General features: G+C 59.2%; 40 protein-coding genes and 3 tRNA genes. 17 read left to right on the top strand and 26 right to left on the bottom strand.

Annotated features, from left to right (window positions below):
- Positions 1-121 precede the first annotated feature (121 nt).
- A complete protein-coding gene (locus tag ACTHV6_RS02885; RefSeq protein ID WP_441385759.1) occupies positions 122-1,402 on the top strand; it encodes an AGE family epimerase/isomerase in 1,281 nt (426 codons plus the stop codon).
- A 46-nt stretch (positions 1,403-1,448) separates the two neighbouring features.
- On the opposite strand, the gene ACTHV6_RS02890 is transcribed toward ACTHV6_RS02885, so the two are convergent.
- Entirely contained in the window at positions 1,449-3,515 is a 2,067-nt protein-coding gene (locus ACTHV6_RS02890) for a prolyl oligopeptidase family serine peptidase (RefSeq protein WP_441385760.1), read from the bottom strand.
- A 100-nt stretch (positions 3,516-3,615) separates the two neighbouring features.
- On the opposite strand from ACTHV6_RS02890, the gene ACTHV6_RS02895 reads away from it, so the two are divergent.
- A complete protein-coding gene (locus ACTHV6_RS02895) occupies positions 3,616-5,433 on the top strand; it encodes an AMP-dependent synthetase/ligase (RefSeq protein ID WP_441385761.1) in 1,818 nt (605 codons plus the stop codon).
- Positions 5,434-5,470: 37 nt separating this feature from the next.
- On the opposite strand, the gene ACTHV6_RS02900 is transcribed toward ACTHV6_RS02895, so the two are convergent.
- The 3 genes from ACTHV6_RS02900 to ACTHV6_RS02910 are packed head-to-tail and all read right to left on the bottom strand — an operon-like array spanning position 5,471 to position 8,084.
- Positions 5,471-6,112 (bottom strand): ABC transporter ATP-binding protein, encoded by a 642-nt coding sequence (locus ACTHV6_RS02900; RefSeq protein WP_441385762.1) that lies wholly within the window; start codon positions 6,110-6,112, stop codon positions 5,471-5,473.
- Positions 6,113-6,117: 5 nt separating this feature from the next.
- Positions 6,118-7,815: a hypothetical protein gene (locus ACTHV6_RS02905; protein ID WP_441385763.1), complete on the bottom strand. Its 1,698-nt coding sequence runs from the start codon at positions 7,813-7,815 to the stop codon at positions 6,118-6,120.
- Positions 7,812-8,084, bottom strand: a complete 273-nt coding sequence (locus ACTHV6_RS02910; protein ID WP_441385764.1) for a hypothetical protein — start codon at positions 8,082-8,084, stop codon at positions 7,812-7,814. Before ACTHV6_RS02910 ends, ACTHV6_RS02905 begins: the two co-directional genes overlap by 4 nt.
- Before the next feature lie 222 nt (positions 8,085-8,306).
- On the opposite strand from ACTHV6_RS02910, the gene ACTHV6_RS02915 reads away from it, so the two are divergent.
- Positions 8,307-8,690 (top strand): SdpI family protein, encoded by a 384-nt coding sequence (locus tag ACTHV6_RS02915; protein ID WP_441385765.1) that lies wholly within the window; start codon positions 8,307-8,309, stop codon positions 8,688-8,690.
- Here ACTHV6_RS02915 and ACTHV6_RS02920 read toward each other — a convergent pair.
- The 6 genes from ACTHV6_RS02920 to tig all read right to left on the bottom strand — a co-directional run bounded on the left by ACTHV6_RS02920 (position 8,687) and on the right by tig (position 14,260).
- Positions 8,687-9,451: a hypothetical protein gene (locus tag ACTHV6_RS02920; RefSeq protein ID WP_441385766.1), complete on the bottom strand. Its 765-nt coding sequence runs from the start codon at positions 9,449-9,451 to the stop codon at positions 8,687-8,689. The genes ACTHV6_RS02915 and ACTHV6_RS02920 overlap by 4 nt on opposite strands.
- Before the next feature lie 9 nt (positions 9,452-9,460).
- Positions 9,461-9,787, bottom strand: a complete 327-nt coding sequence (locus ACTHV6_RS02925; protein WP_441385767.1) for a chorismate mutase — start codon at positions 9,785-9,787, stop codon at positions 9,461-9,463.
- Positions 9,788-9,801: 14 nt separating this feature from the next.
- Entirely contained in the window at positions 9,802-11,067 is a 1,266-nt protein-coding gene (gene clpX, locus ACTHV6_RS02930) for an ATP-dependent Clp protease ATP-binding subunit ClpX (RefSeq protein WP_441385768.1), read from the bottom strand.
- A 163-nt stretch (positions 11,068-11,230) separates the two neighbouring features.
- Positions 11,231-11,899 carry an ATP-dependent Clp protease proteolytic subunit gene (locus ACTHV6_RS02935; RefSeq protein WP_441385769.1) on the bottom strand — a complete coding sequence of 223 codons (669 nt, stop codon included), beginning with the start codon at positions 11,897-11,899 and terminating at the stop codon, positions 11,231-11,233.
- A gap of 6 nt (positions 11,900-11,905) precedes the next feature.
- The gene (locus ACTHV6_RS02940) at positions 11,906-12,523 is read right to left on the bottom strand and encodes an ATP-dependent Clp protease proteolytic subunit (protein ID WP_441385770.1); all 618 of its coding nucleotides are present in this window, start codon (positions 12,521-12,523) and stop codon (positions 11,906-11,908) included.
- Between the two features lie 216 nt (positions 12,524-12,739).
- Positions 12,740-14,260 (bottom strand): trigger factor, encoded by a 1,521-nt coding sequence (gene tig, locus ACTHV6_RS02945; RefSeq protein WP_441385771.1) that lies wholly within the window; start codon positions 14,258-14,260, stop codon positions 12,740-12,742.
- 322 nt (positions 14,261-14,582) lie between these two features.
- Here tig and ACTHV6_RS02950 point away from each other — a divergent pair, with 322 nt between their 5' ends.
- The gene (locus ACTHV6_RS02950; protein ID WP_441385772.1) at positions 14,583-16,313 is read left to right on the top strand and encodes an ABC transporter ATP-binding protein; all 1,731 of its coding nucleotides are present in this window, start codon (positions 14,583-14,585) and stop codon (positions 16,311-16,313) included.
- Entirely contained in the window at positions 16,310-18,310 is a 2,001-nt protein-coding gene (locus ACTHV6_RS02955; protein ID WP_441385773.1) for an ABC transporter ATP-binding protein, read from the top strand. Before ACTHV6_RS02950 ends, ACTHV6_RS02955 begins: the two co-directional genes overlap by 4 nt.
- A 78-nt stretch (positions 18,311-18,388) precedes the next feature.
- Here the strand turns inward: ACTHV6_RS02955 and ACTHV6_RS02960 are convergent, their stop codons facing one another.
- Together ACTHV6_RS02960 and ACTHV6_RS02965 are read right to left on the bottom strand one after the other, a co-directional pair.
- On the bottom strand, positions 18,389-19,249 hold the full coding sequence (locus ACTHV6_RS02960; protein ID WP_441385774.1) for a DMT family transporter: 861 nt from the start codon (positions 19,247-19,249) through the stop codon (positions 18,389-18,391).
- A 38-nt stretch (positions 19,250-19,287) separates the two neighbouring features.
- Positions 19,288-19,361, bottom strand: a tRNA-Gly gene (locus tag ACTHV6_RS02965).
- A gap of 138 nt (positions 19,362-19,499) precedes the next feature.
- On the opposite strand from ACTHV6_RS02965, the gene ACTHV6_RS02970 reads away from it, so the two are divergent.
- Positions 19,500-19,572, top strand: a tRNA-Pro gene (locus tag ACTHV6_RS02970).
- Between the two features lie 326 nt (positions 19,573-19,898).
- Positions 19,899-20,792 carry a restriction endonuclease gene (locus ACTHV6_RS02975; RefSeq protein ID WP_441385775.1) on the top strand — a complete coding sequence of 298 codons (894 nt, stop codon included), beginning with the start codon at positions 19,899-19,901 and terminating at the stop codon, positions 20,790-20,792.
- A gap of 72 nt (positions 20,793-20,864) precedes the next feature.
- On the opposite strand, the gene ACTHV6_RS02980 is transcribed toward ACTHV6_RS02975, so the two are convergent.
- The 3 genes from ACTHV6_RS02980 to rpmF all read right to left on the bottom strand — a co-directional run bounded on the left by ACTHV6_RS02980 (position 20,865) and on the right by rpmF (position 24,219).
- On the bottom strand, positions 20,865-23,219 hold the full coding sequence (locus ACTHV6_RS02980; protein WP_441385776.1) for a MaoC/PaaZ C-terminal domain-containing protein: 2,355 nt from the start codon (positions 23,217-23,219) through the stop codon (positions 20,865-20,867).
- A gap of 65 nt (positions 23,220-23,284) precedes the next feature.
- The gene (locus ACTHV6_RS02985; protein ID WP_441385777.1) at positions 23,285-23,887 is read right to left on the bottom strand and encodes an NYN domain-containing protein; all 603 of its coding nucleotides are present in this window, start codon (positions 23,885-23,887) and stop codon (positions 23,285-23,287) included.
- Positions 23,888-24,054: 167 nt separating this feature from the next.
- Complete coding sequence (rpmF, locus tag ACTHV6_RS02990) at positions 24,055-24,219, bottom strand: 50S ribosomal protein L32 (protein ID WP_441385778.1); 165 nt, start codon at positions 24,217-24,219, stop codon at positions 24,055-24,057.
- Positions 24,220-24,524: 305 nt separating this feature from the next.
- On the opposite strand from rpmF, the gene ACTHV6_RS02995 reads away from it, so the two are divergent.
- Both ACTHV6_RS02995 and cysK read left to right on the top strand, forming a co-directional pair.
- Positions 24,525-25,196, top strand: coding sequence for an IMPACT family protein (locus ACTHV6_RS02995; RefSeq protein ID WP_441385779.1), 672 nt, complete (start codon positions 24,525-24,527; stop codon positions 25,194-25,196).
- Between the two features lie 136 nt (positions 25,197-25,332).
- Positions 25,333-26,268 carry a cysteine synthase A gene (gene cysK / locus ACTHV6_RS03000; protein ID WP_441385780.1) on the top strand — a complete coding sequence of 312 codons (936 nt, stop codon included), beginning with the start codon at positions 25,333-25,335 and terminating at the stop codon, positions 26,266-26,268.
- Positions 26,269-26,396: 128 nt separating this feature from the next.
- Here cysK and ACTHV6_RS03005 read toward each other — a convergent pair whose 3' ends face one another.
- A complete protein-coding gene (locus ACTHV6_RS03005) occupies positions 26,397-26,864 on the bottom strand; it encodes a hypothetical protein (protein WP_441385781.1) in 468 nt (155 codons plus the stop codon).
- Positions 26,865-27,112: 248 nt separating this feature from the next.
- Between ACTHV6_RS03005 and epsC the strand changes: the two genes are divergently transcribed.
- Positions 27,113-27,691 carry a serine O-acetyltransferase EpsC gene (epsC, locus tag ACTHV6_RS03010; RefSeq protein ID WP_441385782.1) on the top strand — a complete coding sequence of 193 codons (579 nt, stop codon included), beginning with the start codon at positions 27,113-27,115 and terminating at the stop codon, positions 27,689-27,691.
- Positions 27,692-27,695: 4 nt separating this feature from the next.
- Here epsC and ACTHV6_RS03015 read toward each other — a convergent pair whose 3' ends face one another.
- On the bottom strand, positions 27,696-28,151 hold the full coding sequence (locus ACTHV6_RS03015; RefSeq protein ID WP_441385783.1) for a ribose-5-phosphate isomerase: 456 nt from the start codon (positions 28,149-28,151) through the stop codon (positions 27,696-27,698).
- A gap of 97 nt (positions 28,152-28,248) precedes the next feature.
- Here ACTHV6_RS03015 and ACTHV6_RS03020 point away from each other — a divergent pair, with 97 nt between their 5' ends.
- Positions 28,249-30,246 (top strand): M13 family metallopeptidase, encoded by a 1,998-nt coding sequence (locus ACTHV6_RS03020; protein ID WP_441385784.1) that lies wholly within the window; start codon positions 28,249-28,251, stop codon positions 30,244-30,246.
- Positions 30,247-30,622: 376 nt separating this feature from the next.
- On the opposite strand, the gene ACTHV6_RS03025 is transcribed toward ACTHV6_RS03020, so the two are convergent.
- Positions 30,623-31,219 (bottom strand): mycothiol-dependent nitroreductase Rv2466c family protein, encoded by a 597-nt coding sequence (locus tag ACTHV6_RS03025; protein WP_441385785.1) that lies wholly within the window; start codon positions 31,217-31,219, stop codon positions 30,623-30,625.
- A 66-nt stretch (positions 31,220-31,285) separates the two neighbouring features.
- Positions 31,286-32,803, bottom strand: coding sequence for an anion permease (locus ACTHV6_RS03030; protein ID WP_441385786.1), 1,518 nt, complete (start codon positions 32,801-32,803; stop codon positions 31,286-31,288).
- Positions 32,804-33,049: 246 nt separating this feature from the next.
- On the opposite strand from ACTHV6_RS03030, the gene pepN reads away from it, so the two are divergent.
- Positions 33,050-35,608 (top strand): aminopeptidase N, encoded by a 2,559-nt coding sequence (gene pepN / locus ACTHV6_RS03035; protein WP_441385787.1) that lies wholly within the window; start codon positions 33,050-33,052, stop codon positions 35,606-35,608.
- Positions 35,609-35,683: 75 nt separating this feature from the next.
- Here the strand turns inward: pepN and ACTHV6_RS03040 are convergent, their stop codons facing one another.
- From ACTHV6_RS03040 to malQ, 3 genes are all read right to left on the bottom strand, one after another.
- Positions 35,684-36,139 (bottom strand): PTS sugar transporter subunit IIA, encoded by a 456-nt coding sequence (locus tag ACTHV6_RS03040; protein WP_441385788.1) that lies wholly within the window; start codon positions 36,137-36,139, stop codon positions 35,684-35,686.
- Positions 36,140-36,158: 19 nt separating this feature from the next.
- Positions 36,159-36,395 carry a PTS transporter subunit EIIB gene (locus ACTHV6_RS03045; RefSeq protein WP_441385789.1) on the bottom strand — a complete coding sequence of 79 codons (237 nt, stop codon included), beginning with the start codon at positions 36,393-36,395 and terminating at the stop codon, positions 36,159-36,161.
- A 115-nt stretch (positions 36,396-36,510) separates the two neighbouring features.
- Entirely contained in the window at positions 36,511-38,658 is a 2,148-nt protein-coding gene (malQ, locus tag ACTHV6_RS03050; RefSeq protein ID WP_441385790.1) for a 4-alpha-glucanotransferase, read from the bottom strand.
- Between the two features lie 309 nt (positions 38,659-38,967).
- Here malQ and ACTHV6_RS03055 point away from each other — a divergent pair, with 309 nt between their 5' ends.
- Entirely contained in the window at positions 38,968-39,882 is a 915-nt protein-coding gene (locus tag ACTHV6_RS03055) for an acyl-CoA thioesterase (RefSeq protein ID WP_441385791.1), read from the top strand.
- A gap of 42 nt (positions 39,883-39,924) precedes the next feature.
- On the opposite strand, the gene ettA is transcribed toward ACTHV6_RS03055, so the two are convergent.
- From ettA to ACTHV6_RS03075, 4 genes are all read right to left on the bottom strand, one after another.
- Complete coding sequence (gene ettA, locus ACTHV6_RS03060; protein ID WP_441385792.1) at positions 39,925-41,607, bottom strand: energy-dependent translational throttle protein EttA; 1,683 nt, start codon at positions 41,605-41,607, stop codon at positions 39,925-39,927.
- A gap of 106 nt (positions 41,608-41,713) precedes the next feature.
- Positions 41,714-42,268: a single-stranded DNA-binding protein gene (locus ACTHV6_RS03065; RefSeq protein ID WP_441385793.1), complete on the bottom strand. Its 555-nt coding sequence runs from the start codon at positions 42,266-42,268 to the stop codon at positions 41,714-41,716.
- 142 nt (positions 42,269-42,410) lie between these two features.
- On the bottom strand, positions 42,411-43,928 hold the full coding sequence (locus ACTHV6_RS03070) for a GTPase (protein WP_441385794.1): 1,518 nt from the start codon (positions 43,926-43,928) through the stop codon (positions 42,411-42,413).
- Positions 43,929-44,049: 121 nt separating this feature from the next.
- Entirely contained in the window at positions 44,050-45,603 is a 1,554-nt protein-coding gene (locus ACTHV6_RS03075; RefSeq protein ID WP_441385795.1) for a GTPase, read from the bottom strand.
- A 209-nt stretch (positions 45,604-45,812) separates the two neighbouring features.
- Here ACTHV6_RS03075 and ACTHV6_RS03080 point away from each other — a divergent pair.
- The 4 genes from ACTHV6_RS03080 to ACTHV6_RS03095 all read left to right on the top strand — a co-directional run.
- Positions 45,813-45,885, top strand: a tRNA-Arg gene (locus ACTHV6_RS03080).
- A 282-nt stretch (positions 45,886-46,167) separates the two neighbouring features.
- Positions 46,168-46,668, top strand: coding sequence for a helix-turn-helix domain-containing protein (locus tag ACTHV6_RS03085; RefSeq protein WP_441385796.1), 501 nt, complete (start codon positions 46,168-46,170; stop codon positions 46,666-46,668).
- 2 nt (positions 46,669-46,670) lie between these two features.
- Positions 46,671-47,270, top strand: coding sequence for a PIN domain-containing protein (locus tag ACTHV6_RS03090; protein WP_441385797.1), 600 nt, complete (start codon positions 46,671-46,673; stop codon positions 47,268-47,270).
- A gap of 208 nt (positions 47,271-47,478) precedes the next feature.
- Positions 47,479-47,917, top strand: a 439-nt coding sequence (locus ACTHV6_RS03095; protein ID WP_441385798.1) for a hypothetical protein, incomplete at its 3' end; no start/stop codon positions are given.

Raw genomic sequence — 47,917 nt, forward strand, 5'->3', positions numbered from 1 at the left:
CTATCACTTCTTGTATAAAATTAACAACAAAATTTTATTGGGGGGGGGGGGGGGGCCCCCCCCCCCCCCCCCCGCTTCTCTCTCCCTTTTTACGCACAGCTCTACTCGCCGGAAGCAGAACATGTCTGAACACGTCATCCCTCTCTTCGAGGATTCCAGTCACCTCAGCTGGCTTGCCGATCACCGCCGCGGCCTCCTCGATTTTGCCAAAGCCCACGTGTGTTCACCCGAAGGCGGCTACGCATGGCTGGATGCACATGGTGATCCTATGCCGGCAGAGGGCCACCAACTGTGGATCGGCTCCCGGATGATCCACATTTTTTCGCTCGCCGCAATGGCCGGCCAGCCCGGAGCCCGCGACGTGGTGGAGCACGGGCTAGATTTTTATGTGGACGGCGCTGGCCGCGATCACGAACATGGCGGCTGGTTCGCGCAGGTCGGTGGAACCTCCCCATCGGATGCCAAGGAGCTCTATGGCACCGCCCAGCTTCTTCTGGCCGCTTCCTCGGCAACCCAAGCCGGGTTCAGCCGCGGCCGCGAGCTGCTGGACGCAACCCTCCACGTCATTGATACCTACTATTGGGACGAAGAAGCTGGACGAGCCAAGGAGAGCTACGACGCCACGTTCACCCAGTTGGATCCTTACCGCGGGCAGAACGCGAACATGCATCTGACCGAGGCGCTTCTGGCCGCCTACGAGGCCACGGGAGATCCCAAACTGTTGGCCAGAGCCACCTCGATCGCCACGTTCGTCGCGGGCCGCGCCGTCCTGCCAGCTACCTCCGAGCCTACTGACGAACTCGCCCGCATCGCGGCCACCGCCCCGTGGCGCCTACCCGAGCACTTTGACTCAGAATGGACGCCCATCTGGGACTACAACATCAATGAGAAGCGGCACGCCTTCCGCCCCTATGGCTCCACCGTGGGCCACTGGCTCGAATGGGCGAAGCTGTGCATGCAGATCCATGGCCTGGGAATCGATGAGCCATGGCTCGTTCCCACCGCCGAATCACTCTTCAAGCACGGCATCACGGAGGGATGGACCCCAACGGGCGGCTTTTACTACACGGTGGATTGGGATGGCAGCCCCGTGGTGTCGGACAAGTTCTTCTGGGCCCCACCCGAGGCCGTGAGCGCCGCCGTGCTCCTGTACCGCGAGACGAATGATGAGTTCTACGCCCAGTGGTACAACACCATCTGGGAGTACTGCCAGCAGTACTTCGTCCCCGAAACCCTCGGAGCTTGGCAGCACGAGCTTGACGGAGACAACCGTCCCACCTCACTGACGTGGGACGGCCGCCCGGACATCTACCATGTCTATCAAGCCACGCTGTACCCGCTGCTTCCTGAGGGCGAGGGCGTGGCAGCCTTCGCCGCAAAGAACGGCGCCGCAGCCCGTTGAGGTAGAGCCACTGAGGCCACGCCCGCCCTTACCCTGGCACCTCCGACTATCCCAGCAGCGCCGGGCGGGCGAACTCCTTGCCCAGCACATGCTCGTCGAGGAAGGCAAGGAACGTCTCGTACCACACCTGAGCGTTCGCGGGCTTCAAGATCCAGTGCCCCTCGTCTGGGAAGTACAGGAACTTGTTGCCGGCCTCCGGATGAAGGCGCTGTAGATCCTGCCATAGTTCGAGTGCCTGATTGAAGGGCACACGGTAGTCCTTGTCCCCGTGGATCACGAGCATGGGCACCTGAATCTGTTCGGCGCTCAGGTGAGGTGACCACAGCGTGGCCTGATTGCCGCCTCCGGGCAGCTCCCCCATCATCCACGTGTACCACGAACCGTTATCGGTGGCCTTGCTCATCGTTTCGATGTCCCATAGGCCTGCGTGGCTGACAATGCACGTGAATCGGTCCCCCGTATGCCCGGCCACCCAGTTCGCCATGTACCCGCCGTACGATCCCCCGGCAAATGCCTGACGCGCCTCATCAATATCGGGGCGGGAGATAGCAGCATCGGCTAGCGCCATGATGTCTGTGAACGGCTCGTTGCCCAGACCGTCATGGCCGCGAGAAACCATATGCTTGCCGTACCCGGTGGAAATGCCCGGATCAGGCAGCAACACTGCGTATCCCCGCGCCACAAACGGCCACGGATTCCACCGCCACGTCCAATCGTTCCACGAGCCCCACGGCCCGCCGTGAGCAAATATCACGAGCGGACTCGCCGCCTCCGTTTCCGGCAACGCCAACCACGCCCGAAGCGCCGTGCCATCTTCCGCGGTAGCGAAGATTTCCGTCAGCTCTCCCGGCAGCTCCAGCTCAGCCCCTAGCGGCGGGGCCACCTCAACCCGCCCCGTCCGAGGGTCGATCAACACAACGGTGGGCGGTTCTGCCAGCGAGGAGCGCAGCGCCACCAGACCATCACCGCATACGGAAAGGGAGGAGTATGTGTATTCGTCGTCGTCGGTTATCAGCGTTCCGGCCCCATTCTCCAACCGGAACACTCCCCCGCGCCCGCGCCGGTTAGCCGTGACAACAACGTCCCCGGCTCCAGTAATAACCGAGCCGGACGGGGTGTTGTCGAAGCCCTCCGTAAGCCCGGTGAACTCGCCGGTAGCCAGATCGTATCGGAACACCTCGGTATCCAGAACCTGACCTGCCAACGGTGGAAGGTGGGACGAAACCAGCGCCCAGGTGCCGTCGGGAGCGATCTCCCCAGCGCTGTATGACTTCGCGGCATCGCCCGCCACAAGCTCGGGTTGCCCCGCCACGGCGCCATCGGTGCCCAGCGCTCCGTCGAAGCGAACGCTCCATACCTGCGACGCCTCGGTGATCCCGGTGCGCACGGACATCGTGAGCAAAACCGTGGCCCCATCGCGCCCCGCCACGGCGCCCCCGAGCTTCCACTCGTCCACGCTGTCCGGCACAGACGGCAGCCCCACTTCGGTCAGCTCGATCGAATCGTCCCCGTATAGGGCGGGTAACCCTCCCACGAACAAGCGCCGCTCGGTTGGCCCGCAATCTGCGTTCCACCGGCGCACAGGGAAGGAATCGTACAAAACGGCGCTGGTCTTGGCCTCGCTCCGCTCCTTCGCAAAACCGTCCGATTCGGCCACGTCCTTCGCCGATGGCATGAGGGAAGCAGTCACAACAACCCCCGTGTTGGTCACCTGGAGGGAATCCACTCCCTCGAAGCGGCGTAGAACGATGCGCGCCTCGCCCTGAGGCGGCAGCATCCACACGGCGCTGCCCTCTTCTTCTTCGCGGCCATCCTTGCGGGAAAAGTACACTTCGCCGCGCGCGCCGATGACAAGTAAGCTGGCCGATTCCGCCCCGTGTGTGAGGTAGCGGGTGGTGATTGGTCCCGTGCCGTCCGCACCGTCCTCCCGCTCAACGGCCACCAGCTGGGTGATGAACGCCGTCCCCTTCTCGTTGGGCTCGCTCACGGTGGCCACGACGGTGCCGTTCGGGTGGCCCGCCAGCCCCATGATGCGTCCGGATCGAACGAAGGCTGAGATATTGTCAAACGTTGGGAGCTCCGGTGCTTTTTCTTTTTCTTCGGTGGTGGTCATGTTGTCATGCTACCGCCGTCAAACGTGCGATAAAGTAGCATGGATCGTGCGCCAGCGCCGCGCACTTGAGTTTTGTTTTCACGAGAGGCAGATTTCGCACATGAGTTCTCCCGAGCGCCGTGTTTCCTTCACGCCCGGCAAGATCAAAATTACGGACGAGATGAACATCCCGTGGGTGTATCGCCAGATCGCCCGCGACAAGCCGGGGCATGTGGTGATCGAACGCAAGTCCTCCATCAACACGTGGGTTCCCGTTCAGTGGAAGCAGTTTGAGGACGAGTTCCGGGACATCGCACGCGGCCTCATCGGCCTGGGAGTCCAGCCCGGGGACCGCATCGGGATCATGTGCCACACGCGCTACGAATTCACCCTATTCGATATGGCGATTTGGGCCGCGGGAGCGGTTGGCGTGCCGATCTACGAAACGGATTCCACGGACCAGGCGGGTTGGATCATCGAGGATTCGCACCTTCGCTACATCGTGGCCGAGACGGCCCAGATGGCGTCCATTTTGGCTCCGATGGTGAAAAAGCATAAGTTCTTGGAGAACGTTTTTATTGTCGACGACGACGCCCAGGGCAAAATCTCCGCACACGGCTCACTCGAAGACGATGCAGAAATTGACCGCCGCATCGATGCTATTCACGCCGATGATTTAGCCACAATCATTTACACATCGGGCACCACGGGCAATCCGAAGGGCGCTAAGCTGAGCCACCGCAACCTGTTGGCTGTAGTCATCAACGGGCCGTTGGACGAGAATTTGGCCAAGATCGTCGCGGGCAAGCAGCGCACGCTCCTCTTCCTGCCCATGGCCCACGTGTTTGCTCGGTTCATCAACCTCATGGCGATGTATGCAGGCAACATCATCGGATACTCACCGGACACGAAGAACCTCGTGGGTGACATGCAGTCCTTCAAGCCCACCTACGTGCTTGCGGTGCCGCGCGTGTTTGAGAAGATCTACAACGCCGCCGATGCCAAGGCTGGCCACGGCGTCAAGCTGCGCCTGTTCCGCCACTATGCCAAGGTGGCCATCAACTATTCGCGCGCTCTGGAAACCAAGGAGGGGCCAAGCGCCGCTCTGACGGCATCCCACCGGCTCGGAGACCGGTTGGTCTACCAGCAGCTGCGTAGTATCACCGGCGGTCAGCTCAAGTACGCGATCTCGGGCGGGGCTCCCCTTGGTGAGCGCCTCGGCCACTTCTTCCGTTCCATCGGCATCACGGTGTTTGAGGGGTACGGCCTGACGGAAACATCGGCGCCCACGTGCGTCAACGTTCCAGGCGGCATCAAGGTGGGCTCGGTTGGCCGCGCCTACCCCAGCTGCCGCGTCAGCGTGAACGATGATGGAGAGATCCTCGCCAAGGGCGATCACATCTTCATGGGGTACAACAACAACGATAAGGCCACCAAGGAGACCTTCACCGAAGATGGCTGGCTGCGCACAGGGGATCTCGGCCACCTCGATGAGGATGGCTTTGTGTGGGTCACGGGGCGCAAGAAGGAACTCATCGTCACGGCCGGTGGCAAGAACGTTGCCCCCGCTGTGCTGGAGGATCGCCTGCGCGGCCATCCGCTCATCTCCCAGATCGTGGTGGTGGGTGACCAGCGCCCCTTCATCTCCGCCCTTGTCACGCTTGATGCGGACATGCTGCCCGCGTGGTTGAGGAATCACGGCTTCGATGCGCTGACCGCCGCCGAGGCCGTCAAAGATCCTCAGGTTCTCGCATCGATCGACCGCGCCATTAAGCGTGCCAACGAGGCCGTCTCTCGCGCCGAATCGATCCGCAAGTTCAAGGTCCTGCCCATCGATTTCACCACGGACAACGGGTACCTCACCCCATCCCTCAAGGTGAAGCGAAACCTCGTCCTCCAAGACTTCGCTACCACGATCGACGAGATTTACGAGAAGTAGGGGCTACCACCGATTGTTCGACACCGCCGGATGCCTTCTATTGCCCGAGGGTATAGGCGGCATCCGCTTCGCTGGCAAGGCGCTCATCGTGAGTTGCGATCACAACACTTGCTCCGTCCATTGCCGATCGACGGAGCAGGTCAGTGATGAGCTGCCTGTTCTTTGCGTCCAGCGAGGCTGTTGGCTCATCGGCAAAAATGCACGTAGCTCCCTTGTAAAGCGCACGGGCGATACCCACTCGTTGTTTCTCGCCACCGGAAAGTACGACGGCACGTTCATTTTCCCGGCCAGACAGGCCAACGGTCTCAAGAGTCTGTTCCAGCTTAGAGTCTGAGCGCCGGCGCCCGAAGATTGAAGGCGTTCGAAGCGTGACGTTGTAGGCAACGGTTTCATCCTCGATCAGCCCGTAGTCCTGATAGATGAAGGCGGCCTTGTCACGCCAAAACTCTCGGCGGGATCTATCTGACCACCGTTCAACCGCTTGGTGTCCATCAAACTCGATCGTGCCCTGATCCGGAGTCCTGAGAAGACCCAGACAGTTGAGCAAAGTGGTTTTTCCTGACCCAGATGGTCCCACTAAGGCGACGATACTTCGGTCTGGGATACTCAGCGACACCTGCTCAAAAATCACTCGTTGACCAACATTTGCTTTGAGATTCTTGGCTACTATTTCGGTCATACTAATCAGTTCTTCCTTCCAACCATCCGCCGCCACATGCTCCGCTGCGCCAGCAAATGAGCCGTATAGGTGAACGGAATATACACAGCAACAATCGCGAGCGCAGTGAGCAATACTTGCTGCGGAGGCAATTCGTAAAGCAAATATGCGATCCAACTGCCGGCGGTGACGGTGGCAACTACCACCGCCGAATCCCCGGCAACCTGACCGAGTTGAATCCTGCTGAACGATTTCCCGTAACTATGCAGCACAAATATGTTGCGCCTGTGCCTGTCGGTCCACAGAAGCGCGCCTTCGACGAGGGTGATGACGAGTGTGGTGGCCGCAATGGTTACCGCAAGGAGTCCCAGCCGGGCCTGTTCATCGTACTTCTGGGCGGTGTCGAGCAACTGATCAGCCACATTGTCAATTGATGCTACGTAGCGGGACATCCCCGAATTATTCACAAGCTCACGCAGCATATTCGCATCGGTGAATACCAGTTGTCCGTTGGCCGCCAGCGCATCCAGCACACCCTCAGCTATGAGTTCCTTTGCGGGATCGTCAATCACGACAATCAACGAGTCATCGGTGTTCACGCCGTTGCCGCGATCAGCGTACGTTCCGATGGCTTGCATGGGTTCAGCGCCAGACGGCACCGTGTACCAAGCATCGGCTGCAGGGCCTTCACTGTCACGAGACCAGCTTTCGAGGATTCCTTCTATTTCCTCCTGCAATGGGGCTGGTACGTCAGTGTGATCGACAGCCTCGAGGCCCTTCATATCCCAGAGATCGAGATACCTTGGATTCGTGATAACTATGTGTTCGAACTCCGAATCCTCAATACTTTGCATTTCGACCATCTGATCGAGAGCGAATGACAATGCCAGAATGTCATTGTTTTCAGATAACTCCATCAACTCATCGAAATTGTCGGTAAATTCCTCCACATTCGTCGCAGTATCCGACGCCATAGTGAGAGTGATGCGCACTACCCCACGAACCCGCTCCCAGTTGGCAGCTTCCGAATGGGCCCCGCGTGCCGACTGCATGTACGAGATGGCGAACGGAATGGCGATGACAGCTAACGTGACCGCCAAGACCCTCAGCCCTATACCCACACGGAGCACGCCCCTCCACGGGATAATCCTCTGACCGATGTTCTTGACTTTAGGCCGCGTAAACCACGACAGCGCGATGAAAACCAGCAGCATGATGGCAATCGCAGCCACGAGGAAAAAGGTGGTCCATTTTGCGACGGTCAAAGCACCGCCACTCCCGACTATCACACCAACGATCGCTATGAAGGCAACAAGTCCTACCAATTCGAAAACAATCATCTCTCGTGAGAGTGACCAGATATCCGCGAGATGAATGCGCCATCGCGAAATGCCGCTCTGCATTCGAATATTCCTCGAAGGCCCCTTGGAATAGAACCATGTATTGCTCGCCGCAACAAACAGGAGGAGTGCACTTGCCACCGACATACCGGCGCCAGTTCCACCTAGCAGTGTTGTGATTGCACTGCGCGGTGATCGCTGGACGTAGTCTGTGATGGAAACTCCATGGTCCTCTGCCCATCCATAGAGTTCCTCAAGTTCAGACGAGTCTGCGGAGGTCACGTAGTAGCCATCGAGCGGTCGATCCCCCAGCTCATCGGAAGGAATGAGTTTCCCGTCCGTGTTGGGATCAAACCAAACAGGGCCATCAGGTTCCGGCGTCACTTCCCCGAAAATATGAGGTTCTTGGAAGTAGACGAACCCTCTCGATCGGAGGACACCTTGGCGAGGAACAAGCCACGCTCATCAGCAAATGTGTCAAGCCCATCGATAAGGCTGGCCTTGTCCAGCGGTGAATCCCCGGTCTCAACTGTTACTCCATATTGTGTTTTCAGTGGAAAACTTGAATCAAGTTCTTCCACCAGCCCCAGTGCTAACACCCCAAGGGAGAAAGACACGAGAACTGAAACAATCCGGATGATGTTCTTGAGCACGAACGATTCCTCCGCCTCTCCATCGTTGGAACAGGGCCGTTACGTCAACAGTCCGTTCAAAAGGCCGTCCGTGGCCACATGAACACCTTGATGATAGCTACAGTTGTTGGTTCATATAAGCCCGTCCACTTTTTGAGAGAATGGGTTTATATATTGGCCCGGAGGGGATGTCGACTCCCGAAGGCGCAGCCTCACATCCCAGAGAAGGAGTATCGTCAAAGTATGTTGATACTATTGGGCGTAGTTTTCGTTGCGACAACGGCACTTTTTTGCTGGATATACCGAGCATCAAAACATGGGGAACTCCCATTGAATGCTGCAACCGGCTTGCGGACGGTGGAGACGATGGCTTCCACGGCAGTGTGGCAGTACGTCCATAAGAAATACGCCAACGGTTTCCTGTTCAGTGCACTCTTGTGTGTGGCGCTGTGCGCGACCGTCATAGCTGGCGGAGCCAGCAGTGGCAACGTTAACGACATGAGTACTAAGTATTGGTGGATTCTCTCGGGAATCGGAGCGGCCCTGTGTTTCGTGGTTGTGGGAGTTGGTGTGTCCGCTCATTTCTCCGCACGACGCTTCAATCAGTCAACCGGCGAAGAACACTAGCCCCACGCATTAGACCCTGGCTGCTCCGAGAAAGGACTGTGCACCGGTGGCGTGGTAGGCGGATGATTCTGTCCTGACGCCCACCGGCCCTGCTGAGGGCCGGGCGCCGGCTGGGGCTGCGGTTGACGGTACGGCTGCGATGCCCACTGCCTCCCGCTATTATATGCCGGTCCCCCACCCGTTGCGTTGAGCGCGGCGTTAAGCCGCACGAGATCAACGATGTCCAGTACCAACATGAGGATACCGCTGCCAGCAACCACATAGAACATGACGGCCATGATGGTGGCTGCGGTATTTCCTGACAGGTCAAATTGTCTTTCTACCCATGACTGGACTGTAGGCCCCGAATCTCCGAAGTCCTGAGACGCGAAGGGGTAAAGCGCCCCGGCGATCAGAACCAGCAACACCGCGAAGGATGCATACGGTCCTGCTGACCGCTGCCCCAGTGTCCGGGAATATAGACGGATCAGGATGTAATGGACGATCACTACTGTCAGGCAAACGGGCACGAACATGATTATGCCGATGAAGATCATCCATCCGCCGTCGCTACCAAGGAATATGTGCCCAAACGGGATCCAGACACTAGCCAACGCGGCAAGTACACCCGTCAGCCTGCCCGCGAGTTTCTGCCACGCGGTCGGGTTCAGATATCGGCGGTACTTGTTCACGGCAAGCTGTTGCGGGTCCGTTCCTAAAGAAACAAACCCGCCCGAACCACCCAAGCCGTACGCGCTGGACCCCGAAAATGCCGCACTCATGCGGTGATCTTAGCAGCCGTCCTCATCCGATAGCTGCGTGGCGATCTCCTGATGGTGTTGAATCACTTCAGCCACGATGAATTTCACGAACTTCTCCGCGAACACGGGATCGAGACCAGATTCGGTGGCGAGCTGCCGGAGGCGAGTAATCTGACGGTCCTCGCGGGCAGCATCGGAGGCCGGTAGCCCGCGTTCCGCCTTGAGAAACCCGACCTGCTGGGTGCAACGGAACCGTTCAGCCAGAATGTGAATGAGAGCGGCATCCAAGTTATCGATGGTATGGCGGTAGGCGTCAAGTTCTGCGGGAACCTCAGCTGGCGTGACGTTCTCTGGCATACACACTCCTTTGGTTATGCGCTTTGACCGGCCTTCTTCTTCGAACGGAGCACAAGCTTGGGCTCAGCGTTCGCGGTAACACATGCTTCCTCGAACACAGCTTCTTGTACGTCACTACGTGATGGTAGCTCGAACATCTGCTCGCTGAGCACCCGTTCCAGAATCGAACGCAATCCGCGCGCGCCGGTGCCGCGCGCCATGGCCTCATTGGCCATTGCCCGCAACGCCCCGTCCGTGAAGGTGAGCTTGACTCCGTCCAGCTCAAACATGCGCTCGTACTGCTTTACCAGAGCGTTGCGCGGCTCGGTGAGAATCTGGATCAGATCGTCCTCGGACAGTGCATCGACCGTGGCGATCACAGGAAGCCGGCCCACCAGTTCGGGGATCAGCCCGAACTTGTGAAGATCATCCGGGTTCACTTCGCTCAGCACTTCTTCATCACTCACGTGGAGCGGGGCGCCGAATCCGATGCCGCGCCGCCCGGCACGCGAGGAGATGATTTCTTCAAGCCCAGCAAAGGCACCCGCGCAAATGAAAAGGATGTTGGAGGTGTCGATCTGGACGAACTCCTGCTGAGGGTGTTTGCGTCCGCCCTGCGGAGGGACGGAGGCAACCGTCCCCTCAATAATCTTGAGCAAGGCCTGCTGGACTCCCTCACCGGAGACGTCTCGGGTGATCGAGGGGTTCTCAGATTTACGCGTGATCTTATCGATCTCATCCACGTAGATGATGCCCATCTCCGCACGCTTGACATCATCATCAGCGGCCTGAATGAGCTTGAGCAGGATGTTCTCCACATCCTCGCCAACATAGCCGGCCTCGGTCAGCGCAGTGGCATCGGCGATCGCGAAGGGCACGTCCAGCATGCGTGCGAGTGACTGCGCCAAGTAGGTCTTGCCCGTACCCGTTGGCCCAAGCAGCAGGATGTTCGCCTTGCCGATCTGCACGTCCTCATCCGAGTGGCGCTGGGGGCGCCCCTGAGCACGGATGCGCTTGTAGTGGTTGTACACCGCCACGGATAGGGTGCGCTTGGCTGCATTCTGCCCCACCACATATTCATCGAGGAATGAGTAGATCTCCGTGGGCTTGGGCAGCGAATCCAGAGAGAACGATGCTGCCTTCTCTTCTTCCAGTTCCTCCGCGATGATCTCGTTACAGAGCTCAACGCACTCCGTGCAGATGTACACGCCAGATCCAGTGATCAGCTTGCGGACCTGCCGTTGGCTCTTCTGACAGAACGAGCACTTGAGCATATCGGCGGCATCGGCCGTACGCGGCATAAGGACTCCTCGGTTGCGTTCATGGTGCGGTGTTTTGCGAACCACCACCTATTTCACACCATCATCGCCCCCACGTCACGCACCCACGCCTAACTTCACCTGACAGCTCAGCATAGGGACAAGAATACCCCCGATCTCTCGGGGGCATTCTCATCAGCATGTGCTAGTTCTGTGGCTGAATCTTGCGGGAAACAAGAACTTGATCCACGAGGCCGTATTCCTTAGCAGCCGCGGCGGTCAAGATCTTGTCACGCTGAATATCGTTGGCGACTTCTTCTGCCGTCTTCTTGCCCTCGGTGTGGAAGGCAAGAGTGCTGCACAGCCAGTCCGTCATACGATCCAGCTCATCTGCCACGATCGCGATGTCGGAAGCCTGACCTTGCATTCCCTCCATAGCGGGCTGATGGATCAGCACTCGCGCGTTGGGAAGGGCAAGCCTGCGACCCGGGGCTCCGGCGGCCAGAAGCACAGCTGCAGCAGAAGCCGCCTGACCCAAGCACACGGTCTGGATCTCTGGCTTGATGTACTGCATCGTGTCGTAAATCGCCGTCAATGCGGTGAAAGAACCGCCGGGCGAATTGATGTACATGGTGATCGGAGAATCGGGATCCTGTGACTCCAGAACGAGGAGCTGAGCCATCACATCGTCTGCTGAGGCATCATCCACCTGGACACCCAAGAAGATGATGCGATCCTCGAACAGCTTCGCGTAGGGGTCCTGACGCTTGTAGCCGTAGGGCGTGCGCTCTTCGAAGTTCGGCAGAACGTAGCGCGATGATGGCATCTGGCCGGCGCTTCCGCCCGGCATTTGTGCATTGAGATTCATGTTCATCTGCGCTTACTCCTCCGTGGATCCGAGATTAAGCGAGGAAGCATTCGCGATGATGTTATCCACGAACCCGTACTCCAACGCTTCCTGAGCCGTGAACCAACGGTCACGATCCGAATCGGTGATGATCTGCTCCACGGTCTTGCCCGTGTTGGCAGCAGTGATAGCGGAAAGCTCCTTCTTCATTCCCAGAATGAGATCCGCGTTAATCCTGATATCGATGGCCGATCCGCCGGCGCCACCGGAGGGCTGATGCATAAGGACGCGGGTATGAGGGGTCAAGAAACGCTTGCCCTTGGCGCCCGCGCTCAGCAGGAACTGCCCCATGGAGGCGCACATGCCCATTCCAACGGTCACAACGTTCGGCCCCACGTACTGCATGGTGTCGTAGATGGCCATGCCCGCGGTAACCGATCCGCCGGGAGAGTTGATGTATAGGAAAATATCCTTCTCTGGATCCTCTGCGGCCAGCAGCATGAGCTGGGCACAGATGACGTTCGCGTTATCGTCACGAACCTCAGATCCGAGCCAGATGATTCGCTCCTTCAGGAGCCGGTTGTAAACGGCATCGCCGAGGGCAAGGCCCTGATCCCTGCCATCGCCTGCCAACTGTGGCGTGGTGCTCACTTGGTGTCCTTCCTAATCCGGAACCTTCCGGGTTGCTCCGAGGCAACCCCCGGACTATTACATCCAAAACCTTATCGCGTGGCACAGTCCCTTTCACGGCTTAAGGCACTCTTTTCGCTTTGGGCACGAAGCCGAACGCCCAACCCGCAGAAAGCCCACAGAAAAGGGGCCCACACGTGAGTGCGAGCCCCTGTCCTAGGAAACCTTGCGAAGCGCTTACGCCTCCAGCTTGGCGATCAGGCTCTTGCGGGCCTTGCCTGCCTTCTCGGCCTCGAGGATACGAGTGCGCTCGGCCTCGTCAACGCTTGCTGCGTAATCGAGAACCTCGTTGACCTTGGCGGTCGAGGGATCGAACAGCTCGGCAGCCTCAGAGGACGGCGCGTCCTTCTCGGCAGTCTGTGCGGTGGGAGCGGCAGCCTTGGCGGGCTGTGCGCTGAAGTCTGGGGTTTCTTCGCCCTCGGGGGCCTCCCCAACCACGGCGGTCACGTCCAGCTCATTGCCTTCGGAATCCACAACCTTGGCCAAACGCAGGGCCGAAATGAGGGCCTTACCGCGGGTCAGCTCGCCGGCGAATGCGCCGATCTGGTTGGTCTGAGCGGCAGCCTGAATGAACTGGTTCGGATCCATGCCGTAGGCCTGAGCCTGCTCCATCATGAAGCTGAACAGTTCATTCTGATCGGGCTGAACCTTGAACATCTCGGACAGCTTGTCCAGCATCATCTGATCGCGCAGGGCGGTCTCGATATCTCCGCGGACTTCCTCGCCGTGAGGATCGTCCGCTTCCTTACCCTCTTGCTCAAGGTGGTTGGCCAGTTCGTCTTCCACCACGGAGGCGGGAAGTGGGAACTGGACTTCTTCGCGCAGCGTCTCCAGAAGCTGATCGCGGGCGGCGTACACCTGGTTGGTGCTCTTGTCCTTGGCAACCTGCTCACGCAGATCATCCTTGAGCTCATCGATGGTGTCGAACTCGGAGGCGAGCTGAGCGAAATCATCGTCCGCCTCTGGCAGCTCCTGCTCCTGAACGTTCTCCACGGTCACGGTGACGTCGCCTTCTTCGCCCTCGTGCTCGCCACCGGCGATCTTGGAGGTGAAGTTGGTGGTTTCGCCAGCGGACATACCAACGAGCGCCTCGTCGATGCCGTCCAGCATCGTGCCGGAGCCGATCTGGTAGGAAACGCCGGAGACGGAATCGATTTCTTCCCCGTCAACCTCAGCGGTCATATCGATGGTCACGAAATCGCCATCGGCTGCCTTGCGCTCAACATCGGTGAGTGTGCCAAAACGTTCGCGCAGGGAGGTCAGGCGCTCTTCGGTATCCTCATCGCTGACCTCGACAGAATCAACGTTCAGGGTGATTCCGGCGGGATCGGGGATCACGATTTCGGGGCGAACTTCCACGGTCACCGCGAACACGAGGTCAGACTTGTCATCGCGCTCAACCGGCACTGCCGTCACGTCCACCTCAGGGCGGGACATCGGCACGAGTTCGTTATCCTTGACCGCTTCGGAGTAGTAGCCGTCTAGTGAGTTGTTGACGGCATCCTCGACGATCGCGCCGCGGCCAATCTGGGCCTCGAGCACGCGGGACGGAATGTGGCCCTTACGGAAGCCGGGGATGTTGATCTGCTTGCCGATTTCCTTGGCGGAACGATCGATAGCAGGCTGAAACTCCTCGAACGGCACCTCAATGGTCACCTTGACCTTGGTGGGCTCGAGAATCTCGACGGAGCTCTTCACAGGGGTTTCTCCACTCAGTTGAGAAGGGGCGGCTTGGCCACCCGGACGTATTCGGGGGATGCCAACGGCATCCATTATTTCGCGGGCGCCGCACACAGGGTGCGCGCATACCGGTCAATCCTACGCCAGTTCGTGGGTTTACCGCGATTCGAATGTGCGAGAGAGCGCACACATCTAGTGGGTTTCCGGCTTGGAACCTGGGAGGCAGGCTTCGCCGTCGTCGTAAATACAACCATAACCCATATCACAATTCTGGGATCCTGACATGGGTCCTAGAGCTGTGTATTCTTTCAACTCGCCCCTTCGAGCCCTGAGGATTCTTATGCTCTGGACCCTTGTCCGAAAATATACAAAACCGTATGTTTCACTCATTGTATTAGCCATTCTCCTGCAACTGGCCTCCACCTTGGCCACGCTCTACTTGCCCAGCCTCAACGCCCGAATCATTGATGAAGGCGTTGTTGAGGGTGATACCGAGTTCATTTGGAGGGTAGGTGGTCTCATGCTGGCCGTTGCCTTTGGTCAGGTGGCCAGCGCCGTCCTTGCCGTCTGGTGCGGTGCGCGCGTTGCGATGGCGACCGGGCGTGATATGCGCAGCGGCATTTACCAGAGAGTCGATTCCTTTTCCGCTAACGATGTTTCTCGCTTCGGTGCTGCAACGCTCATCACGCGCGGCACCAATGACATCCAGCAGGTCCAACTCGTTATCCTCATGGGCCTGAATTTCATGGTCATGGTGCCCATTATGTCCATCGGCGGGATCGTCATGGCAGTGCGGGAGGATCCGGGCCTCTCGTGGCTGGTCTGGGTATCCGTACCTGTGCTCCTCCTTATTGTTGGGCTGCTGGTGCGCCTGCTGATGCCGCTATTCACGCGGATGCAAGACAACATCGATTCGATCAACGGGGTGATGCGCGAACAGATCATGGGGATCCGTGTGGTTCGGGCTTTCGTCCGGGAGAATCACGAGACTAGGCGTTTCACTGATGCCAACGCGGTTCTCACTGATACGTCCGTACGGATTGGGCGGCTCTTTATCCTCATGGGCCCCATCATTACCATGATCCTCCATCTTGCAACCGCTGCCGTCCTGTGGTTTGGCGGGCATCGAGTAGACCAGGGTCTCATTCAAGTAGGCTCGCTCACCGCGTTCATGCAGTACCTGCTCCAAATTCTAGTGGCCGTCATGATGGGCACGTTCATGTTCATGATGTTCCCCCGCGCTGTCGTGTGTGCGCGCCGTATAGGCGAAGTGCTGGACACCAGCAGCTCAATGACGGAACCAGAAACGCCGGTCGAGCTGAAAAATCCCCGAGGGACGGTGGAGTTCCGTCGAGTCTCCTTCGCTTATCCGGGGGCCGAGGCACCCGTGCTGGATGCGCTTAGCTTCACGGTGGAAGCCGGCACAACCACCGCCATCATTGGTGCCACCGGCTCAGGCAAGTCCACGTTGGTTAACCTCATCCCAAGACTGCAAGATGCCACGTCTGGCGAAGTGGTTCTTGACGGTTCTCACGTCAGAGCTCTCAGCAGGGCTACCATCACCGAATCCGTGGGATTCGTGCCGCAGCGCCCCTATCTGTTCTCTGGCACCGTGCGGTCAAACCTCCAGTTCGGAGCTCCCAGCGCCACCAGTGACGAGATGTGGCACGCCCTCGAGACGGCTCAAGCCGCAGAATTTGTTCGCGAGCAAGGCGGCCTCGACTATGCGATCTCTCAGGGTGGCACCAACGTTTCCGGCGGCCAACGCCAGCGCCTGTGCATTGCCCGCGCGCTGGTGAGCCGGCCACGCATCTATGTGTTTGACGATTCTTTCTCTGCCCTAGACGTGGCAACGGATGCACGATTGCGAGCCGCGCTGCCTACCTACACGGAGGGCGCCACCATAATCATCGTGGCCCAGCGTGTCTCCACCATCACAAGTGCGGACCAAATTCTCGTGCTAGATGACGGCGCAATCACCGCGCGTGGCACCCACGAGCAGCTCCTAAAATCCTCCCCAACGTATCAGGAGATCGTGAATTCCCAGCTCAGCGAGGAGAATGCCGCATGAAAAAGACGAAACGTTCGGCTACTTCAGCTCCTTTGCCTTCCAATAACGAATCCTTAGCCTTGAGCGATTCCGAGATCTACGAGCTCTCCCAGAACGTCACCGATTTCGAAGGCGGCCCACCCCGCAAGGCGAAGGCATTCTGGCCCTCAGCCATCCGCCTGTTCAAGACGTTCGGCGCGCACCCGATCGGAATGACATTCGTCTTCGCCATGATTCTCATCGCGGTCATCTTCAACGTCTGGGCCCCCAATGTTCTAGGCGACGCAATGAATGTCATCTTTGGCGGAGTTGTCTCAGCCCAGATGCCTGAGAGTGCAACGGCCACTCAGGTCATCGAAGGCCTACGAGCTTCGGGCGAGGGACAAATCGCGGACATGCTTTCGGGCATGGAGTTTGTCCCGGGGGCTGGCATTGCGTTTGGCGAGCTGGCTCAGCTCATTGGAATTGTGCTGGGCATGTATGTGATCGCACAACTCTTCATGTGGCTTCAGGGCCGCCTCCTCAATGACATCGTCATGAGAATCGTGTACCAGCTCCGCCAAGATATTGAGCGCAAGGTCAACCATCTCCCGCTCAAGTACTTCGATAAGCACCAACGCGGTGATATCCTCTCGCGCACTACGAACGATGTGGATAATGTTCAGGCTGCCCTCCAGCAGGCATTCACAAGCTTGGTGTACTGCATCCTCACCGTCATCGGGATCGTTGTGATGATGTTCTATCTATCGTGGCAGATGGCGCTCATCGCCCTCATCGCGCTGCCGCTTTCCGGGCTGGTTGTGGGAATCGTTGGAACGAAATCACAGAAGCTCTTTGCGGACCAGTGGCGCAACACCGGGCGATTGAACGGAACCATCGAAGAATCCTTCACCGGTCACGAGATCATTACCGTTTTCGGACGCCAAGAACTCATGGGCGAACAGTTTAACGAACACAATGAGGCCCTCTATGAGGCCTCTTTCAAGGCGCAGTTCTACTCGGGCATGATCATGCCGATCATGCAGTGGGTCAGCCAACTCGGCTATGTGGGGATCGCGGTTGTTGGAGCCCTTCGTGTGGCCACTGGAACGATGACACTCGGCGCCGTCACAGCCTTCATCCAGTACTCCCGAGAGTTCAACCAGCCGCTGGGCGAGGTAGCGTCCATGGCAAACATGCTGATCTCAGGGGTTGCCTCCGCCGAACGCATCTTTGAGCTACTGGACGCAGAGGAAGAAGAGCCTGATCCTCAGAATGCTGCGACGCTTGCTACACCCGTTCGCGGCAAGGTCGAGTTCATGGACGTTGACTTCTCCTACTCCCCCGACCGGCCTCTCATCGAAAACCTCTCGCTCAAGGTATTGGCAGGCCAAACGATCGCCATCGTTGGCCCCACGGGCGCGGGTAAAACCACCCTTGTCAACCTCATCATGCGCTTCTACGAGGTCAATGGGGGAGGCATCTTCATCGATGATGTTGATACTCAAACTATTCGCCGTTCCGTACTTCGAAGTCAGATTGGTATGGTTCTTCAAGATGCGGTTCTCTTTGAGGGCACTATCATGGAAAACATCCGTTATGGACGCTTGGATGCAACGGACGATGAAGTGCTCGCTGCCGCCAATGCTACCTACGTTGATCGCTTCGTACGATCGCTACCCGATGGCTATCAGACCGTTATTAACGGTGAGGCGTCTAACATTTCAGCCGGGGAGCGGCAGCTCGTCACCATCGCCCGCGCATTCTTGGCAGAACCGTCACTCCTCATCCTTGATGAGGCAACCTCCTCGGTGGATACCCGCACCGAAGTGCTGGTTCAAGAGGCCATGGCGGCGCTGCGCGCTGACCGAACTTCGTTTGTTATTGCGCATCGGCTCTCCACAATTCGCGATGCTCATGCAATCCTCGTCATGGAAGATGGCGGCATCGTGGAGCAAGGCAGCCACGATGAACTCATGAAGCGCCAGGGCGCTTATTACCGCCTCTTCATGTCACAGTTTGCTGGGACTTCGGAGTAGTTCTTACCGAGTTGACGAATCCAGCGGGATCTCCGCCGTCGTCGTTACTTTTTTAACGACGACGAATTCCTACAAACCCTACGCAACCGCAATCAACGCAATGCCTGTGGCTACAACTCCCGCTCCCACAATTCTGCGGAGAGGATCAGGTTCCTTGTATACCCACCAGGCGAGCAGGGCGCCGATGACGATCGAGGACTCCCGGACGGGGGCAACCAGCGCCACCGAGGTGGTCTGCATAACGAATAGGACGGTCACGTAGGCTGCGGGCGAGAGAGTGCCGGCGATCAGGACTTCGCGGCGGTCGCGGCGCCACGTCTCGCGTACATCGTTGCGCCGGCGGATCACACCGGGCGCCATGAGGAGGGACTGGGCGATACAGGCGAGGCCGTAGTAAAGGATCGGCGGGTTCCCCAGTTCAGCCACCGAGTAATCGTCCCAGAGTGTATAGCCAGCGATCGCGACCCCCGTGGCAAGGCCGTATGCCAAGCCCACGCGCGGGTTTCCGCCGCGGAACAGATCCGCCCCCGTTACCACGAGGATCCCGCCGATGATCGCGATGCCGCCCGCCAGCGCCAACGGGGCGGGGCGATCCCCCAGAACCGTGACCGCTACCACCACCGTGATGAGCGGCCCCGTACCACGTGCCACCGGGTACACGACGCCCAGATCGGCCTTGGAATACCCGGTCTGTAGCGTCATCGAATACGCGATGTGGATGATGCCGGAGATAGTCGCGGCGAAGAGGAGCTGGGGCGTCAGGAGGTGGCCTGCGCCGTTGCCGACGATCAGGCCGAGCGGTGTGCAAAGCAGCCCTGCCAGTGTGAAGTACATCCACACGAAAACGGTGGGCTGGCCCGAGGAATTTTTCGCCGCCATGTTCCAAACGGCGTGGCACACAGCCGCCGCCAACACGAGTGCCAAGGAGCCTATGGACATGGGGTGACCCTACCGAATTGAGGGTACAGAATCATAAGTGGAGCGAATGACGGGAATCGAACCCGCGTAATCTGCTTGGAAGGCAGAGGCTCTACCATTGAGCTACATTCGCGTGCCCATAGAGTTTAGCAGCTTGCTCGATCGCAGCGCACCTTGGCTAAGTGTGATCTAACCCTGTGTGTCAAAGTGGCTTACCAAGGTGCAGGACCCGCGAATTTCGCCTAGTATGGGCTAGTCCCTCTGGGACAATCGGGGTATGGCGCAGTTGGTAGCGCGCCCGCTTTGGGAGCGGGAGGCCGTGGGTTCGAGTCCCGCTACCCCGACAGATGAGTATCCCCGAAGATCTATCTTCGAGGGATGCGAAGACCGAGGGGTTGAAAGCACCGAAGGTGCTAAACACCCCGTCGAAATTCGAGTGAAAAGAACGCTGGCGTTCTCTTCCGAGGATGATGAAGTGGTCTATGTTCGCGTAGCGAACTCCCCCGACGAAATCCGTGCAAATGGAGCATTGGCGCCCTATTTCAAAGATCATTGACCGGCCGGCTGCTAGCCTTTGAATGGCTGACTCTGGAATAACCCGGAGCTCCCGGATGACTGAACACATGAAAAGAGGCAACTTGTGACGGACATGCCAAATTGGGAAGGATTCATGATCCCGACCCTGCAGGTGATGGATGATGGTGTTGTCCGGCATTGGCGAGAATTTCAACCTCAGGTTGCGGACAAGGCACACCTCACGGACGAACAGAAGACGGAGAGGCTCCCGTCGGGAAATTCGCTCAGATACGAAAACCGAATTGGCTGGGCAGTTTCATTTATGACGAATGTCGGTGCACTAACGCGTCCCAAGCGAGCGCATTACCAGATCACTGATGCAGGCAGACAGGTTTTACAACGTTTCCCTAACGGGGCTAAAGAACACGACATCAAAAGGATGGCAAAGGAACCTAACTCCCAAATCCGGGCTTATAAGTCCACCTCCTCTGATAAAAAATCCGCTGTCACTCCGCCGAACGACACAGATGCCGCTATGACTCCAATAGAGCAAGTTCAGTCAGGCATTACCCGCATTAACGAGGACGTTGAGAAGGAACTCCTAGAACGTCTTCAGAGCAAGGAACCAGCGTTCTTCGAACAGGCGGTGGTAGAACTACTTCTTGCCATGGGGTACGGCGGCTCTACGGGCGGGGGAAGCGTCACGCAACTCAGCAACGACGGTGGAATTGATGGCGTGATTGATCAAGATATTCTGGGTTTGAGTCGAGTTTACATACAGGCTAAACGCTATGCCGACGTCAACAGTGTTGGACGCCCTGATCTGCAAGCATTTGTCGGGGCGCTCAGCGGAAAGGCCGACAGTGGCGTCTTCATTACCACCAGCACGTTCTCAAAGAACGCCCGCGAATACGCTTCCGGCGTTCCTACACGCATTATTCTTATCGACGGCGCATTCCTCACCCGCCTTATGCTCCAATTCGGAGTTGGAGTCCAGACACGCGAAACGTACACCGTTGCCGAGATCGACGAGGACTTCTTCGAATAGATCGATAGATTGACTGGGCAACTATGCCCTTCGCCCGTATGCGCCGAGGTCCGTACCGTACGCACCCACTCCTTATCGCGAGCGCCGCACAAGCCCTTTGACGCCGCCAGTGACGGAGCTGCCTGCGCCGAGCGCCACAGCAAACTCCATGAGCCCATTTGGCTCGTAAGGCGAAGAGAACATTCCACAGTCCACCGCCTTGTCGGTCAGGAACGTGTCGGAGTACCGCTGAGCGTCGGGCGTATGAAGGTCCCACACCAGTAGGGCAGCCATGATCGAAGCTGAAAGATCGGACGGTAGCGGCGGCATGCCAAGCCGCTCTAGCCCGTCATAGGCCGTCTTGAGAATCCTGTGATCCGTGACAGATGCGGTCAGTGACATGGGGCCAACGTTGTAGGAGATCTGCCGCCCGGCGGCGCGCTCCACTGTGGCACGCCACCTGCCAATCCGCTTGGCCGCGGCGTAATTTGGCCCCTGCACATCAACGAATCCGGGGTACACGCCGCCGATGCGGCCCGGGCGCAAGCGCCTCACCATTGCGTATGTGGAAACCGATCGAGCAACTGCACCTTCGCCAAGCTGTTTCTTGAGGCCGTCTTCGCCAAGCTTGAAGGCATCGGTTGGGCTGCCGATCCACGCCAGCATAGTGTCAGTCCGCTCGCTGCACACAAGCCGTTCCACCACATCCGCCCCCGCGGCCGCCAAGAGGAAGGCAGACCCCGGAGCATAGAGCGAATCCACAATCACAAGACGGCCCGGGAGCTTGGCGATCCATCCGGCAACTCGTTCGGGTGCCTCTACTACATCAGCTCCGTCATCGGGCGGCAGGAATAACGTGCCGGAACTTTCGTGTGCCGCGGCGAGGAGCTCTGCCTTGCGGCGTGACTGCGGCCGAATCACTGCGGCCACATCGAAACCCCACTCGAGCAGCTGACGCGCTGGGGATAGCTCGGCCCCTGCGCCGAGGCATACAAAGGTAACACCTGCGGCTTGTAGCAAGTCAGGATCGAGTGCCATCTCGCGTAGCGCTACATCAGCCCCGTCTAGGAGGCGCCCCGATTGCTTCCAACCGTCCAATTCTGCAACGAGCTCGTGCCCACGAAGCGTTCGGCCGTCAATGCTCAGTTCCAAGCCCTCGTTGCGACCTTTCTGGGTTCCGGTGATCACTCCTCCAGCGTTTGACGGTTCACGCAGAATGGCATCGGAGAGCGTGCGCCCGTCAGAGAAATGAAGGAGCTCCGAGAGAGCATTCAGCCCTGACTGAGCGCAGTTGGTGCCTCGCTCTGGGGTATCGAACCAGCTCATCTCTTCCATGGCTTCGCGATAGCGTTTACGCCACGGGACCGCTGAGTCGATTGACTGCTGGAGCCGGGGAAGGCCGCTCGCAGCGCCCGCGCACATTCCCTGCGATACGAGGGTGCTGCTACTGCGTCCGTCCTGGCGTGGTAGCACAATCGCCTCGCCTACATCTGGCACATTCTGTTTGCCTGAATACCAGAGGTGTACAAGATCGCGTCCACTGCCCGCATCAAGAACAGCGAATCGATTGTCCGTCAGCTCAACCAGCTCTAGCTGGGTTGGCAAGAGCACTGGTGCCCTGAATGATGCGGCGCCTTGGCACGATTCGGAACCATCTATCCCGAGTTCGCCAGCCGCCCATGCGTCAATAGCCGCGCCATGGAGGATCACTGATCGATATCCGAATAGGCGAGCGCTGGCTTTGGACACGTGTATCGGGTTGATATCGCCGGTGATACGCGCCCAGTTCTTGCTGGCCTGCGTTCCCAACTGAGCCGATGAGTAAGCTGTGCGCTGGCCAACGTCCAAATACCCCAAGCCGTTTGTACCGACATCCTTTCGGAGATCGGGTACTCGGGCCAGAAGCTCAGGAATTTGCCCAATATTCCGATCTGAGCCCTTACCTGACTTATCGAGGTAGCTGGTGCACTCGATGTAGGCAACTGTGCCTGCCGCGCTAAGCGAGCATTGGATCACCACACGTATCCCTGAGTTATCGCGATTGAGTGACACTACACGTGCGGAGAGCTGGAGATCGGTACCGGCCGAAACTGGCGCAGCGAGATCCCATGCTTGACTGGTCACTAAGGTGCCGAGTGGCTGTAAAGGCACAGTGGGATCAGCAAGTAGCTCTACGTTCGATGGGAAACACAAGCTATGCAGGGCGGCCGGGGTTAGCCAGCCTTGCTGACCGTTCCCCGTTGACGGCGCGGTACGTGCGGCGCTAACTTCACCGGGGCCAGAGCCTTGCTCGCTGAATACATCCGCAAGGCTGCCGAGCTCTGGGGCTGACGTACTGACCGAACGTGTGATCGTGGGAATCTTGTCAAGAGAGTCAGGAATCCCGATTGTCCGCAGCTTCTTGCTAGCTGAACTGTGAACCACGTGTGCAAGCTGCCTTAGCTCCATGCCGCCTCCTTGATGACCACTCAAGGATAGCGGTTTGTGGCGTCAGATCCAGACGACAATAATCGTTAGACCCGAGTTGAGTAGTCATAATTGTCCTGCACCGCACGGAAGTCCGCTTCACTCAAATGATGACACCAAGGCTGCTGCGTTCCGGAGAACCTGATTCGATGCGCCCCTGTCCAAGATGCGACCTCGACATGACAGTCGGGCATACCCCACAACACCTCGACCGCGGGCATAAGATCATTATCCGAAGAAAACAGAACTGCAACATCCATGTACCCGGACATCCCTAACCGAATCATGTCTACGGCGATCGCCACATCAATACCTTTCTCACTGGCGGCAGAAGCCGGAAAGTCGGAAGGGTATTGAAGATTACGCCGAACCACAGTCACTTGGTCAGATCTATCCCACATGTCCGCTTGCCGATCGTTAGCCTGCGCCGCACCGGGCTGCCGTTCAGGATTAGGGCGCCCTCTATAAACCCGAACTTCAAGCAGGTCACTTTCACGTTGCCTACGCTCGGTGAGCAACTCACCTACCTTCAGTGGAAACACATGCCCATTGCTCGCACCTGAGCCAAACGGCAGGAACTGGCGCCGAGCCCAACCGTGAACATTCTGGTAGTCCATGAAGAGCACGACTCGATCTACATTGTTGGCCACGTCGCCTCCAACTATATGAAAAATCCCCGCCAATCCCGGGGGACGGCGGGGCGTAATAAAAGCATTGTACCCTATTCAGCCTGCAGGTCACACGTAGAACCTCGAATAGGGGAAATAAAAGGAACCCGGATACCGTCTGATATCCGGGTTCCTTTGACGCTTATTGGTCAGTCCGCAAGCAAGCCATTCTTGTAAGCCTTAGCAAGCTTACGTGGAATGCGCACTTCGCGGCCCTGAACGCGGACGGTCTGGAGGTTAGGAACCTCAGCCTTCCACTGGGAACGGCGAGAGCGGGTGTTGCTGCGGGACATCTTGCGCTTGGGTACTGCCATGATGCCGCTCCTCTCGATTCTCGGGCCGCCTGATCGCGACCACCTGTCTTACCGCGCCGCCCAAAGCATTGCCTCGGACAACACGCACAAGTGAATACTGTACCTGACACGGCCTGTGCCCGCTATTCCGCAGGCGTTCTTTGGGCCGGTTAGGCCAGAGTACTTCATCACATCCCTCGTTATCGACAGGTATCTGGAAATTCTCTGACGAAGCCGGCGCCACTGATCTCCGCAATCGTCCGTACCCGTCGACGAAGACCAAGAATGCACGTGGTACACGTGGCACACGCGGATAGAATGGCGGGGTGAGTGAACTCGTGTTGCCAAAAGATTCCCAGTTCCATGGAGAGCTGGAGATCAAGCGGTCACGATTCCTTGCGACGGTGGTCAGAATCGATAGTCCCGAGCAAGCCCGCGAGACAATCAACGTACGCCGGGCTGAGCTTCCAGACGCGCGGCATCACTGCACTGCATTTGTTGTGGGAGTACCCGGTTCCGCGCCAGCGCTTCACTCATCTGATGATTCCGAGCCGTCCGGAACGGCTGGGCGCCCGATCCTCGACGTACTGCTGGGCATCGGCATTACGGACGCGGTAGCAATTGTTACGAGATACTTCGGCGGAACGTTGCTCGGAACCGGCGGACTAGTCCGTGCATATTCGGGTGCTGTGAAGGAGGCGCTTGAGGGAGCACCCCTCCTATCGCGAGAGATTGTTCCTGTGTGGAGCACACTCCTCCCCCATAGCGATTCTGGACGATATCTTTCCGAACTGGCCAACGCTGGCTTCGCTGGTACACCCGAGTATCTGGGCGAGGGCGTCCGAGTCAGTGTGGTAACACCCAAGGGAAAGGACCTCACTGCACTGTTTGCCCAGCTCTCCGGTGGCACCATCACACCCGAGGTGTCAGGGAAAGCAGCCCAAGAATTTGCGTGGGGCTCGGTCAACGAGTCCGCGGCCATGCGAGCCCCAGGCTAGGCCGAAATTGCTTCATGTTTCGAGACAAGTACACACAACGCTAGACATAAACCCTATTTTGTGGTTGGTTAGTTCCAGCCGTTGATTTAAAACAGCTCATATGCCACGCAACAGGCGTGCAGACAAGGAGAACGTAATGTCCAAAATTTATGCTGATGCAACGGAGCTTGTTGGGGGAACACCCCTCGTTCGCATCAACCGGCTGGCTGGCAACGGTCAAGCCACGGTTCTCGCCAAGCTGGAGTTTTACAACCCCGCGAACTCGGTCAAGGACCGTATCGGCGTAGCGATCATTGATGCTGCTGAAAAGGCAGGTGCACTCAGCGCAGGAGGAACGATTGTTGAGGCCACCTCCGGTAACACCGGCATCGGCCTCGCGTGGGTTGGTGCGGTACGCGGCTACAAGGTGATCCTCACAATGCCCTCCTCCATGTCCAAGGAACGGCGCGCGCTTCTGCGCGCGTTCGGCGCCGAACTGGTCCTGACCGAGCCCGCAGGCGGCATGAAGGGTGCGGTAGATAAGGCCGATGAAATCGTCGCCAACACCCCGGGAGCCATTCTGGCTTCACAGTTCGCCAACGAGGCAAATCCCGCCATTCACGAAGCAACCACCGGCGAAGAAATCTGGACGGACACGGACGGCAAGGTTGATTACCTCGTTTCCGGTATCGGCACCGGCGGAACGATCACGGGAGCAGGCCGAGCGCTGCGCCGCCACAACCCAGACGTTAAGCTCATCGCCGTTGAGCCCGGAGAGTCCCCGCTCCTATCCGAAGGAAAGGCTGGCCCGCACAAGATTCAGGGCATTGGCGCCAACTTCGTTCCCGATGTACTCGACACGGAAATCTACGACGAAGTCATCTCGGTTCCCGGCGAGGTTGCGATCGAGACGGCACGCAAATCGGCTACCGAAGAAGGCCTCCTCGTAGGCATTTCGTCCGGTGCGGCTCTCAAGGCGGCCCTTGAGGTCGCTCAGCGGCCAGAAGCAGCGGGCAAGACCATCGTGGCGATCATTCCGGACTTCGGCGAGCGTTACCTTTCTACCCCGCTCTTCGAGGGGCTGCTCGACTGAGCGACACTCTCACCTGTCGGGTTACATAACTATTGAACGGGGCGGTCCAATCGGGCCGCCCCGTTCATTCTGAATTCCGTGACAGATTCGGCCAAGTGCCGCGGCATCGCACCTCTGGCCCCGGCCCACTACGTGCCGGGGCACTGCCCAGGGGTGAGGTACTCCCAGTAGTCCCCGTCGATTGCTTTTTCTACGGTGTCCTCGGGAGCACCATTCTTCGCCGTCACGATAAACTCTAGGAGATCCGAGTCCTCCAGATAGTCCCCATTGCCGCAAGCGGTCATGATAACAAAGCCGGATTCGTCCCAATCCTCGCTCGCATTGAAGCTCTGCTCCTCATCAACCCCACTGATGGGCACAGATAAGTCTTGGATAACGACAACTCGCCCTTCCGTGAGTTCCTCGTAGGTATGACCTATAGTGCTCGTCTCTTTTCCCCAGAACTCGTTCATAGAGGTCTGATCACTGGTTTGGCAACCGGAAACTGCCAGAACGCTGACAACTCCAGCAAGCAGTCTTGTACCACGCATCATTCTTTTCCTGAGTCCTCTCAAGGATGGGGCACCAAACCTCGGCCCTTGGTTGTCCAGCTGCATTGCTGGATGCTTCATCGTAGCTCTCGACCGGCACACTAGATTCGGGGCTTAAGTCCCGTTATTTCGTGCTTCCAATGCCTTTTCGGTCGCATGTATTTGATCCGCCTACACATGCCGGAAAACAGTCTGTTACAACCAAGCAGTGGCTAGGCGCGCCAGCAGCCCTGAGACCTTCTTGGGCAACCCCGCGCGAGGTGGCACAATAGGGCCCATGGCTTTTCGTCATGATTCAGCGAGAGGAACAGCGGATGGGTTCACACCTCAACAAGTTTGTTCGGGTCCTCAAGGATGACCTGCAGGCTGCCTGCGATCACGATCCGGCGGCCCGGACGCGGATTGAGGTGGCACTGGCCTACCCCGGCGTTCACGCCGTGTGGGGCTACCGCCTCGCCCACGCCATCTGGAAGCGCGGGGGCCTCTTTAAGCTGCCTGCCCGATTGTTCTCCCAGCTGGTCCGTGCCATCACGGGTATCGAGATTCACCCCGGAGCGAAGATCGGCCCCCGCCTATTCATTGATCACGGCATGGGTGTGGTGATCGGCGAAACCTCTGAAATTGGAGCCGATTGCATGCTCTACCATGGCGTGACACTGGGCGGAACATCTCTGAGCGCCACGAAGCGCCACCCCACGCTGGGCAACGGGGTTGTCATTGGTGCGGGAGCCAAAGTACTCGGCCCCGTGCGGATCGGAGATGAGGCTCGTATTGGGGCGAACGCCGTCGTCGTCCGAGATCTTCCTCCTCACCACACGGCCGTGGGCGTGCCGGCCAGCTACCGCGACCATGCGGCGCCGGCCTACACCATTGACCCGGCTATCTATATCTAGGGGCCTACTTCTTGGTCTTCTCTTCGTAATCGGCCAGAAGATCGACGCGTGCCTGGTGGCGCGGCTCTTCGCTCCACGGCGTCTCCAAGAACGTCTTGATGAGCTTCCATGCCTCCTCGGGCTCGTGCTGGCGGGCGCCGATGCCAATGACGTTGGCGTTGTTGTGCTCGCGCCCGAGAGCCGCCGTGTCATGGTTCCACGCGAGTACTGCACGCGCGCCCTTGACCTTGTTAGCGGCGATCTGTTCGCCGTTGCCGGAGCCCCCAATAACGATCCCGAGCGAACCCGGATCGGCAACCGTGGCCTCCGCGCACGGGATACACATGGTGGGGTAATGATCCAGTGGATCGTACGTTGTGGCGCCGTGATCCACTACCTCGTAGCCGGCATCCTTCAACTTGGGGATGATGTACTCTCTGAGTTCGAAACCTGCATGATCTGCAGCAATATGTACGCGCATGGCCACTAGTTTAGCGGGCGCATCCTATTCTTTCGCGCAGTGGTGAAAATTGGTGAAATCTGGGCCACATTCCTCGCCGATGCGTATGCTGTTTTTCATGACCACATCAGATATTCACCTCCAGCGTGTGCTGGAGGCAGCAGATCCCAACGTGCGTATTCAAGATGACCTCTTCCGCGCCGTGAACGGCACATGGCTGGACACCTACGAGATTCCGGCCGATCTTTCATCCGATGGCTCCTTCACCGCGCTCCACATTCAGGCCGAGCAGCAGGTTAAGGACATCATCGAGGAGATTGCTGCCAAGAACCCCACTGAGGGCGAGGCGCAGCAGGTTGCCAGCTTCTTCAATTCGTGGATGGACACGGAAGCCGTGAATGGGCGCGGAACGGAACCACTTCTGGCGGATCTGGATGCGATTGGAGCCGCGACCTCCAAGGACGAGCTGGCGGTTGCCATCGGATCGTTGATGCCAACGGGCGTGGGCTCGTTCTTCGGGATCGATGTGGATACGGATCTCAACGATCCGGAGCGCTACGTGGCTTTCCTGTACCAGTCTGGCATCGGCTTGCCGGACGAGGCCTATTACCGCGAGCCGCAGTTCGCCGAAGTTCTGGCGAAGTATCGTAGCTTCGTCACCAGCTTCATGACGCTGGGGTATGAGATGAGTCCCGCCGTTGCTCAGGACGAATCCGAGACGGTGTTCGAACTGGAGCGCGCCTTCGCCGCCACACACATGAATGTGGTGGATTCGCGCGACACGGACAAGATCAACAATCCGATGACTTGGAACGATTTCGTTGCTTCGGCGCCGGGATTCAACTGGGGTGGCGCCATCACGTCCGCCGGTTTCACCGAAGATAAGCTGGATAACGTCATCGTCATGATGCCGGACGCGCTGGCAGGGTCTGCCCGCGTGTGGGCGGACGCCCCGCTGGACGATCTCAAGGCCTACACCCGCTGGCGCGTGCTGCGCGGGCGCTCCACCTTCCTGACTCAGGACATTGACCGGGCCAGCTTTGACTTCTATGGCCGCGTGCTTTCCGGCACCACGGAACAGCGCGCGCGTTGGAAGCGCGGCGTCCAGCTGGTCAACGGCTCGCTCGGCGAGGCTGTAGGCAAGCTCTACGTGCAGCGCCACTTCCCGCCGGACCACAAAGAAGCCATGCTCACGCTCGTCGAGGATCTGCTGGAGGCCTACCGCCAGTCCATCCGCGCTCTGGACTGGATGGGCGAGGAGACCAAGGAGAAAGCCTTGGAGAAGGTGGATTCCTTCGTCACCAAGATCGGCTACCCTGACAAGTGGCTCGATTATTCTGCACTGGAGATCGGCGATGATCTAGTGGAGAACGTACGGCAGGTCAACCGCTTCGAGTTCAACCGCGGCATCGAGAAGCTGGGCAAGCCGATGGACCGCAGCGAATGGTTCATGTCTCCCCAAACCGTCAACGCCTACTACAACCCGGTGTGGAACGAGATCGTATTCCCCGCAGCCATCCTCCAGTTCCCATTCTTCGATCCGGAACGCGACGATTCCTTCAACTACGGCGGAATCGGATCAGTGATCGGGCACGAGATCGGCCACGGCTTTGACGATCAGGGCTCCAAGTACGATGCCAGCGGCGCACTCCACAACTGGTGGACCGAAGCAGATCGCACAGAATTCGACAAGCGCACGGGCGCCCTCGTCAACCAATATGAGCAGTACACCCCCGAGCAGTTCGGACCCGACAGCCCGCATCACGTTCAAGGAGCCCTCACCTTGGGTGAGAACATCGGTGACCTGGGCGGCCTATCCATTGGGCTGAAGGCGTACGCGATCGCTCTGGCGCGGGCCGGTGAAACGCTGGCCAGCGCCACAGAAATCGACGGCTACACCGCCACCCAGCGTGTGCTCCTCTCCTACGCTCGGATCTGGCAAGAGAAGCGGCGCAGCGAACTCCTAGAAACGCTCATCGCCACCGATCCTCACTCCCCTGCGGAATTCCGCTGCAACGGCGTGGTCAAGAACGTGGATGCCTTCGCCGATGCGTTTGGAGTACAGGCTGGGGACGCGTTGTACCTCCCGCCCGAGGAGCGCGTGCGGATCTGGTAAGTGTGCAGTTTGGGTGCCCCACGGACCGCGTTTCAGCTCCGCATGCTGTAGTTGCCGTGCACATACGCATGGCTCACACAGCATACGGAACTGAGGCGAGATACCCTAGCAACGCATGCGGGATTCAATTCCGCATGCTGTAGTTGCCGTGCACATACGCATGGCTCACACAGCATACGGAACTGAGAATCTAGAATCGCCGCCGGGCACCCGGCAACGGGTAGCCAATGGCTTGCCAGAGCAGGCTGCGGAGACAAAACCGGTTCATCGCTAACCATGCCCGACACACAATGTGGCCCCAATTTCACAACTGGGACCACACTAGTTTGCACATCAGATTCGTACTTTAGGCGATCTCATCAGCGATCAAGCACATCTAATCGAAGATCGGCCCTACATCCCGCGAGCGCTTGAGTTCAAAGAAGCCGGGAGTGCGAGCCAGTGCCAAGCACCCGTCCCACAGCTGGAGGGCCGCTTCGCCGTGCGGCGCTGGAGAGATGACGGGACCGAAGAAGGCCACGCCGTCGATCGCGATGATCGGAACGCCCACCTCATCGCCCACAAGTTCGAGGCCCGCCCGTGTGGACGCAGCCACGGCCTCCTCAAATTCGCCAAACCGGTCCATAATGTCAGCCGAGGCGCCCGAACTGGTCAGGGCCTGCGTGATCGCGAGTGGATCGTTGACGCGCCCTTGCTCATGGTAGAGGCGGCCAAGGTCCGTGTAGAAGCGCCCTAGCGTCTCATTGCTTTCCTCGGCGGCAACGCCGGCCACAACCTGCGCAGCCATCCGCCCCTCCTCCACGTGAGCACGGTATTCCTCAGGGATGTCCTTCCCTTCGTTGAGGACCGCCAGCGAGAAGGGACGCCACTGAACATCGAGATCGCGATGCTCGGCAACTTCCACCAGCCAGCGCGAGGTGATCCACGTCCACGGGCAAGACGCATCGAACCAAAAATCTACCTTTGTACTCATGCCTCTATCCAACACTCCAGCGCACAGGGCCGCAAGGGCGGAAAGGCTCGGGGCAGGAACGCCTACTCACCACCAACCGAGCACCTTCATCCACGCGCCCCCGATGCCGATCCAGATAATGAGCGAAGGAATCGATGCAAGGAAGCTGACGCCCCACCACTGACCAGTGGTGTTGTAGCCAGATCCATACAGGGCAGGTCCGGGACCACCGGCATACTGGGTGAGGCTCATGGACGCTGTGGATGCGTATCCAAGGCCAAGCGCCGCCAGCAGCGGCGGAGCCCCAACGGCCAGTGCCGCCGCGAGGAAGGGAAGATACATCGCAGAGATGTGTGCCATGGCTGAGGCGAAGAAGTATCGGGTGTAGAAGTACACGAGGATGAGGATGAGGAAGGCAATGGGCCACGACAGCCCGCCGATCAGCCCCACGATATGGTCCGAGATCCATTCGATCACGCCGTAGGCATTGAGCGCATTGGCCATCATGACCAGCGCGGCGAACCAGAACATCGTGTCCCATGCGGTGGATTCGGAGACGATATCCTTCCACGTCATGATGCTCGTGAACATGAGAATGGCCAGCCCAATGAAGGCGGAGACTGTGGCGTTGATTCCCAACACTTGATCGCCAACGGTCCACAGGAACAGCAGGAGAATGAATGTAGACCCGAGAACCTTCTCGGCCTTAGACATCCCGCCCATGCGCGCGAGTTCGTCCTTGGCCATCTGAGCCATCTTCGGGGTTTGCTTGAGTTCCGGTGGGTAGATCTTGTACAGGATGTAGGGCAGAACAACCAGTGCGACGAGTCCAGGAACGAGCGCCCCGATAAACCACGTCATCCACGAAATCTCCACGCCTTGGCTCGCAGCCAGCTCGGCCACGAGCGGATTTCCCGCCATAGCCGTGAGGAACATGGTGCACACCACGGTATCGATCTGGGACACGACCAACGCGAGGAAGGCGCCGGCGCGCTTGGCCGTTGGCCCCGGCTTGGAGTCATATGCCTCGGCAATTGACCGCATGATCGGGTACATGATTCCGCCACCGCGTGCGGATGCGGAAGGGATACCGGGGCCAACGATCAGATCGGCAATGGCCAATCCGTATACAACCCCCATCATCCGATTGCCCAGCTTTGACACGAAGAACAGCGCGATGCGTTTGCCCAGCCCCGTCTTGATGACGGCGCGGGAGAGGAACATCGCGATGCCAATCAGCCAGATTGTGTTGTTCGAGAAACCCGAGAGCATGAGGACGGCATCGCCCTCATCGGTCTGGGAGAGGGGAGTGAGTCCGGTCAGTGCCCCAACGATCAGGGCAATCAGCGTGACGGCGCCCATCGGCAGGGCCTTGGCAATAATCCCAACGATCGTCGCAACAAACAGCGCCAGCGTCCCCCACGCACGCGTGTCCAGATCGGCGGGATGCGGCAGGATGAAGATAATGAGCCCAACCGCAACGGCCAGAAGCAACTTCATCGGCTTGAAGGAAAGCTTGACGGGGATCGCTTCCCCCGCCGCTTGTGCGGATGTTGCCCCTGATTGTGGTTCGTGGGGCTTGTCAGCGAATTGGTCGCTCGCCATGATTTTCTCCGTCGATCAGAATCGTTTATTTTCCGGATTTTGTCCACATTTAGCGTAATAAGCACGGCGACTGCAGGCGTAGGCCTTTAGACCAATTCCAGATAAGGGAGTCGGTACTCACAAAAGGGCTGCAGGTCGCGTAATCTGTTCTGTGGATTATTCATCACGGGCGCCGCCAGTTCGATCAGACACCTCGATCAGACACCCCGATCACGTTCGATCAGACCCGGCGCGGTTAGGACACACATGCCAGGCACAAACCTGCAGCGCGCGGAAGCGCTTGAGCGCTCATCCAAGATCGCAACCCATCACTACCGGATCGACTTGGACCTCACTGGGTCGGATACCACGTTCGCGGCCACAACCGAGATCGATTTCTCGGCCACGGCCGGGGCCAGCACGTTCCTCGATATCATCGCTCATTCGGTGGATCGCGTAGTGCTCAACGGCTCCGAATTGGATCCGGCTGCCTACGCCGATTCGCGTTTCCCCCTCACTGACCTCGCCGAACACAACACGGTGCGCGTGGAGTCCACGATGGATTATTCGCGCACGGGCGAGGGCCTGCACCGCTACGTGGATCCGGCGGATGGGGAGGCCTACCTCTACTCACAGTTCGAGGTGGCGGATGCCCGCCGCGTTTTCGCCAACTTCGAGCAGCCGGACCTCAAAGCGGACTTCACCTTCACCATCACCGCGCCCAAGGCGTGGCGCGTGTTCTCCAACTCCCCCAGCCCCGAGCCCACCCCCGCGGGCGCCGGCACGGCCACGTGGAGCTTCACCCCCACCGAGCGCATGTCCACCTACCTCACCTCGATCATCGCCGGCCCTTACGATGGCTACGATAACGAAACGTATCGCAGCGTTGATGGCCGGGACATCCCGCTGGGCGTGTGGGCACGCAAGTCCCTCAAGCAGTACATGGATTCCGATGAGCTGTTCCGCATCACGAAACAGGGCTTCGAGTTCTACGAGGCCAACTACGGCTTCCCCTACCCGTTCCGCAAGTACGATCAGATCTTCTGCCCGGAATACAACGCCGGCGCCATGGAGCACCCCGGCAACGTGACCATCGTGGAGAGCTACATCTTCCGCACCAAGCCCACCGGCGCGATGATTGACCGCCGCCTCATCACGATCCTGCACGAGCAGGCCCACATGTGGTTTGGCGATCTGGTCACCATGAAGTGGTGGGACGATCTCTGGTTAAACGAATCCTTCGCCGAGTACATGAGCCACCTGGCCGCCGTCAACAACACGGATCTGACGGACGCATGGGTCACCTTCCTCGCCTCCGAAAAGTCGTGGGCCACCCAAGAGGATCAGCTGCCCTCCACCCATCCGATCGCCGCGGACGCCGTTGATATCGAAACCGTGCTAATCAATTTCGATGGAATCACCTACGGCAAGGGCGCCTCTGTGCTCAAGCAGCTGGTGGCCTGGGTTGGTCAGGAGGAGTTCCTGGCCGGGGTGCGCGAATACATCCGGAAGAACGCCTGGGGCAACGCCACGCTCAAGGACCTGTTGGTGGAGTTGGAGAAGTCCTCCGGCCGCGACCTGTCTGAGTGGACGAAGCTGTGGTTGGAAGAATCCGGTGTGAACGTTCTTTCGCCGGTTATTTCGATCGACGACGACGGCGTGGTCCAGTCCCTTTCCATCCTCCAGGAGTCCGATGGCCGTTCGTCCCTTCGCCCGCATCGCATCGGTGTTGGCGGATACGATCTGGTGGATGGCCGTCTAGTGCGCACGATCAGCTCAGAGCTGGACATCGCGGGCGAAACCACTGATGTCCCAGAGTTCGCTGGCGCGAAGCGCCCCGCTCTCATTTTGCTCAACGATGGGGACTATGCCTACGGCAAGATCCGGATGGACGAGGATTCGCTGAACACCGCGATCGAGCATCTGGACGCATTCGATGATCACTTGGCCCGCACGCAGGTTCTTCTTTCGGCGTGGAACATGTGCCGCGACGGCCTACTTTCGGCCACCGCCTTCACCACAATCGCGCTCAAGGCGCTGCCGGATGAAACGGACGGCACCGTGCTGCGCCATATCCTCAACCAGCTCATGACGGCCACCAACCTGTATTCGGCTCCTGCCCTGCGCGCTGTTCTCAAGGACAAGGTTGCTGCGGCGATCTTCGAGATCCTCGATTCGGCAACGCCCGGCAGCGACAACCAGCTGCAGGTTGCCAGTGCCGCCATGCGTGCCGCGGTGACTGATGATCAGTTCGCTCGCATCAGCGGGTGGCTTGAGGGCACGGATGTGCCGGAGGGATATGTTGTAGATGCCGAGGTCCGCTGGCTCATCCACGTAGCGCTTGCCGCCGCTGGGCGTATTGGCGAGGCCGAGATTACCGCCGAATTCGAACGCGACAACACCTCCTACGGGCAGATCTACTCCGCTCAGGCGCGCGGTGCGCTTCCAGATCCGGACGTCCGGGAAAAGGTATGGGCGGACGTCACGGGCGATACGGTGTCCAACACCGTCCAGCGCAACCTCTGCCTAGGCATCGCGCGATCGACCGCCGAATCCTTGGTGCCCTATGCTGAGCGCTACTTCGCTGATGCCGAAGCTCAGTGGGCGGGTCACACGGTGGAGATCGCCAAGAACATGCTCGAGTATGCCTTCCCCATCCAGCTGACTGGCCGCACCGATCTTGGTGTGGACCTTGTTGGACTTGGTGAAACATGGCTTGCCGAGCACACCGGCGCCGCAGCCGCGGCCATCCGCCTTGTCTCCGAACAGGTTGATGCCGCAACACGCGCGCTGAACGCTCAGGGAGTGGACGCCGCCAGCAACTGACGCGCTCATATCTGAAAGCCCAAGCGGGGCAGGCACCGAGTGCCTGCCCCGCTTCATCGTCGTCGTCGTCAAAAACTACTCGTGGACCTCCAAGAAGGGCTTGCCGGCCTCAACTTTTGGCCCGGCGGCAACGATCTGGACGGATTCCTCGCCAGCGCCCACTACAACGATCGGCGAGCACAGCGGGTAGCCGGCATCGTCCGCAACTCGGGTGTTCCACAAGACGATCGGCTGGCCGGGCGCTACATTCTGGCCGTCCTTCACCAGAACATCGAAACCATCGCCGTCCAATTCCACCGTGTCTAGCCCAAGATGGATAAGAACTCCGATGCCCTCAGCAGCTTCAATGACGAAGCCGTGGGCCTTCGCCTTGCGGACCTTCCCGGCACATGGGGCAACCACCGTCAGGCCGCCGGGGAATGGATCAATCGCGGCTCCGGGCCCCACCATCAAGGTGGAAAACACGGGATCGGGCACGTCCCGCATGGGGATGACCTCGCCGGACACAGGTGCATTGATTATGAGGGTCATGGCTTTAGCCCAAATCTCTCTAGTGGTCCGTCAACTCGCTGATTGCCTCACCAAGATCGTCAGCTTCCGGCCCAACAACAACCTGAATAACTGGCCCCTGCAGAACAACGCCGAATGCTCCAGACTCTCGTAGTCCCGGTTCGTCAACTTGCGTTGGATCGTTCACAACAACGCGCAGGCGCGTGATACAGGGCTCGATGCTTTTCAGATTCTTCGAGCCGCCAAGCGCTTGAAGTATTCCTTCAGCCTTAGTCATCTCTTCACTCCACTCTCATCGGGGGCTGTGCTCTCCGATCCCAGCCTACCCCCGATCAGGGAGGCGGGAACCGACCTTACGGCCCGATTTCGGGGCTGGAGGCGGCTAGGGCAAGCTATCGGCGGCAGGCCGCGAGTTCCTTCTTGAATCTAGCGATGAGGGAACGCAGGCGCGGATTGGTTGCCAGATCCTCAACTAGGACGGGGATGCCCGAGGGATCGGACAGGGGAACGCGCCAATTTTCGTATTCCTGATCCGTTCCCGGGACGTTCTGAGCCTTGCGTTCGCCAACGCCATCCACTAGCGAGATTGCCAAAAGCTCGGCCGGCGTGTGGGCGATATAGCAATGCATCGCTTCGATGATCTCGCGTTCGGTTGGGATGTCACCAATCAGCCCGTACTCACGGAGGCGATCAAGCATGCGGCGGCGTTCATCGGCGGCCTCTGCTCGAACCTTTTCAACGGGCTCCGTCAGCAGGTTGAGGCGCTGGCGCAGTTCCACGTGTTCGCCTGCGAGGTAGGCGGGTAGCGGCGGAAGATCGTGCGTATCCACCGTGACGAGGGATTGAGCGCGGAATTCTTCTGGGCGCTTGAACTGGCCATCGCCGTTCTGCTCAAACCACAGAACCGAGGTTCCGAGGATGCCGCGTTCGTTCAGGAAATCACGGACCCACGGCTCCACGTTGCCCAAGTCCTCGCCCACCACGATCGCGCCGGCACGCTGGGCCTCGAGCATGAGAATGCCCAGCATCGCATCCTGATCGAACCTGACGTAGGCGCCGTCGGAAGCCGAATTGCCCTCCGGAATCCACCACAGGCGGAACAAGCCCATCACGTGATCCACCCGCACCGCGCCTGCGTGGCGCAGCACGGTGCGGGCCATGTCCCGAAGCGGGGCGTAGGCAAGGCGCCGAAGGGACTCAGGGTTCCACGGCGGCTGGGACCAGTTTTGACCGAGCTGATTGTACATATCGGGGGGCGCACCCACCGTCACTCCCGCGGCGAACGCCTCAGGCAGAGACCACGTGTCTGAGCCCTGAGCATGAACGCCAACAGCCAGATCGTGGAAAATGCCGATGTGCATACCCGAGCAGAGCGCCGAACGCTGAGCCTCGGCAAGCTGATCGTCAATCACCCACTGCATCCACGCATAGAAATCGATGCGGCCCGATAGCCTAGCTCGCTCTTTCGTAGCCTCTGGCGTATCCGGGCAGGAGAACTTGGGAGGGAATTCTTCCCCGTATTCTTCACGAAGCGCGCACCAGAACGCGAAGTTCTCAAGGCCCTGGCCCTCCGTTTCACGGAAACGTTCAAACGAGCGCTGCCTGGCGGCGGATCGTGGTTCTTGGAAGATCACTTCAAGCGCTCGAAGCTTGGCGGCCCACGCTGGATCGCGTTCAATCGTTGGCTGCGCCTTGGCCGTTTCTTTGGCCTCTTCGCCCGCCCACTGAACGAGGGAGCGCTGGCCGGCCGGCATGTACGCCACTTCGCGGATATCTTCCGGGCGGATATAGATCGGGTTGAAGAAGCGGCGCGTGACGGGCAGATAGGGAGAGGGAGTCATGTGACCCATTGGCTCGGCGGCATGGAGCGGATTGATGAGGAGGAAGTCCCCACCTTCGCTACCGATGGTGGAACACAGTTCCTTCAGATCCGAGGTATCCCCGATCCCCCACGAATTCTTTGATCGGACCGAATACAGCTGGGCCATGACGCCCCAGCCGTCCCCACCCTTTTCTTTCGGGGAGGATAGGCGCCTCGGTACAACGATCAATGGGGCCGTGGTGACATCCGGCTTGAGATCAATGGGGAGCTCAACGAAGGCGGCGACGCGGTGATATCCCAGTGGCAGATCGCCCGGAACGCGGAAAGAGGCCTGACCTGTCAGGCGTCCATCGATATCCTGCGGCGATGTGAAGTCCTCCGATTGAGCGAGGGAGACCGTACGCCCACTCTCATACTCCAGCTCAACGCGCACTGTTGCGCCGTGAGGCACATGAACGGGCAGGCTGTATTCGGTTCCCACCGGCAGGACAGTGCATTCCGGAAGGACCTCGCGCCAGCTTCTCAGCTTCACATCCCGCATGGCATCGCGAGCGGCACTCTCCGTGCTGGCATCAACGCCCATCGCGGCCAACACCTTAATGAGTGTGCCATCTTCCACTTGCGTGAGCTGACCACTAAACGCCCAGTAATCTGTGGCAATACCACAAGAATCGGCTAGCTTCGCCAAAAGCTCTCTGTTCGGCGCCAAGTCCGTCATTAACACTCCCCTTACGGGCACGCAGGATCGCCCTCGATCATCTTCAACTATCTTGCCAGATGATGTAACAATTTTCAGAACTGACACAGAATGTGGTCTACTCCTCCCAGCCAACGGTCCTGATTGCCGCCTGTCAGGCCACTGGTCCAGTGCGCGCGGCCACAGAAACTCCTTACATCGTGGTGGGCTGGGGCACACGCACATGGTCGCGCCGCGCGGTCCGGCCAGCATGAACAGGTTCGCCGGTGCTTGATAGCATGAACTGGCGCGCTGCATGCGTTAAGTTCGAGCCTAGAAGGACACATACAGATGACCAGTCATATTGAGCTGCCGAAGTACTCCGATGAGCCATTGGCGGGAATCCTCAATACTCTGAGACTTGAGCGGCTCGATGGGGACGGGAATGTGTATCGCGGGCAAAACATGCCACAATTCGGTGGGCGTGTGTACGGCGGACAGGTTCTGGCGCAGGCCACAGTTGCCGCCGCAGATACGGTCAGTCGTGGCGGCGATCCGGAGGAGCGTCTTGCTCATTCGATCACGGCGGCCTTCCTTCGGCCGGGCCGCACCGATACGCCAACCGATTTCGAGGTATTCGAGCTCAACGATGCCCGTTCTTTCTCCACACGCAGCGTGCGGGCGCGGCAAAATGGCACCATCATCTTCACGGCGCGTATTTCATTCCAGCTCCTGCAGCCCGGCCCCTCCTACGGCACGCCAGTTCCCGAGGCTCCCGATCCCGACGCCCTGCCATCATCCGTGGATTTCTTCGCGCAGATCGATAACGATTGGGGGCACCTCATGTCCACCACCAATGCTCTCGATATGCGCTACGTGGACGGCAACATCTTCGTGCGCCCGGCCGATCCGCCTAGCAATCACACACAGGTGTGGTTCCGTACGCGCAATCCTATGCCGGAAGGTTCTTCCAAGCTGCTCCAGCGCGCGATGCTCGGATACAGCTGCGACCAGCTCATGTTGGAACCCGTCATGCGCAACACCGGTGTGTTCTGGGGGCACCCGGCCGCCTCGGTTGCCACGCTGGACCACTCCATCTGGTGGCACCGAAACTTCGATGTGTCGGACTGGATTCTGGCGGATTTGGAGAGCCCATCGGCTCAAAATGGCCGAGGCCTTTCCATCGCCAAGTTTTTCCAAGGCGGAAAGCATATTGCCACCATGTCCCAAGAGGGCATGGTGCGCCTACGCCACATCACGAAGTAAGAGGTGGCCCCTGAGTGGGACCACCTCTTCGTAGCTTCGTGCCTAGCCGCGAGTGAGCTTGCGGTATGTCACAGCCTTCGGGCGCGCTGCCTCCACGCCAAGCCGCTCCACCTTGTTCTTCTCGTAGGACTCGAAGTTTCCTTCGAACCAGTACCAGTTGGCCGGATTCTCATCCGTACCTTCGTAGGCGAGGATGTGTGTTGCCACCCGGTCAAGGAACCAGCGATCGTGGGTAATCACCACGGCGCATCCGGGGAACTGCAACAGCGCGTTCTCCAAAGATCCGAGGGTTTCCACATCCAAATCGTTGGTCGGTTCGTCCAGCAGCAGGAGGTTGCCGCCCTGCTTGAGGGTGAGGGCAAGGTTGAGGCGATTGCGCTCACCACCGGAGAGCACACCGGCCTTCTTCTGCTGATCGGGACCCTTGAAACCGAAGGCGGAAACATAGGCGCGTGATGGCATTTCCACGTTGCCTACCTGAATGAAGTCCAGTCCATCGGACACCACTTCCCACAGGCTCTTATCCGGATCGATTCCCGCGCGGCCCTGATCAACATAGGAGATCTTGACGGTATCGCCAATCTTCAGATCGCCCGAATCAAGGGGTTCCAAACCAACAACAGTTTTGAACAGCGTTGTTTTTCCCACGCCGTTCGGGCCGATGATGCCCACGATGCCGTTACGGGGCAGTGTGAAGGACAAATCGTCGATCAGCACCCGGTCCCCGAAGCCCTTGGTGAGCTCCTTGGCCTCCAGCACGATGTTGCCCAAGCGCGGGCCGGGCGGGATCTGAATCTCATCGAAATCAAGCTTACGGGTGCGCTCGGCCTCCGCAGCCATCTCCTCGTAGCGTTCCAAACGCGCCTTGGACTTGACCTGACGGCCCTTGGCGGAGGAACGAACCCATTCGAGTTCTTCCTTCAACCGCTTGGCAAGCTTGGCATCCTTCTTGCCCTGAACAGCCATTCGAGCTTCCTTGGTTTCCAAGTAGGCAGAATAGTTGCCCTCGTAGGCGTACAGACGCCCACGATCAACTTCGGCGATCCACTGCGCCACGTGATCCAGGAAGTAGCGATCGTGGGTCACGGCGATGACGGCGCCCGGGTAGTTTTGCAGATGCTGCTCCAACCACAACACGGATTCCGCGTCCAAATGGTTGGTCGGCTCGTCCAGCAGCAACAGATCGGGGGCTTCAAGGAGGAGGCGGCACAGAGCAACGCGGCGCCGCTCGCCACCCGATAGAACATTCACCGGCACATCGCCGGGAGGGCAGCGCAAGGCATCCATCGCCTGCTGAAGCTGGGCATCAACGTCCCACGCATCGGCGGCGTCAATCTCACCTTGAAGCTTGCCCATTTCTTCCATCAGGGCATCAAAATCTGCATCCGGGTTGGCCATCTCTTCACCGATTTCATTGAATCGGCGCAGCTTTCCAATGATGTCAGCACGGCCCAGTTCTACGTTCTCGAGAACCGTCTTGTCCTCATCGAGCGGGGGCTCCTGCATGAGGATGCCTACGCTATATCCCGGGCTCAGGCGCGCTTCGCCGTTGGAGGCCTCGTCAATACCTGCCATGATCTTGAGGATCGTGGACTTACCGGCTCCGTTCGGTCCCACCATGCCAATCTTGGCACCCGGATAAAAGGCCATCGTCACGTTATCGAGGATCGTCTTATCACCCACGCGCTTATCAGCGTGAATCATCTGGTAGATGTATTCGGCCACGAGGCTCCATCCCACTTGTTCGCTTAACTTGGCCGCCGGAAAACGGCCCCGTACAAGGATACAGGGCCGTTTCCATAAAGGCACCCGGGAGCGCGACCTCACATCCTCAGTGGACGCTGGCTAAGTTTCCTGCCGGATCGTACGAGCGGTTCGGCGCGCTGTCGTATCGGTTCGCATCCGCCCGCCCGTCCTGCTCGGCCTCCGATTCCACCGGAGCTCCTTCATCAACTCCTTCGTCCGGTTCAGGTTCCGCGCTGGCCGATCCCGCTGGCTCGCCATCAACTGGATCGAGCTTGTGATTCTTCACCTGAGTAAAGAACGCCGTTCCCGTACTCAACTCAATACCCAAAGCATCGGCGGCGATCGTGTTGTCCACGCGGCTGATACCGTCCTTATCCTGCCAGGTCCGTGGAGAGAGCTTGCCCCTGACAATCACGGGGGTGCCGCGGCCAACCGATTTCTTCACGTTCTCTCCGAGGCTTCCATAGCAGCGGATCGAATACCACGCAGTAGTACCGTCTCGGAACTCCCCCGATTCACGGTTGAAGTTTCGTGGCGTCACCCCAACACGAAGCACCACGGTAGTTCCACCCTCATTCTGGTATACCGTGGGCGAGCCACCGGCGTATCCACGTATCGTCACATAAGTATCGTTGGACATATGAACTCCTTCAGCTAGTCAGTCCATCTGACTTGCCTCAAGAGTGGCCGAAGCCCGCACCTCGTATCCGCTACCTACCGGCCTCTGTGGATAAAGGCTGCACGAACCGTACCTGTGGAAACGCCCAGCACGTTTGCCGCCCCTAGAGCCGCAGTGCCTCGCGCGCCGTCCGATGCTTATCTAAAACGGCGGATGAGGGCTTGACGAGCTGCTCCGCCGTCGTCGCCGAAACCGCTAAACGCGCGGCTTCCGCGAACTCGCGAGCACTATCGTCCCCGGACGCTCGCTGTTTACGACGGCCAACGAAGAAGCACACGAGGAACAAGACGAGCCCAGCACCCGCGATCCCACCGCGCACGGCGATATCGGTGGAGGGAATCCCGAGCACGCCCAGCACCACACACGCGGCCAACAGGACCAACCCAATCAGCAAGCCCCACAACTTCCCGCGCGAAACCTTTGTGATGGGCACGGCGCGAATCTTGCTTCCCAGCTGGCGGCGGAACGCCTCTGGTTCGGGAATGGCTCCCTCCAACGCATCGCGCCAAGGGGCCGGCAAGCCAAACTTGGCGTGGGCCAACCAGGAATCGCGCGCGGCCACGATGGTGGCGGCTGAGGGCTGCTCCGGCTTGGTAATGACAGTGCCAGAGAGATTCTTGCCGGCCTGACGCAGCGAGGCCTCCACGGCGGGGATGCCACTGGCCACCACCAACTGATCGTTCAGATCGTCCAAGAACTCTCCGTGGACTTCCGCTTCCGTGCTCCCCACTCCGGAGGCGACGCGTTCGCGGATGGTCTCCAGTTCAGCGGCGGCGGTGTGGAGGGCCGCCTCCGTGTCCTGAACCGCGTGGCGAAGGTGCTCGCTCAATTCCTTCAAGCCCTCCCCGTTCTTCGCCGAGGTGGCGAACACGGGTACGCCTGCCAAGCCATCGCGCTCGAGTAGGAGCTTGACGTCCTTGACCAGCTTGTCCACCGAGTGCTCGGGGATCACATCGGTTTGGTTGAGCACCACGATCATGTGCTCACGGCGCTCGCGCATGGCCGCGAGATAGCTGTCATGAATCAGGTGATCGGCGTACTTTTGGGGGTCCAGAACCCAGATGAGCACGTCAACCTTCGGCAAAATCCGGCTGACTGCGGCCGAATGCGCCACATCCACCGAATCGTGATCAGGAAGATCCACCAGCACGAGCGAATCGAGATCGTGATCCCCCGCGGTGAGAATGGATTCGTAGGCAATGCGGCGGTCACGCGGCACACCGATCATGTCCAACAGCGAGCCGGCCTCCGCGTTCCACACGCAGGCGCTCGGATCGTGGGTAGTGGGGCGAATATCGCCCGTTTTGGCAAACTCCAAGCCGGTCAGCGCGTTAAATAGGCTGGACTTTCCCGATCCCGTTCCCCCGGCAAGCGCCGCCACCGTCAGGCCAAGGCCTGCGTTCAGCCGCTCGCGAGCAACCCGCAGCTCCTTCTGCGCGCGTGCGCCAACGTAGGGATCCAGGTAATCGCCGCTGACGCCGATGGCCTCATCCAGCTCCTCGATCCGCTCAAGAATGGTGGCAACGTTGACATCATCGTCGCCGCGCCCCCACGGACCAGCGCCCTGCGCCCCGCTCCGCTTCTCGTGATACTTGTGCGCTGGGCTCGGGTTTTCCGACACGCCTACCCCTTCCTTCTGGTTCTCTCTGGCTTCAGTTCGTTTTGCCTTCATCCGGCTCTACGTGCCAGACAACTTCCATCATTATTCCACGGAGCGAGCACGCCGAATCCGCCGAATCCCACTAAACCCTGTCCAAATACTCGCTCGCCCGTAGCCTGAGCTGGCGGCCATCGCCTACAGGAATGTCCTCTAGGACCCCCGTATAGGCCGCCACCACATCTCCCACCGCGGCGTCGAGGTGGCCCGCCAGAGATTCGCGCGCCTTCCTGATATTGGAGGTCAGCTTGAGGTGGCCGCATGCTTGTTCGGCGCCGGATACCCCGCCAGCGGCGGCCCCCAGAAGCGCCGCTACGCCGCCGTGGCCCAGCCACGGATTCTCCCCCGTGGAAGCGGACATGGTGAAGATATCGCTCTTCCATGCTGAGATGGCCTTCTCCGCAATCTCACGCTTGTCCATCACCGTCGCGGCCTCAAACTGGAATTCCGCGGTTTCCACCATCCCACGGCGCCACGCTTGTTGAATTGCTTCATCTGCGCTGGTGAGCACCTGATCCAGCCCTGCGCGAACGGCTGAGAGAACGCCATCAAATACAGTGGTGACCGCCGCATCCCGCGTACCTTGGAAACGGCGCTGGAGCAGGCCCGGCTTTTCCCCGACAGCGAGGGAAGCCAGCGCACCGCCGGAGGAAGCGAAGGATAGCCACGCCGTGGTGGGAGCGCCCTGACCGAAACGCCCCATCTTTGCGTTGTTCACAATCTTCTCGCGCAGGGCCTTCGGCGCCTCCTCGGCCCCCGCCTTCAGATCATCAATCGAATTGGCTTGAAGCTCCACCGCATCCGAGAGCTCTAAGAGCTGGCGGCGCAGCTCAGGGAGCATTGCCTGCGTGGTGCGGTCCACCAGCGCCGCGCCGATGCGTGCCGAGGCAATGGCCTCCAGCCACGTACGCACCTCGCTCACTTGCTCGGCGGCCAGCAGGCCCTCGTGCGGACCGGCGTCCGGCACCAGCATCAGCGGATCGTTGCCGATCCCCACATCGTTCATGCGCCGCATGAGATCCACGCGCACCGTGTAGCGCGCCCGGTCTGACACGCGGTTGAGCACCACGGCGGTGGACATGCCGCGCCGGTGGGCGTCACTCAAGGTTTGCCACGCTTGCGCATCCCCATAGCGGGCGGCGGTGGTAACAAACACCCACAGGTCCGCCGCGTCCAAAAGGCGGCGTGAGAGTTCGCGATTGGCGGCGTCCACCGAATCAAGGTCAGGGGCATCCACAAGCACCACACCAGGGATCGCGCCCTCCACCGATGCCAGCTTGCCCATGTCCAGCAAACCATGCCCGTCCAGCGCCACCACATCCGAGGGGTGCACGGCGATCAGTGGCATGCGCGTGGTGGGGCGAATGACCGAGGCCGGGGAAACTTCCTCCCCCAGCAGCGAATTAAACAGCGTGGACTTGCCTGCGCCCGAGGAACCGCCGAACACCACAACCGCCGGCAGCTCCGCCGTGCGCAAGTGCGGCAGGATTCTGGTGCGCAGCTGGGTCATGAGCTGCGCGCGGGATTCAGACAACTGTTCCGTTCCCGGCATCTGGAGCGGCAAGCGGGCATTCTCCAATGCAGAAATGGTCCGCTCGACAAGGTTGGCGAGTTCGCGGGACGTGGTTCTGGCTTTCACCCTTCCATTGTCCGCTACAAAACCAATAATGTGGCGTATTCCGCGCGGCATGTGGGCATTTGCATTGATCCTCTGGCGAAATCAGGCCATCGCGGGCGCCTCGCGCCGTCTCGGAGCCCACACCGCGCGCCCAACCCGCTCTGGAGCCACCCCGCAACCACCCCACAATTGGTCCGAATCGCGCCGTCCGCATTATAGTGTGAATGCCCGCCCCCATAGCTCAATGGATAGAGCAACGGCCTTCTAATCCGTAGGTTGCGCGTTCGAGTCGCGCTGGGGGCACTTTTAGTGGTCGAGCGCAGGTCCGGCGCATTTTGGATTTTTCGACGACGACGGCGCGAGGCCAAGTAGCTCTGGCCCCGACCTACCGTCCCGCCTCGCTAGTCTCGCGGTGACACTCCCCGCCCCCATCGCGCCTGCGACCATACTTTACTTAGTCCCCGTTGATGACAACGGTGCACGTCGTCCACTAGAATTAAATCGAAAGAAACGAACAGGTCGAACAAGGCGAAAATGCTCCGGACTGAAGCTCGCGCCACCGACCTTCAAGTGAAGGGGCTGAGCATGTCAAGCGCACTGGAGGATCGTACATATCTCCCAGAAGATGATCTAGACAACCAATATGGCGAAATGATCCAAAGCCTCGCTTCTGCCGCAGCGGCAGAAGGTGATTTCCAGCCACGCCTTGTCATGGGTTCAAAAACGATCGAGCTTCCCAACGAGATTGCAGAGTTGTTGGGGCAGGTAGCCGAAGCGATGCAGCAGGGGCTAGCCGTCACGGTTGCTCCGAAGTCACGAGAACTATCCACCCAGCAGGCGGCCGATTTGCTCGGGATTTCGCGCCCAACCCTTGTGCGACTTCTAGAAGAGGGAAAGATCCCCTTCATGAAGGCGCGGCGGCACCGCCGCGTCATGCTATCGGATGTTCTAGAGTTCCAGAAACGGCAGCGCCATCGGGCAGATCAAGCACTCTCGGACATGGTCGCGGATGCCCAGGCGTTCGGAGATTACGACGATGCCTACCTCTCCGAGGCAATTTCAGGCGATCCGAATAGTAAGCACTGACCGTGACCTTCTCAGCCTTTCTTGATACGTGCGTATTGGTACCGAGTGTCCTGAGGGATCTGTTATTGGAACTCGGGACGGTGCCAACTTATCGTCCCCTGTGGAGCGATGCCGTCGAAAAGGAGCTAACCAGCGTAATTCAAAAGCGGCATCGGGCGCGAAATCGGGACGAGGAAGAGACCGAGGCCTACATCAAGAGACTGCTTGGCAACATGAACGCAGCCCTACCAGACGCTCAAGTTTCAAGGTGGGAAAGCATCGTCCACCAAATCAAAGACGGACCCGATCCTAATGACACCCACATCATCGCCGCAGCGGTTCTAGGGCACGCGGACGTCATTGTCACTTTCAACCTCAAGGACTTTCCTACGTCGAATCTCCCGGGACATCTCTTTTCTCAGTCTCCCGATGCCTTCCTCCAAGATTTGTTTGGACTTTACCCGCGCCAAGTGGTAGCTGCTCTCAATCAGATTGCGTCAAGAACAGGACACAAAGGCCCGAAGCTGACGGTCGAAGATATTCTTACAAGGCTCGCCAAGGGTGGAGTCCCAGAGTTTGCGGAAGATGTCCGCGAACAGATTCGCAGACAAACGTGTCAATAGAATCAACAAGCGCCGCGAGTATTTTTACGCTACTCCAGCCGAAGTCAAGATCGCTCTGACCGAGGTGGCGGGCAGCCTGTTGGAGTTCACAGAAGAACCGGAAGCAGAGCAGTTTCGATTGTCCCAAGAGCTCGCGTCTTAATCACCAATTATCTCAATTCAATATCAACTCTTCCCATACTTAATCTTGACTGATTAAAGTTTAGGCATGAAAATCACAAGGGTTTTACATGGCATCGCGTGGTTGGTGTTGTCGCTCTGGCTAGTGATCTGGGTGTGGGAAGGCCTCTTTGGCACTGACGTCACGGATTCCATCCTGCCGTTCAACGTCCCGTTCGTTTCGCCCATGCCGGGAGTGCTGGTTGGCACGGCCTGGGGCTGCCTCATGACGTTCACACCAGGGTTATTCTCGGACAAGCCGCGCGTAAGCAAGCGCAAAGCCACTGAGCTCGCCATCGGGCAAGTCATCAAAGCCGACAGCACCGGCCTCACGGTCAACGATGTCCCGCAATACGACATCTTCGTGCGCGTTATGCCCGCCATGGGCAGCGAATTCATCGGCCAGCTCCGCACGCTCATCGGATCGGCGGAACGCGAGCTTCTCGAAAAGAACACCCCGATTCCCGTCCGCTTTAATCCAGAACATC

Origin of the sequence: Ancrocorticia sp. (assembly GCF_052089425.1) — a bacterium.
Lineage (GTDB): Bacteria > Actinomycetota > Actinomycetes > Actinomycetales > Actinomycetaceae > Ancrocorticia.

Excerpts from the sequence above, each read along its gene's own strand:
- ACTHV6_RS02885 (WP_441385759.1), top strand. The coding sequence starts at position 122 with ATGTCTGAACACGTCATCCCTCTCTTCGAGGATTCCAGTCACCTCAGC.
- ACTHV6_RS02890 (WP_441385760.1), bottom strand. The coding sequence starts at position 3,515 with ATGACCACCACCGAAGAAAAAGAAAAAGCACCGGAGCTCCCAACGTTT.
- ACTHV6_RS02895 (WP_441385761.1), top strand. The coding sequence starts at position 3,616 with ATGAGTTCTCCCGAGCGCCGTGTTTCCTTCACGCCCGGCAAGATCAAA.
- ACTHV6_RS02900 (WP_441385762.1), bottom strand. The coding sequence starts at position 6,112 with ATGACCGAAATAGTAGCCAAGAATCTCAAAGCAAATGTTGGTCAACGA.
- ACTHV6_RS02915 (WP_441385765.1), top strand. The coding sequence starts at position 8,307 with ATGTTGATACTATTGGGCGTAGTTTTCGTTGCGACAACGGCACTTTTT.
- ACTHV6_RS02920 (WP_441385766.1), bottom strand. The coding sequence starts at position 9,451 with ATGAGTGCGGCATTTTCGGGGTCCAGCGCGTACGGCTTGGGTGGTTCG.
- ACTHV6_RS02925 (WP_441385767.1), bottom strand. The coding sequence starts at position 9,787 with ATGCCAGAGAACGTCACGCCAGCTGAGGTTCCCGCAGAACTTGACGCC.
- clpX (WP_441385768.1), bottom strand. The coding sequence starts at position 11,067 with ATGCCGCGTACGGCCGATGCCGCCGATATGCTCAAGTGCTCGTTCTGT.
- ACTHV6_RS02935 (WP_441385769.1), bottom strand. The coding sequence starts at position 11,899 with ATGAACATGAATCTCAATGCACAAATGCCGGGCGGAAGCGCCGGCCAG.
- ACTHV6_RS02950 (WP_441385772.1), top strand. The coding sequence starts at position 14,583 with ATGCTCTGGACCCTTGTCCGAAAATATACAAAACCGTATGTTTCACTC.
- ACTHV6_RS02955 (WP_441385773.1), top strand. The coding sequence starts at position 16,310 with ATGAAAAAGACGAAACGTTCGGCTACTTCAGCTCCTTTGCCTTCCAAT.
- ACTHV6_RS02960 (WP_441385774.1), bottom strand. The coding sequence starts at position 19,249 with ATGTCCATAGGCTCCTTGGCACTCGTGTTGGCGGCGGCTGTGTGCCAC.
- ACTHV6_RS02975 (WP_441385775.1), top strand. The coding sequence starts at position 19,899 with ATGATCCCGACCCTGCAGGTGATGGATGATGGTGTTGTCCGGCATTGG.
- ACTHV6_RS02980 (WP_441385776.1), bottom strand. The coding sequence starts at position 23,219 with ATGGAGCTAAGGCAGCTTGCACACGTGGTTCACAGTTCAGCTAGCAAG.
- rpmF (WP_441385778.1), bottom strand. The coding sequence starts at position 24,219 with ATGGCAGTACCCAAGCGCAAGATGTCCCGCAGCAACACCCGCTCTCGC.
- cysK (WP_441385780.1), top strand. The coding sequence starts at position 25,333 with ATGTCCAAAATTTATGCTGATGCAACGGAGCTTGTTGGGGGAACACCC.
- ACTHV6_RS03005 (WP_441385781.1), bottom strand. The coding sequence starts at position 26,864 with ATGCAGCTGGACAACCAAGGGCCGAGGTTTGGTGCCCCATCCTTGAGA.
- epsC (WP_441385782.1), top strand. The coding sequence starts at position 27,113 with ATGGGTTCACACCTCAACAAGTTTGTTCGGGTCCTCAAGGATGACCTG.
- ACTHV6_RS03015 (WP_441385783.1), bottom strand. The coding sequence starts at position 28,151 with ATGCGCGTACATATTGCTGCAGATCATGCAGGTTTCGAACTCAGAGAG.
- ACTHV6_RS03020 (WP_441385784.1), top strand. The coding sequence starts at position 28,249 with ATGACCACATCAGATATTCACCTCCAGCGTGTGCTGGAGGCAGCAGAT.
- ACTHV6_RS03025 (WP_441385785.1), bottom strand. The coding sequence starts at position 31,219 with ATGAGTACAAAGGTAGATTTTTGGTTCGATGCGTCTTGCCCGTGGACG.
- ACTHV6_RS03030 (WP_441385786.1), bottom strand. The coding sequence starts at position 32,803 with ATGGCGAGCGACCAATTCGCTGACAAGCCCCACGAACCACAATCAGGG.
- pepN (WP_441385787.1), top strand. The coding sequence starts at position 33,050 with ATGCCAGGCACAAACCTGCAGCGCGCGGAAGCGCTTGAGCGCTCATCC.
- ACTHV6_RS03040 (WP_441385788.1), bottom strand. The coding sequence starts at position 36,139 with ATGACCCTCATAATCAATGCACCTGTGTCCGGCGAGGTCATCCCCATG.
- ACTHV6_RS03045 (WP_441385789.1), bottom strand. The coding sequence starts at position 36,395 with ATGACTAAGGCTGAAGGAATACTTCAAGCGCTTGGCGGCTCGAAGAAT.
- malQ (WP_441385790.1), bottom strand. The coding sequence starts at position 38,658 with ATGACGGACTTGGCGCCGAACAGAGAGCTTTTGGCGAAGCTAGCCGAT.
- ACTHV6_RS03055 (WP_441385791.1), top strand. The coding sequence starts at position 38,968 with ATGACCAGTCATATTGAGCTGCCGAAGTACTCCGATGAGCCATTGGCG.
- ACTHV6_RS03065 (WP_441385793.1), bottom strand. The coding sequence starts at position 42,268 with ATGTCCAACGATACTTATGTGACGATACGTGGATACGCCGGTGGCTCG.
- ACTHV6_RS03085 (WP_441385796.1), top strand. The coding sequence starts at position 46,168 with ATGTCAAGCGCACTGGAGGATCGTACATATCTCCCAGAAGATGATCTA.